A 57,671-nucleotide genomic window follows, 5' to 3' on the forward strand; every position below is an offset into this window, starting at 1 on the left:
CGTTAGTTCATTCAGTAAACTTTCACCGACTTGATTGATAAGGCTGGTTATTTTGTTCGCCATGGGTTACTCCTTTGCTGATGTGTCGGACTGGTTAATCTGCTTTCCAACGTTATTTAGGTAATAATGATTTCGGTTGCTTAAGTTGGAGTAATTAGGGGAATCGATAATCAGAAAAGAATCAAGAAATTGATGAGATAATGATTGTAAATTGAGATACAAATCATCATAAAAATGACAGAAATGACTGTAAATAGGTAATCGGTTTTCTGATAGCACTAAACAACGAACCACAACTACTCCTTAATATCCATACTTATCCCTATTAATTAACTTTTATTTATTTTGTATTATCAATTACGATAATCTTATTTATAATAAAATTATATTACTTTGCAAAAATTTGCAATATAATTTTTGATAAGTTATGTAAAATTAACAATAAATTACAAAACGTGTAAATTCAAATATCGAAGTAAGCTTTTTATTAACGTTGTATTTTAATTATTTCAAAAATATGGAATAAAGATAATTTTTCAAAAGTGATAGTTGACTATAAAACGGTGTTGACTATATGGAGATTATGATGAAGATCGTGGAATTAATTATCCTACTTATACCCTAATATCAACCCAATAATCCTACGGTGATCTTCATTATAATAAAATTTTGACTTGCTTAAATACATCATTTAAATTCAACTAAATCATCATGTTGATGATTGACTTTTGCCAAAATTGACTGGATTTTTTTGTCATCATCAATAATTAAATAAAATGGGCGTAATTTTGGATAGTGATTTTTTAGTAAGTCACCTTTTGGAGTACCTTTAGGATAAAATTGAAAAGTAATAACGTTAGAACTGGCTATGATGTTTTTAAAGTCGTCCCAATAAAATATTCCTTCTATATCATAAGATTTGACTAAAATTCCTTCTTCAAAAAAGGCAAAATAACTGGTGACAGGCCATTTTAAGCTGTTGTAAAGTTTTTTTAGTCGCCTGATTTCAAATGAAACTGCAATATAATGTTGAAGGATCCAAAATACTATCATGATAGCACCTAGCAACATGACTAATAGAAGATTAAAAAATAGTTTATCTGTCGGATTATAATTTAGGTATAGCACAGTAAGCAGTACCCAAGACGTAATTAATGCGATAAAGGTTAGTATTCTTTTTTTAGGAAGGTGAAATCGAAGAACTATATTGTGGATATTGGAAAGAATAATTTTTTTAGACTCTAATTTGACATCGTAATCACACAAAAATTCTGCCTCTTCAGGATCAAAGGCGATATAAGGTTGGTTAACGGCTCCATTCATTCTGCTATTCCTATTCATTTTAGTGATAATCACTTTGCCATTATAAAAGAGCCTAACACACATTGCAAAATAATTATTTGTTTATCATAGAGTTAATTTATAACCGTGGTGATAATGATTGTCCTTCAAGCATGATTGCAACTACGTTTATTGACTATTTTTCGTCCTGTATTTATTGATAATGGTTAACTCGGTTTCGGTAATTAATTGGTTGTCTGATTTAAATAATCTCATTACAATACCTTCCCTTATCCATTGACAGACTCTATTTTATGATCACGTTTCGTCATGCCAAACTCAATGATTTGCCTTTTATTGTTGAGGTTTATAATTCGACCATTGCCAGCCGTATGGTTACAGCTGATACATCACCTGTTTCAATCGACAGTAAGCGTGATTGGTTTGAACAACATAATGAGGATAATCGCCCTCTTTGGTTAATTCAGCATCAAAATCAACCTTGTGGTTGGATTAGTTTATCTTCGTTTTATGGGCGACCTGCTTATTCTAAAACGGTCGAAGTGAGTTTATATCTTCATGAACAGTTTCGAGGTAAAAAAATTGGGCAATATATGCTTGCTCAAATTGAAGAATATGCCCGTAAAGTCGGTATCGATAGCATATTAAGTTATGTATTTGGTCATAATATTCCCAGTATCAGTCTTTTTAGTAAAATGCAGTATCAGCAATGGGGATTATGTCCAAAGATTGCCGAACTGGACGGTGTAAAGCGTGATTTAATTATTTTTGGAAAATCACTTATTTAAACGTTGTCAATATCAAATAACTTATGCAATTTATTTATAAGGATACAAGTTTACATGACCATTTCACAAAATTTAATTTATCTAGGACGCCAAGCCAAAATAACCAGTTCACTGATTGTGATTAATATTGCTTGGTTTGTTATATCCCGTCTTTGTGATAGCCGTAGTTTTGTTGATTCTTTAAAAAACTTGTTTTTGGTTGATTGGGGCGCCGATGTATCGCAATTGACTTTTTCGGGGCAATATTGGCGCATGTTCACTAGCTTATTTATGCATGTCAGCCTGTCACACTTGTTAATGAATATGATCGCCTTATGGAGTGTGGGCATCATTTTAGAAAAACGCCTTCCAAAATTTGCCTTTATTGGTATTTATTTTCTTTCTGGATTAATCAGTAATTTAATCAGTGATATTGCTAATCTTGATCGTACCGTGATTAGTTGTGGGGCATCCGGTGCAATTTTAGGGATTATTACCGCGTTATTATCTTATAGTTTGGTTAATCGAGCCAATCTTAAAGAAATGCCCATCAATGCTATTATCATTAGTTTAGTGCTTACCGCTGGCTTAGGCTTGCTTCCTGGTATTAATAATATGGCGCATTTAGGGGGGGCTGTTGCCGGTTTTGGTTTGGGTTTAGTCGTGTCGTTATTGATAAAATGGTTTGGGTATTTAAGTAAATTTACAGTACTGTTTATTTGTTTATTATTTATCGTGACTATCTGGTGTATTTATATGGGGTATGTGCATTATGAATTACCGGATAATTTAAAATATCATTATTAATCACATTATGTTGCGCTGATAACTAGTGCTATCAGCGCCTGCTATATCATATTAAAAACTGTTTAATATTTTTGCCGGATCAATTTTACATGCCCGCTTAGCCGGATAATAACTGGCAATTAAACTTAATAGCATGGCAGTAATAAATACAATTAGCACATCAGTTGCATGAATTTTTGAAGGTAAAAAGTCAATAAAATAGACATTTCCATTTAATACTTTATGCCCGATCAGCGATTCAATTACTTTCATTATATTTGACAGCTGCCAAGCGGATAGAACGCCTAAAACAACGCCAAGTAAACTACCTATTAAGCCCGAAATGACCCCATACCAAATAAAGATATGTTTAATTAGGCGATTATTTGCGCCCAGTGTTTTAAGAATTGCAATATCTCGTTGTTTATCTTTTACAGCGATCACTAATGTCGAGACAATATTGAAACAGGCAACACCAATCACCACAATCATTGCTAAATACATGATTTGTCGTATCATTTGAATGTCTCGATACATAAAACCGTACGAGTTTTCCCAACTGGTGTACGTGACGTTTTCGTCAAGATTTAGTATCGCCCTGCCTAACAGGCTTTTAGCCAAATAAACTTGATTAACATTGACCATTATACCTGTGACGCTGTCACCAATATTCAAAAGTTTTTGAGCGTCTGATAAGGGGATTAACGCAACATTGTTACTTAAGCTACCACTTAAATCTAAAATTCCCACCACTTGTAAACGCACACGTTTAGGTGGTTTGAGTTGGTTATTATCACTTGATACCGGAATTAACAATGTTATCCATGCACCCTGTTTTACCGACAGTTTTTTTGCCAGTCCCGATCCGATAATAATTTGCTGACTATCGTTTTTAAAATATTGCCAACGATCATCCAACACATATTTTGGCAACGCACTTATGGCTTTTTCGCGCTGTGGATCAACCCCTTGTACCTCAACGGCACCAAGTTTGCTTCCATTTTCGATAAGCCCTGTAAAGCTGATAAATGGTGCTGCTGAAACAATATTTTTATCTTCTTCTAACTCTTGTTGGATATGCTGCCAGTCATTTAAATTGCCATATTGAGAATATATCTGTCCATGCGGAACAACCGATAACACTCGGTTTTTTAATTCATATTCAAAGCCATTCATGGCACTTAAGCCAATAATGAGTGCGGCAATTCCAATTGCAATGCTTAAAGTTGAGATAATCGAGATAAGTGATACCATGCCACTTTTACGGCGACCTTGACGAAATTTTATTGCCGTCATTAAGGATAGATTCATTTTGTTTTCCACTAAATCGTTTTTTTAATGTCCGCTTTCAGAAAGCTGCCCGTCACTCATAACCAATTGTTTATCTAATTTTTTAGCCAATTCAAGATCATGAGTAACAACCAAAAAAGCTGTTCCTTGTTCTTTATTGAGTTTGATAAGCAAATCAAATATGGCATCCGCTGTTGTTTTATCCAAGTTTCCGGTGGGTTCATCCGCCATGACTAAAGACGGGTTATTAATTAATGCCCGTCCTATTGCCACACGTTGACGTTCTCCGCCCGATAGTTCGGACGGACGATGTTCGGCTCGGTTTGTTAAATTAACCGATGCTAACATGTCTTTTGCCCGTTTTTTGGCTTCGTTGGGCGATACACCACCAATTAAGAGTGGCATAGCGATATTTTCAAGTGCGGTAAAATCGGGTAAAAGGTGATGAAACTGGTAGACAAAACCGATGTCTTGATTGCGTAATTTTGCTTTTGCTTGTTCTGATAATTGATTAAGCTGTTGTGATTTGAATATGATTTCACCTGATGTCGGTTTGTCCAATCCACCCAGTAGATGTAATAGTGTACTTTTACCCGAACCTGAACTTCCTATAATAGCGAGTAATGATTGAGGATGAAGATCAAATGAAACATTTTTTAAGACTTCAGTCACCATTTTCCCTTCTTTATAGGTTTTATAGAGATTGTTAGCAGTCAGTAATGGCTGAGTATTATTCATAACGTAGCGCCTCGGCAGGTTGAATGGTTGCAGCACGATAAGCAGGATATAAGGTTGATATTAGCGATAACATGAGTAATCCGATAATAATAAAAACAATTTGTGAAGGTTCGATTAATGTCGGTAATTCTATACCTGCAAGCGATAAATCTAAGGTTTCCATGATGTTATTTAAGTTACAAGCAAGTACAAGTCCTAAAGTGCTTCCTAGTAGTGTACCTATTACCCCTGAACTTGCGCCTTGTATGATAAAAATTAGCATTATTTTAAAACGTGATAATCCTTGAGTTTTTAAAATGGCAACCTCACCTTGTTTTTCCATCACCAATAAACTTAAAGACGTAATAATATTAAATGCTGCAACGATCACGATAAGGCTAATCAGTAAGCCCATGACGTTTTTTTCCATTTTTATTGCTTGAAATAATTCGCCCCGTTTTGCTCGCCAATCTTTAAATTCAAGTCCTTCCGGTAGTGGAGTATTCGTAATTTCAGCAATTTGTAGAGGGTGTTTCAAAAATAATCGCCAACCGGTAATTGTATTAGCTGGGTAACGGAGTAATTTTTGAGCATCGGTTTGGTTGACGTAAATTAAGGTTTGGTTAATGTCATGGTTAACCGAAAATAGTCCAACAACAGTAAATAAACGTTGTGATGGTATACGCCCCACTGGTGTGACCTGACTGGCATCGGTAACCATTAAACGTATTTTATTACCTACTGTCACGCCGAGTTGATTGGCTAATGTTTGTCCTAAGATTACATTATATTGCCCAGCCTGTAGATCGGATATCGATCCGGTATAAATATAATCTTGAATGGGATCATCATCTTCTGGATTGATGCCCATCAAGGTACTTACATTGATACTTTGTTCACTTTGCAATACCACGTCGCTAGTGACTAACGGCGTAATGCGACTTACGCCATTAATCTGTCCAAATTGTTCATATGCCGTGTTATCTATGACGATTTTGCCTTGTGGTGTGGTGATTTGTGCTTGCGGTAAGAACTTTAACACACTATTTTGCATCTGATCTTCTAGTCCATTCATGACCGATAACACCAGAATTAATCCCAATGATCCAAGCATGATCCCTATCATCGATAACCATGAAACAAAGCGACCAAAGCCATCAGTCTTTTGACCGTATACATAACGTAACCCAATATAAAGCACTAATGGACGAAATATTTTTGACATAAATGTTTATCATTTCCGAAACTTTTTGACAAAGTTTTGCAAGTTAAATAGAAGACGTTTATCATACAGGATTAAACAGTTATAGAAAACATCCAAGTAATTACGTTATAATGTATTAATACTTTTTGCACCAATATCAATTAAATTTATCATGTCTAAAAAACTCAATATTTCAACACTTATTCCACAAAAACCCGGTGAAGTAAAACAGTTTGGACAACTGGTGGGATCCTCATTATCGAAACTGTGTGCCGATGCAATTGCTGCGCATAACGGTTTAGTGGTGATTGTCACCGATGATATGCAGCAAACAACCCGCATTTATGAAGAGCTGAAGCAATTTAGCCATTTTCCGGCTATTTCGTTTCCTGATTGGGAAACCTTGCCTTATGATAGTTTTTCACCTCATCAAGATATTGTATCTGAACGCTTATCTTGCCTTTATCATCTTGCACATTTAACCAAAGGCGCGTTAATTTTACCGATCAATACGTTAATGCAAAAAGTTTGCCCAAAAAGTTATTTAGGTGGGCATGTGTTCATTATGAAGAAAGGCTTACAAATTAGCCGTGAACATTTGCGAATGCAATTAGAAAATGCCGGTTATCGCGCTGTTAGCCAAGTCATGGAACATGGCGAGTATGCTACACGAGGAGCACTTTTTGATATTTTTCCTATGGGTAGCGATAAACCTTATCGTATTGATTTTTTTGATGATGAAATTGATAGTATCCGAACGTTTGATGCTGAAACACAACGAACGCTTGAAGAAATTGTAGAAATTGAGTTATTACCAGCTCATGAGTTTCCTTTTGATAAAGCGGCTATTGAATTGTTTCGTAGCCAATGGCGTGCAAAATTTGAAGTCAGATTAGAGCCTGAAAGTATTTATCAGCAAGTCAGTAAAAATATCTTACCAACAGGGATTGAATACTGGCAAGCCTTGTTTTTTAGTGAGCCGTTAACGACACTTTTTTCTTATTTTTTAGATAATACGCTAATTATTAATACGGTCAATATCGAGCAGTTTGCCAATAAATATTGGCAAGATATTAATCAACGTTATGAAAGTCGCAAAGTTGATCCTATGCGTCCTTTACTTGAACCCGCAGTTATTTGGTCTAAAACGGATGAAATCTTTGCTAATTTTAAACATTATCCAAGGATGATTGTATCGAATAACACGGTGGATGAGTCATCTAAAAATATCAATTTACCTTTTATGAGTTTGCCTGATATTGGTTTTCAGATTCAATTGAAAGACCCTTATCATCAATTTAATCAATTCACTGAAAACTTTAATGGCAAGATTATTTTTTCGGTTGAATCAGAAGGTCGTAAAGAAGCATTACAAGAGATTTTAGGTCGAATTCGTATTTATCCAACCAGCATTAATCAGCTTGATCAGCAAGCAACGGTTGATAACCGCTTTTGTGTCATGGTCGGTGCGGGTGAACAAGGTTTCATTGATGAGCAACAGCATTTTGCTTTTATTACTGAAAATGAACTGTTAGGACGACGTGTTATTCGTCGTAAAAATGAGAACAGACAAGCTATTAATACCGATAGTTTAGTTCGTAGTTTAGCCGAATTAACCCCTGGTAAACCAGTCGTGCATTTAGAGCACGGTGTAGGACGTTATGCTGGGTTAACGACGTTAGAAACAGGCGGTATTACGGCTGAATATCTTATTTTGCTTTATGCAAATGATACCAAACTTTATGTACCTGTTTCATCGCTTAACCTGATCAGCCGTTATTCTGGCGGTGATGAAGAAAATGCGCCTTTAAATAAATTAGGAACAGATGCTTGGAGCAAAGCCAGACAAAAAGCAGCAGAAAAAGTCCGTGATGTTGCCGCCGAATTGTTAGATATTTATGCGGAGCGTGAAAGTAAACCAGGATTTGAATTTAAGCAAGATCGTGAACAATACGAACTGTTTTGCCAAGCCTTTCCTTATCAAGAAACGGAAGATCAACAAAATGCCATTGGCGCCGTTATCGGGGATATGTGTTCACCTTATGCTATGGATCGATTGGTTTGTGGGGATGTCGGCTTTGGCAAAACTGAAGTTGCAATTCGCGCTGCTTTTTTAGCTGTCGTCAATCAAAAGCAAGCCGCAGTTTTGGTGCCAACCACCTTACTTGCTCAACAACATTATGAAAGTTTTTGTAATCGTTTTGCTAATTGGCCAATACGTATTGAAAGTTTGTCTCGTTTTAAAACCGCAAAACAGCAACGAGCCGTCATTGATGCACTTGCAGAAGGTAAAGTCGATATTGTCATTGGCACGCATAAATTATTGCAGGAAGATGTAAAATGGAAGGATCTTGGTCTATTGATTGTTGATGAAGAGCATCGCTTTGGTGTTCGTCAAAAAGAACGTATCAAAGCTATGCGAGCCAATATCGATATATTGACCCTAACTGCTACCCCTATTCCTCGAACATTGAATATGGCGATGAGTGGCATGCGTGATCTTTCTATCATTGCCACGCCTCCTGCTCGCCGATTAGCAGTGAAAACCTTTGTCAGAGAATACGATGATTTAGTGATTCGAGAAGCTATTCTGCGTGAAATTTTGCGTGGTGGTCAAATCTATTATTTACATAATGATGTCTCGGATATTAATAATGTGAGTGAAAAGCTAGCCAAATTAGTGCCAGAAGCACGTATTGGCGTTGGTCATGGTCAAATGCATGAACGAGATTTAGAGCGAGTGATGAATGATTTTCATCATCAACGTTTTAATATTTTAGTTTGTACCACCATTGTTGAAACCGGTATCGATATTCCTAATGCTAATACAATTATTATTGAGCGTGCCGATAAATTTGGTTTAGCGCAATTGCATCAGTTGCGTGGTCGGGTTGGTCGTTCGTATCATCAAGCTTATGCTTATTTATTAACACCACATCCTAAATTATTGAGTAAAGATGCAAAAAAACGTCTTGATGCTATCGCAACCTTAGAAGATTTGGGTGCAGGTTTTGCTTTAGCAACGCATGATCTGGAAATTCGAGGTGCAGGCGAGTTGTTAGGAAGCGATCAAAGTGGTCAAATTGAAACTATTGGGTTTAATTTATATATTGAACTACTAGAAGATGCCGTAAAATCCTTAAAAGAAGGAAAAGAACCTACGCTTGAATCACTATTGACCAGTCAACAAACGGAAATTGAGTTACGTTTACCTACATTGATTCCAGACGATTTTATTCCGGATGTTAATACTCGTTTATCTTTGTATAAACGTATTGCGAGTATCAATAATTTAGATGAATTGACCGATATACAAGTTGAAATGCGTGATCGTTTTGGGCAATTACCTGATGCAGTTCTCTTTTTGTTAGAAACAACTAAAATTCGTTTTCATGCTAATCAATTAGGCATTACTAAAATTGAATTTGGTGAAAAAGGTGGATTTATCGAATTTGGTAGTAATAATAAAATTTCAGTTGATTATTTAATTGAAATCATTCAAAAAGAACCTAAAAATTATCGTTTAGAAGGCAATAATAGATTAAGATTACAAAAAACTGATTTACAACGTGTAGAGCGTATTGAATATATCAAAAACTTGTTAACTGAATTTTCCACACATCAAGCATAACACACAACATCTTGAAAATTCTTTAATAAATAGCTCATTGCTCTGTATAGATGCCACCCACATAGCAATGAGCAGAGCTAAATTAATATTGCCGGTTAATTTGAAGTTAATATAAAACATTATTTGTTAGTTGAATAACTATCATGTTTTGATTCCTATCTACCAAACATTTTCTTTATCCTTCTTAATGAGTAAGGTCATACTCATTTTGACCATTAGCTATGCTTTTTTATCTGTATCGCTAAGTGTGCGATGAAATTAGAATCAATATTTTCTCTAATAAATTGTGATGTTATAAAATCACTTAAAAACTCGCTTATCGTTCTGAAATCCATTAGAATTGAAAGGTCAGAATCGCATAAAACTATTTATTCATAATAAGATAGTTTATTGATAATAATTTAGTTTTACTCGTCTCTGAATTATGAGCACATAATTTATGTAATAACAATGAATTAAAAGAGAAAACCAATGAAAAAAAGTAAATTAGCTATCGGCTTTGTAGCGCTATTAGCAATCGGATATGTAGGTAGTTCATGGTATATTGGCAATAAAATTGAGAAAGAATTAGATAGTAAATTAATCAACATTAATGAAACGATTAATGGCTACCAAAATCAATATGATATATCAATCAAAACAAGCAATTATCAAAAAAATATTTTTACATCCAAATTTCACCTTACTATAACCGAAAAACCCCGCATTGAATATGATGTCAATGAACCAAAAACCGTTTTTGATGACGATATAACTATCCATCATGGTCCATTCCCTATGGCCGCATTAATTAAAGGTAACTTTGTCCCCCAATTGGCATGGATTGAATATGAAATGACTGAAAAAGACAATCCAACTCTTTGGAAACTTGCAGGAGATAAACCTTTTATTACCGCCACTATGGGGATTAAATTTAGTGATTATGTCGTCACAAAAATTACCACAAAAGCCTTGAATACTATTGACATGCCTCAGTTTAAAGAAGGAATTGATATTTCAGAAGGCAACATCACCATCACCAGTGATTTAAATGAATTGACCTCATCGATGTCTATAAAGCTTGATAAATTAAGATATAAAATTGATCAGGTTAGTTCAATCTCATTGAGCAATCTTAAGGTTAACTTAGAAAATAAAGGAGATGATATCGTTGATCTAAACTCAAACGTTGATACTTTAACGATAAACGCTCGATCAAGTCTTCCAGTCCAAATAGATATTGATAATATAAGTAGTTCAGCTCAGTACACAATAACATTTGATCCGATCAATGGAGCTAATATACCTAATTATCAATCCAAGATGAACATAGAAAAATTGAAAACAACTGTCTTAAGTTTCAATCCACAAGCGCCATTTGTTTTTAATAATATATTCTTTAAGCAAGATGTTCGATCTAATCCAAATAATAGCTCAGAGGGCAGTTATGAGGCTAGTATTGAATCGTTCAATTTTGGCAAACAAAATTTAGGTCATGGTGAATTTAAGTTTAATTTTGAAGGATTTAACACAAAGAATCCGTTTGAAAGTTTATTCATTGAAAAAAATGCATCTGACTTTTCAAAAATTCAATGGGATGGTTTGTTAAATTGGCATAATGCTTCAGGCGATATTATTGCCAACACATCAGCGATAGTCGATAACAACTTATCAACGGATGACAATAATAATGATATTACCCCCGATCGCATGTTAAGTTATAACATTCAGATTCCATTTAAAGTATTAGCACGTATGTGGGCACAAACGGAAAATTACAATGAAACGGATGTGACTGATGATATGATTGCTGGAAAATTATATATGATTAATTTAGTCGCGAAATCTAAGATTAAAGATCATCCTCTTATTTCTATTGATGAAGATAAGCAAGGTATCTATCTGGATTTGAAAACAAAACAGAGTGATTCTGACGTGATAATCAATGGACAAAAAATGAATAAAAATGATTTTAATCGTCTAATTCTTTCTCTTTAAGACTCTTTTTAGTTACGCCTAATTAGCTTGATAGGCTAACTAGGCGTTGCTTTAGGTTTATCAAAATCAAATTAATAATTATAAAAAATAACGGGAAAACAATGAAAAAAATTAAATTTACAATAGGAATAGTTGCAGTCTTAAGCATAGGATATTTAGGTTCAACTTGGTACATTGGCAATAAAATTGAAAATGAAATTGATAATACCCTGTCATTAATCAGTGAAAAAATTAATGGCAGCAAGGATATGAGTAAGATCAATATAACCAAAAGCCATTATGATAAAGGTCTATTCTCAACGAAATTACACCTGACTATCACCGAATCAGTAGATAATCAAACGGATCTTGAGAATGATAAAAATATCCTCTTTAGTGATGATATTACAATTTATCACGGTCCTTTTCCTATCGTCAATATCGCTAAAGGTGATTTTACACCTCAAGTCGCAATGATAGATTATCAAATGACTGAAAAAGCATTTCCAGAGCTTTGGAAATGGTCAAATAACCAATCATTCATCACTGGTCATGCCAATTTAAGTTTTCAAAAAGAGTTCAGTATTTATTTGAAAAATAACCCTATTAAGATAAATCTAGTCAATCATGTGTTTGGCGAAAACAATTTGTACTTAACTGAAGGTGAGTGCTTTTTCAATGTTTCTAAAGATTTTTCAACTGTCAGCGTAAATTCACACTGGGACAAATTAGAATTAACATCGGAATTCAGAAACCTATCCTTGAAACTTGATCAAGTTTCTATCAAAACCGAGCCCGAAAGCAGTCATAGCTCTTTAAATTATGTATTGGAGTTGAAAAATCTTTATTATTCAGAAGAAAATTATGATTTTATTGACAGAAATTATCAATATGTTACGACATATAAAAAAGAGCTAAATTTTCAGGATGTGAAAGCTGTTAGAAATGGTGATTTTAAAAAAGGAATATTACATAACAATTTAACCATAAATAAAGTTATATCCCAGAATTTTTTCAATGACAACGCAACCGCCATATTAAACCAAATATTAATTAATCAATCAGTAAATCAAACTGATGAGAATTATTATGATTCAATAGACTTTAAAATAGGCTCATTAACGTATGGAAACCAAAACCTTGGTTCTATCTCCTCGAATAATGAATTTATAAACATGGATGGAATCAGTATGCTGTCGTTTGTATTAGGCGAATTTGGATTTGGAATAGAATTTAGCGATCCTTATGATGTTAATCCTGATAAAGATAATAGGAGCATGTCCTATAAATTTAATTGGCATACTGATGTCGGCGATATTAATGTTGATTCGCTAGTTGATTATACTAGTCATGAGGATTTTCGTGGATTATCTTTGGACGATAATATCAATCTATTCATACTTAAACTTGATATGCCATTTAACGTTATAAATTATATTGCAGCTCAATTTGAAAATTATCAACAAAATGTTGTTACACAAGAACAAATTGATAAAATAGTATTAGGAAATGATATAAAATCGTGGTTAGATGAATCAATTCTTTTCACTTTTGAAAAAAATGGAATGGAAGGGATATATTCAGATGCCAACTATTCAAGTGATACACATCAAGCAGAAGTGAATGGTAAATTTTATAGTGAAGACGATTTTTTCACTCATTTTTGATGTGAATTGAGACAATAAATAATTTTTTAATACGCTAGCGGACATACCATGTTATGAACAATCATCTATCTAAATCACCTGAGAATCAATTTAAACGTACTATGCAAACTCGGCATTTAATTATGTTATCGTTAGGTGGCGTGATTGGCACAGGATTATTTTTTAATACCGGTTATATTATTGCAACCGCAGGAGCCGTGGGAGCGATTATTGCCTATTTAATTGGTGCTTTGGTCGTTTTTTTAGTTATGTTGTGCCTTGGCGAACTTGCGGTTGCTATGCCCGAAACCGGTGCTTTTCATACGTATGCTTCCCGTTTCATTAGCCCTGCTACTGGCTATACCGTTGCTTGGTTATATTGGCTAACCTGGACAGTTGCATTGGGTTCAAGTCTAACCGCTGCGGGTATGTGTATGCAGTATTGGTTTCCGGATATTTCTGTTTGGGTTTGGTGTTTAATTTTTTGTGCAGTTATATTTGTTTTGAATATTGTGACTGCACAATTTTTTGCGGAAAGTGAATTTTGGTTTTCAATAATTAAAGTCATTACGATTATAGTTTTTATTATTGCGGGCAGCGCAGCTATTTTTGGTTTTATACCGATGAAAAACGATATGCCAGCCCCATTTCTACACAATATTACAGATAATGGTTGGTTTCCACATGGATTGACACCTATCATCATGACAATGGTATCGGTTAATTTTGCCTTTTCTGGTACAGAACTAATTGGTATTGCTGCGGGTGAAACTAAGCAGCCTGAAAAAAGTATTCCTTTAGCCATAAAAACAACCATTTTACGGTTAATCATTTTTTTGTTGGCACTATTTTTGTACTGGCGGCTTTATTGCCCATGGAACAAGCAGGCGTCATTAAAAGTCCTTTTGTGATGGTTTTTGAAAATATTGGTATCCCTTATGCTGCCGATATCTTTAATTTTGTAATTTTAACTGCCATTTTATCGGCGGCTAATTCAGGACTTTATGCATCAGGTCGAATGTTATGGTCGTTATCAAATCAAGGTACTTTGCCTAAATGCTTTTCAAGATTAACCACTAAAGGGATTCCAACCACCGCTATAACGGTGAGTATGTTAGGGGGATTACTGGCGTTGTTTTCTAGTGTGATTGCACCCGATACAGTCTTTGTTGCGTTAACAGCTATTTCAGGTTTTGCCGTGGTTGCTGTTTGGTTAAGTATTTGTGTATCACATTACTTTTTTAGGCAAAAGCTTTCTCAAGAACAAATTATTAATTTAAAATATAAAGCGCCCTACTACCCTTTAGTCCCGATTCTAGGCACAATTTTGTGCGTGATTGCCTGTATTGGACTGGCTTTTGATTCAGAACAACGAATAGCGCTATATTGTGGCATCCCTTTTGTCATCGTTTGTTTTATGGTTTACCATTTGACGCATAAGTACAAAACTCGAGTTACTCAAAATGATTAATAATAATCCGATTAAGAATTTATTAAACCAAAAAAACTTTATCATTGTTGACGGTGCACTTGCCAGCGAGTTACAACGTCGTGGAAGCGATTTAAATGATAGTTTATGGTCAGCAAAAGTATTATTTGAGCAACCTGAATTAATTCGGCAAGTTCATTATGACTATTTTAAAGCTGGCGCAGACTGTGCCATTACAGCAAGTTATCAAGCAACACCTTTAGGATTTGCTAAAAAAGGCATTAATCTCAACGATTCTATTGCGTTAATACAAAAAAGTGTTGAACTTGCACAACAAGCTAAACAACAGTATTTAAGCGAATTAGACCAACCTAAACCTTTACTTATTGCCGGGTCTGTTGGGCCTTATGGCGCCTATTTAGCTGACGGTTCCGAATATACAGGAGCCTATCAACTGACTGAAGAAGCCTTTATGGACTTTCATTATGTCCGCATAAAAGCACTTATCGATGCCAATGTGGATTTACTCGCTTGTGAAACCTTGCCTTCTTTTACTGAAATAAAAGCATTAACAAAGGTGATTAAACAATTTCCTAAAATAAGTTGCTGGTTTTCATTTACACTGAAAGATGATCAGCATCTGAGTGATGGAACACCGTTATCTTTAGTTGTCGAATATTTAAATAATATTGAGCAAATTGCCAGTGTAGGCATCAATTGCATTGCATTAGAAAAAGTGACAAGGTCACTAAATGTATTAAACAAACTCACATCAAAACCATTAATCGTTTACCCAAATTCTGGCGAAGTATATGATCCTTTAATCAAACAATGGCACCCTAACCCGCAACATAATTGTACATTTGCTAATCAGTTAACAAACTGGATAGAATCTGGTGCTAAATTAATTGGCGGTTGTTGTCAAACCACACCTAACGATATTGCTAATATCGCTAAATTCCTGCAAGATAAATAAAACTTTCCGTTGAGTAAGTATACAAAATCAAATAATGTTGATTTTGTATACTTTGGGTTTGATTATTTGATTTCGATATTATCAAGCTTTTATATTCAATCACTAATTAAAGACTTCATATTGAAGAGTAACTTTCTCATCAACGACCGTAATTGAAGGTAATGGATGCTTTAGCGATTTGATGCGAATTGATGATAAAACCAACTAAAGCTGGCGTTGTTTTATCATCAACATTGATATTGTCTATATCAAGTGCATAGAGTGTAAATTGATAACGGTGATTAGAGTTTTCTGGTGGGCAAGGTCCGCCATAATTTGCCGTACCAAAATCATTACGAACTTGCTGACTTCCTTTAGGCAATAAATCAATATTATTACCAGCTGATTGCTTTAACGCTGTCGTATCGACCGGAATATTGACAACCGTCCAATGCCACCATCCTGATCCGGTTGGCGCATCTGGATCATACATGGTTAATGCCAAACTTTTTGCTTCTTTAGGTACATTATTCCATTCAATGCTAGGCGATAGGTTTTTACCCTGACAACCAAATTGATTATAAATAAATTGATCTGTAAAACCATTTTTATTTAAATCAGGACTGGATAGCTGCATTTCAGATGCATAACTGTAACTAGTGAATAACAATAATACTCCGCAAAACAAGGGTTTCAATTTGGTAGAATGACGCATGTTTACTCCTTATATTTTAAATGAATAAAATAAATAACTAACTTATTGACTAATCGGCAGTTTACATCCCAATGTTCTATTTCAACCTCATTTAAATTTAGTTGCTAATACTCGCTCAACCGTATCAACTATCGCTTGAGTTTGTGAATCAATTTCTATATTGACTTTATCACCAACTTTTTTATTTTTAAGCGTTGTTATCGCTAATGTTTCGGGAATAAGGTGAATTTTAAAACGATTTTCATCTACTTCGCCCACCGTTAAACTAGCGCCATCAATGCCGATAAAACCTTTATATAAAACATACTTTATAAACTGTTTGGGTAGTGTAAGTTGCATCTGGCAATTGGTTGCCGTTTTTTGAATATCAACAATCGTTGCTGTACAAGAGATGTGTCCAGACATGATATGTCCACCGACTTCATCGCCATATTTTGCACTGCGTTCAATATTAACGTAATCATTCAGTTTTTTATCACCTAATGTGGTTAAAGCTAGCGTTTCTTGCATGATATCAAATGAGACCCAATCATCTGCAAAACCTGTTACCGTTAAACAACATCCATCATTCGCAATTGACGCACCAATTTCAATATTTTGCGTTAGCTGACTTGGAAGTTTAACTTTATAAGTTCGTAATTTATCTTGATCGTTAATATCAATTATTTGACCAACACCCTGTACAATACCCGTAAACATATAATTTCCGTTTGAATCTTTTGAGATCTCCATTTTATCGTAATCTAATAATAAATTTCTATGTTTATCATTCATTCCTTAACAAATCAATTTAATCGGTTAAGATTGATTTGAATAACTTATGTTAAGTACTATTAGATATACCTTAAGAACTCTATTTTTTTGATACCCTATTGAAACTCAGTGTTTAAGCAGCGTTATTAGAATTTGTTATACAAAAACTAGTCAATATTCATTAAGTCATTTTATAATGACATTCTCATTCACTGAGTAAAAATCATTTCTCAAATTTTATTAAGGATTGTTGATGCTAAAACTTATTTTAGCCATTTCATTCGGTTCTGTAGCGGGTGGTTTACTTCGCTGGTTTTTATCACTTAAATTCAATGTGGTTGCCTTTACTATTCCAATCGGAACACTATTATCTAATTTAATTGCTGGCTATATTATTGGTTTTGCCATCGCTTTTTTTAATCATTCTAATCTTTCCCCTGAATGGCGTTTATTAATCGTCACGGGTTTTTGTGGTGGTTTATCAACTTTTTCTACTTTTTCGGCTGAAATTGTTAATTTATTGCAGGAAGGCAGAGTAACATGGGCATTAGCGACAATAGGTATCCATGTTGTTGGCTCGGTATTGATGACTTTTTTAGGCATTTGGACTTATCAATATTTTCGTTCTTGATCGCTTTGTTAGCCTAATAATTGATTAGCCTAACATAACATAAAAAATATTTACAACCTTTAAATACTGTATTAATATACACTGTATATTAATACAGTTAGAGGTCATTATGCTTATTGAACAATCATCACAACAAATTATGGCGTTTGAGTTTGAATCTCCTTTTCAGCAAGTATTACAACAACAGCGACCGTTATTACGTTCATTTAATAAAGCAAAAAAATGGCAGCTTTGGTTATCCGATAGACCGATGTTAAAGCGATCTTGGGTTAACTTTGCCGGTTTAGATAAGCAAAAAGTAATCCATATCACCAATATAAAAAATGAAAATCTGGTATCAACGATTGAAAAAGCCTTACAAAATAAAACGTGTAGTTATGTCGTTGCTTGTATTAAGCAGCTTAATGAACAAGATAAAATACGTTTGCATAACGCGGTGTTAGCCAGTGATACAACGTTATTTTTGGTCAATGATGAATCCAAAGAGCAATATACTCAATACCATTAAACTGAAAAGATGATTATTTTTGGATAAGTTAAGTTAAAAAGAAAGTGATAACACCAATTAATTCGATGAAGAATCAATCATCATCAATGTACGTGTTCTTTTTTCGAGAATTTTATTGAGATTGATACTTTTTTAGGCTAATTATCTAACTGATAATCATCAAGTAATAATTTGTGAAGTTAACAACTCATTTTTCATCGCTATCGTCATGTCAATACTGTTATGTTAACCGATCTGAATCCGACTGATGCCATTAAATTACAGTTTTAATCGCTTTAAGCTTTTTGGTTCTTCACCTTTTAATAAACGCATAATATTACTACTATGGCGAACAATAATGAGGCAAGAAAGCATAGTTACCGGTAAGGTCAACTCAGGTTTAAACAACCAAACATAAAATGGTGCCATAAGAAACCCGATAATAGCAGCAACTGATGAGTAGCCCGTTATCAATAAGGTTATTAGCCAAGTCAGTATAAAACATCCTGTAAAATCAAGTCCAATCGGTGCCATCATCCCTAATGCTGTCGCAACCCCTTTACCGCCTTTAAAATGAAAAAAACAGGGGAAAATATGCCCAAGACAAGCAGAAATGCCAATAATACCTAAAAAGAAGGGCGATATTCCTATTCGATACGCCAGATACACAGGTAGCGTACCTTTAAACATATCAAAAATTAAGACAACAATAGCAGGTAGTTTACCATTAATTCGTAGAATATTGGTTGCCCCAGGATTGTGAGAGCCATGCGTTAAGGGGTTGGGCAATTTCATAGCATGACTAACTATCATAGCACCTGACAATGAACCACAAAGATAGGCGATGATGATCATCGCTAAGATTTCTAATGACAAAAGCCCCTCCCTAGATGTACCTATTTTCTGATTATTATATCGATAAAAAGTTAAACTAATTCAATTAATGAACTTTTTATCGATGTTTATTAATAGAGAAATAAATAAAAGTGGGGAGTTGCCTCCCGTCCTTTTTAATCCTTTAATCAAAATTGACTCTATTTTACTTTCTTTTTTGTTTATCTAATAGTGGTTTTAAATATTGACCCGTGTAAGATATTTTCGATTTTGCAACCTCTTCTGGTGTACCTTCGGCAATAATTTCACCGCCACCATTTCCCCCTTCTGGCCCAAGATCCACAATCCAATCAGCGGTTTTAACGACATCTAAATTATGTTCAATGACGACAATAGTATTACCTTTATCACGTAAAGTATGCAATTGCGCAAGTAATTGTTTAACATCGGCAAAGTGCAAGCCAGTCGTCGGCTCATCTAAAATATAGAGCGTACTACCTGTGTCACGTTTTGATAGTTCTTTGGCTAATTTAACTCGCTGAGCTTCCCCACCCGATAATGTCGTTGCCGATTGACCAATGGTAATGTAAGCCAAACCAACATCAATCAGGGTTTGTAATTTTCGAGAGATCATTGGAACCGCATCAAAAAATTCACGCCCTTCTTCAACGGTCATATTTAAAATTTCGTTAATAGATTTACCTTTGTATTTGATCTCAAGCGTTTCACGATTATAGCGTGCACCATGACATTGATCACATGGCACATAAATATCAGGTAAAAAGTGCATTTCAACTTTAATTAAGCCATCGCCTTGACAAGCCTCACAACGTCCACCTTTTACATTAAAGCTAAATCGCCCCGGATTGTACCCTCTGGCTCGTGCTTCAGGTACTCCTGCATAAAGCTCACGAATCGATGTAAAAAATCCTGTATAAGTAGCAGGATTTGAACGTGGTGTTCGTCCAATCGGACTTTGATCTATCGCGATAACTTTATCAAAAAAGTTAAGACCTTTAATGGATTTATAAGGTGCAATATCACTTTTTTCAGCGCCATTGAGTTCATTTTGAGCGAGTGGGTATAAAGTATCATTAATTAAAGTGGATTTGCCCGATCCCGATACCCCAGTGATACAGGTAAACAGTCCGACCGGAATATTTAACGTGACATCTTTAAGATTATTACCCGTTGCCCCGATTAGCGATAACATCCGTTTTTTATCAACTTTAGTACGTGTTGCGGGGATTTCGATTTTTTCTTTACCGGATAAATATTTTCCTGTAAGCGATGCATTATTTTCCATGATTTGTTTAGGTGTTCCTTGAGCCACAACTTCGCCCCCGTGAACCCCTGCCCCCGGACCAATATCAATCACGTAATCGGCAGCCATAATCGCTTCTTCATCGTGTTCAACCACAATGACGGTATTACCTAAATCACGTAAATGAGTCAATGTATCAATTAAGCGAGTATTATCACGCTGATGTAGACCGATAGAAGGCTCATCAAGTACATACATTACGCCAACTAAACCGGCACCGATTTGACTGGCTAAGCGAATACGTTGCGCTTCACCGCCGGATAAGGTTTCTGCCGAACGTGATAACGTTAAATAATTAAGTCCAACATTAATTAAAAACTGTAATCGGTCATTAATTTCTTTCAGAATTTTTTCTGCAATTTGGGCACGTTGGCCGGTTAATACTAAGTTGTCAAAAAATTCTTTTGCTTGTTGAGTACTTAAATCACTAATCGTTGGTAAATTTGTATCGTTAATAAATACATGTCTTGCTGTTGTACATAACCTTGATCCATGACAACATGGACATGGGCGGTTACTGATGTATTTAGCTAATTCTTCACGAATCGTTTGTGATTCGGTTTCTTTATAGCGACGCGTTAAGTTATTAATGATACCTTCAAAAGTATGTTTTCGTTTAACCACATCACCACGATCATTAGTATAAACAAAGGTAATTTCGGTACTACCCGAACCATTTAATAAAATATCTTTTATTTTTTCAGGTAATTTTTCGTAAGGCTTATCAATATCAAATTTATAGTGATCCGCCAAAGATTTTAACATCTGAAAATAGTAAAAATTACGACGATCCCAGCCTTTTATTGCGCCCGCAGCTAACGAAACTTCAGGCATTTGTACAATGCGTTTAGGATCAAAGTACTGTTGAACACCTAAACCATCACATTCGGGACAAGCACCCGCTGGATTATTAAATGAAAATAAACGAGGTTCCAACTCAGAAATGCTGTAACCACAAATTGGGCAGGCAAAATTAGCCGAAAATATTTTTTCTTCAGCTTTTGGATCATCCAAATTAGCTACTTTAACTATACCATTGGTAATGGATAGTGCTGTTTCAATCGATTCTGCCAGACGTAGTTTTAAATCATCACGAATACGAAAACGATCGACAACAACTTCAATAGTATGTTTCTTTTGTAATTCAAGTTGTGGTGGATCAGATAAATCATAGACATCACCGTCTACCCTTACCCGTATATAACCGCTTGCAGAAAGCTGTTCAAAAAGCTTAACAAACTCCCCTTTACGTTCGGTCACCACTGGTGCAAGTAGCATATATCGATTTTCAGCCGGTAATGCCATAATGCTATCGACCATTTGCGACACGGTTTGCGCTGCTAACGGTAAATTATGATTTGGACAACGAGGCTCTCCTATTCGGGCAAAAAGCAACCTGAGGTAATCATAAATTTCAGTAATCGTGCCGACCGTTGAACGTGGATTATGCGATGTAGATTTTTGTTCAATTGAAATCGCTGGCGATAATCCTTCAATGTGATCAACATCGGGTTTTTCCATTAATGATAAAAACTGTCGTGCATAGGCGGATAATGACTCGACATAACGCCGTTGCCCTTCTGCATAAAGCGTATCAAATGCTAATGAAGATTTACCAGAACCTGAAAGCCCAGTAATAACGACAAGTTTATCGCGTGGAATAATGACATTAATATTTTTTAAGTTGTGCGTTCTCGCACCTCGAATATCGATATCTTTAATTGACATAGATCTCTTCTTAAGTATGTTTTTTGTACAATTCAAATGAAAATTTAACTGTATATTATACCAGTGATGAGTGATGAAATATAGTACTAATTCACCGTTGATGAGTTTATGGGTTTTACGGTTTTTTTATTAACGCTAACAAATTTATCAATAAAATTCAATGAGCAAAATATCATAATGAGTTTTATCGTACTCCGTTAATGCCAGAACATTTAAGCATAATGTGCCAGTTAACCGACTTTTCGAAGTAAGCATTGAAAATAGATGTTCACTATTTATTAAACTCATTTGCTTGGATGCAATTTTGGCAAGTATGTCATAGTATATGCGCTAAATTCATCTCAATTTAGCGCAATGATTCCTAAATTAAAGATGATCTAAGGCTATTTTAATGACCACTTTACGAACAGTATTAATGTTATTGTTTATTGCACACAAAGGTTTATGGACTTCATTAGGAAAAAAAACAATGAAATCGTTTGAATGCAAAACCAGTAATGTTTCTTCCTTCGAGGTTTCAACAAATGCAATATCGTTAGTAGTAAGTTGATCATCGAGCCTGTTAGTGTAAGGTGGTAAAGTATTAATCGCCATTCCCTCTTGACCGTCTAATACAATTTGCACATCAATATATTTTTGATGATATTCAGGGTTAGCCTTGTCAATGTGACGAGTTGAACTATCAGATAGCATAAAAAATATCTTATCACCGTCAATGTCATAACGCCCTATAGGCGTATTTTGATTGACATTATCTTTGATATATTCAATCGATTGCTTTATTTTGGCAGGCAAATAAGGGACTAAATTTAAATGGTTAATATTACCTAAAATCATATTTGATAATCCTTCATAAATGAAACATTACTGATATCACAAATACACAGCATTTGTTTAAGTATATACTTATCCAATACATTTTAATAGATAGACTATGATAGCCTTTAGACTTTTTTGATGCCTATGACGAATGCTTTATTTTGATAAAATAATTAGTTATTGTGTTAAGTTATCGCAGTAAGATTAAAATGACCTAATATGGTCGACTTTAGACTAATCGAGTTTAAACAGAAATCGTGACATTTGATTAAGGAGGTGGTATAACACTAACAGCCATTTATTATTTACAGTCTTTATCATTATCATATCCATTTTTTAATACACAATAGCTATTCAGATCTTCTTCTTTTCTTAATAAATCATTGATTTCAATAGAATGTATGTCTTTCTAACAAAAGGTAACTATGATGAAAAATAAAGAATTGATCGAAAATTACTACCAAGATGTTTTTATTAACGGTAATGTGGATAAAATTCCTCATTATGTATCAGAAAACTATATTCAACATAATCCTCAGGTTGAAGATGGTCAAGCAGGATTTATTAAATTTTTCAAAGAGTTTATTAAAACTAAACCCAAACTCGATATTGTCAACATCAGTTGTGAAGCGAATATGGTTTACGTATTTTATAAATGTTCCCTACCAGACGGTACCGTGAATAAGGTATGTGATATTTATCGTGTCGAAGGCAATAAGATCGTTGAACATTGGGATGTCATTGAGTCCCATGTAGAAAAAGTAAAATCGGTTAATAAAAATAGTTTATTTTAGATCATTTTATGGAATAAACATGACAACCTTATCTTGATTGGGTTTAAAGGATAAGGTTGTAATTAGACATTAAGCACGCATTTTTAATCATCAACGATAATAAGACAATTTCTCTACCCAAATGACTGTTATACTGTTTGTAATCAGCAGATTGGAAAATACTACAGCAAAAAACAGCGCTTTATCAGCGCTGATATTTCGATTATGCTGGATTATTAAGTTATTTTTTATTCCCACTCAATCGTCGCTGGCGGTTTACCGCTGATGTCATAGACAACGCGAGATATTCCGTTTACTTCATTAATGATCCGATTTGATACTCGTCCTAAGAAGTCATATGGCAGATGTGCCCAGTGAGCGGTCATAAAGTCGATAGTCTCAACTGCACGTAACGAGACAACCCAGTCGTATTTACGCCCATCCCCCATTACGCCGACTGAACGTACCGGTAAAAATACGGTGAAAGCTTGGCTGACTTTGTGGTATAGGTCGGCTTTATAAAGTTCTTCGATAAAGATCGCATCAGCTTGACGGAGTAAGTCACAATACTCTTTTTTCACTTCGCCAAGTACTCGAACGCCTAAACCCGGTCCAGGGAATGGATGACGATATAACATGTCATATGGTAAACCTAACTCTAACCCAACTTTACGTACTTCATCTTTAAAAAGTTCTCGTAGTGGTTCCACTAACCCCATTTTCATCTCTTCTGGCAAACCACCGACATTATGATGCGATTTAATCACATGTGCTTTACCGGTATCAGCTGCCGCAGATTCGATCACATCAGGATAAATAGTACCTTGTGCTAACCATTTCACATCTTTGAGTTTTGCCGCTTCTTCATCAAACACAGCGACAAATTCACGCCCTATAATCTTGCGTTTAGCTTCGGGATCGGCCTCCCCTTTTAGGGCTGCTAAAAAGCGGTCTTCGGCATTCACGGCTATAATATTTAACCCAAATTTATTGCCGAACATGTCCATAACTTGTTGCGCTTCGTTCAAACGTAATAAACCATGATCGACAAAAACACAGGTCAGCTGATCACCAATGGCTTGATGGAGTAATAATGCCGTAACAGAAGAGTCAACGCCACCCGATAACCCTAGTAATACTTTATCTTTGCCGACTTTTTCTTTTATTCGGGTAATTGCATCGGTAATAATAGAAGATGGTGTCCATAGTTTTTCACAATGACAAATATTGATTACAAACCGTTGGAGCAATTCAAACCCTTTTATTGTATGAGTGACTTCGGGATGAAACTGAACGCCATAAAATTGCTTTTCATCATTAGCCATGATGGCAAATGGGCAGGTTTCTGTTCGACCAATGACCGTAAAACTATCCGGTAAAGTTGTGACTTTATCACCATGACTCATCCAGACATCAAGTTGATCTATACCATCGTTGTTAGTACTATCTAAAATGCCGTCAGTTAATTTTGAGCGTCCGATAATGTCGACTTTAGCATAACCAAACTCACGTTGATTTGAACCGGTGACTTGTCCACCTTGACCAACTTGAATTGCCATAGTTTGCATACCATAACAGATACCTAAAACAGGCACACCTGCGTTAAAAACATATTCGGGGGCTCTTGGGCTATTTTGTGCTGTCGTACTTTCTGGACCACCCGATAAAATAATCCCTTTAGGATTGAATTGTTTAATTTTTTCTTCCGATACATCCCACGGCCAAAGCTCACAATAAACACCAATTTCACGAATCCGACGTGCAATTAATTGGGTAACTTGTGAACCAAAATCAAGAATTAAAATACGTTGCTGGTGGATGTCATTTTTCATCAAATTTGTTCCTAAACTATGGTCTATTACAAAATCAAGGTGGTATTGTATCATTTACCGACTAAATTGAACGGATTAAATAAAAAAACAATTGTAAATATTTTACCTTTGCAAGTTTCAATATATCCTGATACGGTATTTTATTTTGTTAATAAAACGACAATCCTTATATGAATTAGTCAGATCTTAATTATTTTCTTTTTGAATTAACCAACTGATTTTAATAATGAATATAATTTTTTTTAATACAATAAAATTTCTTTACTTATTTAATAAGTATACTTATAATATGCAGACTTATCAAAACGAGGAAAAAACGATGAATACTATTTCAATTTCTTTTGTACTACCAACAAAGGCTACACCATCTAAAATATGGCCATACTATACTGATCTTAATTTCAGAAAATTATGGGAAACCGATCTTGAAGATTTTCGTATCACGGGCGAGTTAAAAACCGGTTCTAAAGGTATTTTTAAATTACAAAATATGCCAGAAATGGACGTGACGTTATCTAAAATAATTAATGAACAAGAATTTACCGAACAATTTGATATGCCTGACATAGGTTTACTCTATTTTTCACATCAAATTATTGAATTATCGCATAATCAATATGCATTGAAGTCAGAAATTTCATTAAAACCGGATCCGAAAATGGATACTCATGCATCTTATAATTTTATTAAACAGATTTCGGATGATATTATTGATAAAACATACAAATTAAATAGTTTAGTTGAAGGGTAAGTTATGGCAAAGGACAATAAGTTTTTGACGCAATTCCAATCTGATTCAGACTCTGTTGGTTTTCTTTTTATGAAAACTTATTCGTCCTGGCATACAAATATAAAAAATTGTTTAAAAAAACAGTCTATCACACATCCCCAATTTATTGTGCTAGCGACCCTAGCTTATTTATCTCAATATCCTGATGAGATAACACAAGTTATTCTATCCAATAAAACGAATATTGATGTCATGACTATTTCTCAAATATTAGAGAATTTAGAGAAAAAAGATTACATTAAACGCACTTGTTCAATCAAAGATAGTCGTGCAAAATCAATTGTATTAACGCAAAAAGGGCTTGATAAGGCAAATGAAACCGTTCCTTTAGTTGAACAAATGGATCAAGAATTTTTTTCAATATTAAAAGAGGATAAAAAGCACTTTATGACGATGCTTTTAACACTCTTAAAAAACCGAACTGATTAAAGAATAGCTTGAGTTAAAAATTTAAGTATTTGCTGTTTTTAGCTATTCATTATGATTATTGAGTTATCTTGCTGCAAACTTAGTTGATTAATAAGTCTAAAAAAATCAATATTTTTTATTATGTAACTTACTATTATGTTAGATAAAAAATATACGTAATGCTAAACAAGCCATTACGTATAAGATGAGTGTAACATAGATAACACTTTGAAACTAAATCATAATTTACATTATTAATTTACACTTACCATTTATGTTCAATACCGATATTTCCTCGATAACCTTGCCGTTTGGTATTTCCAAAATCGTGTTCGTAGCGAGCATCGCCATAAAGATAAGTCTTTTCAAATAAAGGCGTTTTTAACCCAACGCCCAATTCTCCCCATGTACGAGCATAATTTTCACGCAGTTTATCTCTACCTATGGTAACTTGGCTTGGCTTGATAAAGTCATGCAGAATATTACCAATTGCATAGAATGTGGTATGCTGCTCAACTGTTGCTTGGTTATTATTACCCAAACGAATACCGATTCTACCCCGTAATAGATCCTGATTATTTTGATCAACACGACGATATTTATCTTTAAAACTATCTAAATCAACATATTGGTACACTAATTGAACTTGAGGCTCAACTATCCAATAGTCTTTATCAAGATCATTCTGATTTAGTTTAAAGGTGTGCCCAGCTTCAGCCGAAATGGCAAATGCCCACCCATTTTGAGTATGTGGATTATTACCATTACGAGCTTCATATTTATTACGTAAATAGGAAAACTGTCCAACTAAATCTAAATAGTTATTCTCTACTGAAAAATAAGTATTGGTTAATCCCAAGCTCAATGATTCTGATTTGCCTTTTCCTGTTCGTTTATTATGGTCAATTATCCCATGTACAGCTCGATATTTATCGGAAAAGTCGGTATGCGCTTTGCTATAGGTTAAATAGATACCTGTATAATTATGACTTCCATCATCACTTACATTATTCAGCAAATCATGACCAAATTGGAATCCATATATATCGCTCTCTAAATTTAATCGATCTTTACCATCTTGTTTTATGTGTTTGCCTAAAATCCTACCCCAAGTTTCACTTAAAAACTCTTCACAAGTATTACAATTTGCTAAATCAAAATTGGTGTATTCTCCCCGACGTTCATGTAAAGAACCAATACTTAAAAATCCTTGTTCCTGATTGACTCTCGCCATAGCAACATATCCTGCTACCGGACTGGCAAAAATGGGTTTAGGTTTAATTGTCGGCGTCGGCGTCGGTGGCGTCGGTGGCTCTGGCGTCGGTGGCTCTGGCGTCGGCGGTTCTGGCGTCGGCGATGGTGGTGGTGGCGGCGGCGGCGGCGGTGGCGGCGGTGGTGGTGGCGGCGGCGGTGGTGGTGGTGTCGTACCTGCTTGCATAGTCCAGAAATATTCGTCACCATCAGCTGTTTGACGTTTTGCTAGTTGAATTTCAGTCGCGCCGTTTGTGTGCGCTTCACCATGAAAATTAAGTTCATTTTTACTTTGTCCTACATAAATCACGGGAACAGTATTTATCACTGCGTCAATTTGACTTATATTACCATCAATCACGTTTTCTGTGCCATTCGCATCTATCGGTATCACTTTAGTCCAACCAGATGCAGTACCTGTGATTTTTAACACATCAGATTGTGAATTCATCGCATAAGTATCGCTGGCATTATTCCACGATGTGTTCAATCTTATTTGAGCATCATTAGATCCGGTATAGTTACCATCGATAGTTAATATATCATTATATTTTTGATGAGAGGAATTATCTAAATTAATAATGCCTGAATTGCTATAAACATCAGCTTGTACGATAAAATCATTACCACCATCATCATTATAAGCTGCATTGATTGTTCCACCAGATTCAATTAGAATCGTATTTAATTTTGATATATTATCATTACCTTTTTTTTGCAAATTCCAACGAAAGTCATTAGCTAAATCTAACCAAACTCCTGGTTCTTTATTTATATCAAGAATTTGACCCTCCTTTTCTTTTACTTGCCCTTTGGAAATTAACCCAGTCATACTTCCTTTACCATAAGCATAAAAGCTGACAGAGGAAACTTCATAGTCATCATGTCCTTGTTCAACACCGTTAGCATCATACGTATTAGAAAAAAATTGATAATTAGGTGCAGTGTAATTACCGCTGACGTTGAGAATATAGCCGTCTTGATTAGCATGGAGATCGGTTTCATCACCCATAATTGTAAAATTAACATTTTGTTGACCTTGATCAACAAAAATTAAATCTTTGCGTGCAACAGAACCTTCAATTACGGGATCAGCACTTGTTCCTGTTGTGGTAAATATTGCATTATTTAAACTGATACTCATATTGTGTGATGCAGCTTGTTCAAATTGTCCACTTGAAGTCGCATCATCATGGGTTCCAATTTCCAATGCATAACCATTGGTTTTAATGATCGTTTTACTATTATCAAAATTTGCTGTTAATGAAGAATTCCTAACCATTTTGATACCACTACCATTTAAAGCGTTAGTGGTATCAATAGTCAACTCCCCATGTGATTCTAAAATACCTGGCCCCTCACCTGTATTACGGGTTTTACCCAGTTTAATCCCCACACTATCCCAGTTTAACCTTGAGTTATCATTACCTTTATTAATGATGATAGTGTTTTTCTCTCCTTTCAAAATTACTTTTGGGGTTAACTGACCGTTTCGGCCTTTATTTTCTGCACCCCCATGATTGGTTGGATTGCCCGAAACATAAATACCGATTGAGCGATTTCCCGTTAATGTCATATCTAAATTATCATTGATAATAACTTGTCCTGCAGAACCATCGCCTGAATTATCATAGGCTCCTTGAATTGCTCGAATACCGTTATTTAAAATTGGCTGGGTTTTGCCCCCCTTTGCTGTTTGATTAATTTTCAAACTATCCACTGTGATGGTACTGTATTTACCATTATATGTATCTCTCTCACCGGCATTAACTGACGAACCAGCTAATAAACCATAAGAAGCAACCGTACCACTTGAATTGCCACCACGCGTATAGTTATCATTGATATTTAATTCCACATTTTTTGCAGTCAGATTAACATTGTGATAAGTGGCAAGACCTAGCATGTTACCGTTGTTATTCAAGGTAAAATTTAAATTACCTGCATTAATTGATCCGCCCGACACGCCATAGGTATATTGATTAGCCAGACCAGTGTAATCACCGTTTACATTGGCGGTAAGCGTTGTATCACCGACATTGAGTTGTTCATGTAATCGGCTTCGAGTAAGAATATAAAAACTGGCATTACCCGATTGGTTAACGGTCGCTGCGTTAATATTATTACAGCTTGGGCTATTTTGACCGACCAAGTAAGAGCCATCGGCACTGGCGGTACAGTCTAAAGCAAACGAAGAAGCAGAGGTAACTAAAACACTTAATGTTATCATTGCTTTACTTGCTCGTCGTACTAATTCAGAACACACTATAGTAGTACCCGTGATAACATTAAATTTCGTTTGATAAATTTGGTTCATATTAATTTCCTTCAAATTAACGATAAAAAATAAGTACGACAACAAATTACTATCGAGAATGACAACGATTTAATTAAGAACCATCTGAAACTATAGAGAAAAAACAGATCTAAACTGCATATTAATGATTAGCACTGAACTTTTTTAACGACTGTTTCTGTTTTTGACTTGTGATAGCCAAAAAAGCAAAGATTATTTTTTAGGACTTTTTTTCCTAACGATTTGGTTAGTAACACTTCATGCAGTCCAAATGGGCAAAAAAAAGATAATATCCACAAGCGTGTAGATTCCATTGGCTGATTGCATTGAACAAAATTGATATAAGGCTTTTTTTTGTTTAAATAGAGTTGCTCTTGTTCTCGATTGAGATAAGCCCAATTTAAATAACCTAGCGGTTGGTTGTTGTGAATAAATAGAGCAAAATTTTTAGACTGAATAATAGGTAACAAAACGGTTAAAGCGGAGTTTAATTCCGCTTTTTTGTATTCAGGGTTTCGATTCCATAACCAGATCATAGCCCCTAATACCTCAGCTTCATTCCATGAGGTGTCATGATATAAACTCGGTGCAATAATTCTAATCAAGTCTTGCTCAAGACTTTTCATATAGCTTTACCTTTGTTAACATTTACATACAATTGTATTACATAAAAGATAAAAATTCATCAATTTATTTTTTATAAAAAAATAATTAAGATTGATAATCAATTCAAGGCATTAATTAATTTTTAATCAGTTATGAGATGAAGAGTGAATTGAAATTTTTTTGTTAAAACAGTATGAATTATCTTAGAATTATTTTTATATTTTATTCTTGTGTCTCTACTCCCCTTTATATTGTAAAATTTAATTTAAAAAAACTGAGTATTGACTCTTATTATAGTCAATTAAAACACTTTTTTTGACCAATCAAATAACATTAATGAAATAGCGTTAATGGAGTCGATAAAAAAGCGTGTGGTAAAAATCAATGCATATAAAAAAAGGTGATGTTACTCACCTCTTTTTTATATTGAAATAACCGATATAAATTAGTTATTTGCATTTTGTTCTTGCGCTGATTGGATCGCCGTTAATGCAATGGTATAAACAATATCATCCACTAATGCACCACGAGACAAGTCATTAACTGGTTTACGCATACCTTGAAGCATAGGACCAATTGAAACAAGATCAGCAGAACGTTGTACGGCTTTATAAGTCGTGTTACCCGTATTAAGATCTGGGAAGATAAATACGGTTGCTTTACCTGCAACTTGAGAATTAGGTGCTTTCGATTTAGCCACATCAGGCATGACAGCAGCATCATACTGTAAAGGCCCGTCGATCATGAGATCTGGACGTTTTTCTTGAGCAATTCGGGTTGCTTCTTTCACTTTTTCAACATCAGCACCTTGACCTGAACTACCGGTTGAATAAGAGATCATTGCAACTCTTGGTTCAATACCAAAGGCAATAGCAGTATCAGCAGATTGAATCGCAATTTCAGCCAGTTCTTGCGCATTCGGATCTGGATTAATTGCACAGTCACCGTAAATGTATACTTGGTCAGGCATTAACATAAAGAATACTGAGGAAACTAAAGAACTACCCGGTGCCGTTTTAATTAATTGCAATGGTGGGCGAATTGTATTTGCCGTGGTATGCACTGCACCAGACACTAAACCGTCAACTTCGTTTGCTTCAAGCATCATGGTTCCAAGCACAACGTTATCAGCCAATTGTTCTCGCGCAATTACTTCGGTCATGCCTTTGTTTTTACGTAACTCAACTAAACGCGGTACATATTTTTCACGAATATTTTCAGGATCGACGATTTCAACGCCTTCACCCAATGTCACTCCCTGTGAAGCAGCAACTTTACGCACATCATCTGGATTACCAATTAACACACATTTTGCAATTCCACGCTCTGCACAAATAACGGCTGCTTTAACTGTTCTTGGTTCATCACCTTCAGGTAATACCACCACTTTTTTCGCATTCCGTGCAAGTTCAGTTAATTGATAACGGAATGCAGGAGGAGATAAGCGACGAACAGAATTCACTACTTGGTTTAGCGACTTGATCCAATTGCTATCAATATGGTCAGCAACAAAGTTTTGTGTGTTTTCCATGCGCTCTTTATCATCAACAGGAATTTCTAAATTAAACTGTTGTAAACAGATTGAAGTTTGGAATGTATTGGTTTTTACCGTAAATACCGGTAAACCTGTATCAAATGCAGGTTGGCATAATTTATAGATTTTTTCATCTATATCATAACCACCTGTTAATAATACCCCTCCAATTGCCACACCATTCATTGCGGCTAAACTGATTGCAACTAAAACATCAACACGGTCAGCTGATGTGACAAGTAATGCATTTGGTTGTAAATGATTAACAATATTTGGCACACTGCGAGAACAAAATGAGATGTGTTTTATACGACGGTTTTTGATCTCACCTTCATTAATGATTTTTGCATCAAAATGTTTGGCAATATCAATTGCACGACATGCACTTAAATCCATATTCCAAGGAATGCAGCCAAGTACCGGTAAAGGACTGTGCGCATTTAAATCGTCGATTGTGATTTTTTTATCATCAAATTTTGGTGTATGATAAATTTCTGCCACATCTGGACGTGCAAGGCTTTGTTCTTCAACGGGGGCATTCACTTTATTGACAATAACACCTACGATTTTTTCATTTTTAATACCGCCAAAATTAGAACGAGCAATTTCGATTCGTTCTTTTAATTGTTCTGGAGTATCTTTACCCATATTAACAACAAAAATAATCTCAGCACCTAATGTTTTAGCAATATTATTATTTAGTTCGTTAGCAAAAGGATAATCACTGGTAGGCACAATCCCTTCAACTAAAACAACATCTGCACCTTTGGTATTTTCAGCATAAAGCGCGACAATTTCTTCCATTAACACATCTTGTTGATTTAAACCTAATAGATTTTCAACATGGCTCATTTTTAGTGGTTTTAAAGCTGGTATAGATGTGTTTCTGCTTACTAAAGTGGTGGTGTTATCGGGCGCATCCCCACCTGCTCTTGGTTGAGCAACAGGTTTGAATACATTTAAGTTAATTCCTTGACGCTCCATTGCTCGAATAACACCAAGACTCACACCTGTTAACCCGACGTTGGTTCCGGTTGGGATTAGCATAATAGTACGAGACATAATCAATTTCCTCTTAATTCTTTATTAAATATAAAAACAAACCGCCATAAAGGCGGTTTTATTTGTCTTTTAAGCAGTTAGACGCGCAGCATCTTGAGCAATGACGAGTTCTTCATTTGTAGGAATAACCATTGCAATTGCTGAACCATCTTTAGTGATTGTGCCGCCTTTACCAAAACGAGCAGCTAAATTGCGTTCTTGGTCAAGTTCAAATCCTAAAATTGATAATTTTTGAAGCGCCATGCGACGAACTTCTTCTGCATTTTCACCGATACCACCTGTAAAGATAATCGCATCTAAACGACCATCTAATAACATTGCATATCCACCAATGTATTTGACTAAACGATGTACAAATACATCTAGGGCATTTTTCGCATTTTCATCAGTGTCATAGTGATCTGTCACATAACGGCAATCGCTACTTACACCAGTTAAACCTAATAAACCTGATTTTTTATTTAACAAGTTATTGATATCAGCAACAGACATTTTTAAGTTGTCGTGTAAGAAGAACATAATTGCAGGGTCGATATCGCCACTGCGAGTTCCCATGACTAAACCTTCTAATGGAGTTAGACCCATTGAGGTTTCAACACATTTACCATTTTTAACTGCTGTGATTGACGCACCGTTACCTAAGTGACAAGTGATCACATTGGTTTGATCAACTGGTTTATTTAATAATTTTGCCGCTTCACGGCTAACATAGTAATGACTTGTACCATGAGCACCGTAACGGCGAACACCATATTTGGTGTATAATTCGTTAGGAATTGCATATAAATATGCTTCTTTCGGCATGGTTGTATGGAATGCCGTATCAAACACAGCCACATTTTTATTTTTCAAATGAGGAAATGCTGCAAATGCTTCACGAATACCGATTAAATGCGCTGGATTATGTAATGGTGCAAATGCTGATGCTTCTTCAATTCCTTTTAGAACAGAATCATCAATTACAACTGATTGCGTGTATTTTTCGCCACCGTGAACGATTCGATGCCCAATAGATTTAATACTATCTAATAATTCTGGTTTTTGTGGGAAGATGCTATTAACAATAAATTTAATTGCTTCGCTATGTGCAGCTCCTGCGCCTAAAGATGCTTCGTTTTTACTTCCATCAAGTTTCCACTTAATGCGTGCATCAGGAAGATTAAAACATTCAGCTAACCCAGATAAAAATTCATCGCCATTTTCAGGATTGATAATAGCAAATTTTAAAGATGAGCTTCCGCAATTTAGAACAAGAACATTGTTACTTGACGACATAGTAATTCCTATAAATTGAATAAAAAGATATATACCAATCAAAATTGGTAACTCTACACATGATTTAATAATCGATGTGAATATACAAGGTGACTTCTGATATTCTGCATTTTAAGATAAAATAAAGAAAGCCCCTAATTGGATGGCACTATTTTAAGACAATAATAGGTGAATGTCGAGGAATCACAAATTTATGAATTTAGTTAAGGCATTTAAGACTGGTCAACGATATATGGAACTTTGTCCAAAAGATAAAGCACTTTCGTATTCATTTCCCGAATTAAAAATCATAAACCACATAAAAACCGCGAAGAAGTATTTACCCCCAATAATTATTGCGTTAGCTGTTTGGCAATATTATATGCCAGCACAATTAGCGGTGACGATTATCGCAATCTTGTTTGCGTTAAGTTTACCTGTTCAGGGTATCTATTGGTTAGGCAAGCGTTCACAATCTCCGTTACCACTCAATTTAGTCGATTGCTATAATCATATTCAATCAAAACTAATTGAAAAAAAAATTTTGGTAGAAAATAAAGAAACGAACGAAAAATTAACCTTCGAATCATTTATGAAACTGATAACTTTATCAAAAAAGCATTTTGGCAATTACTTTGCTCAAGATGATAGTTCAGAAACTCATTATTAAGATCAAAATAAATGCAGAAACGGCTGGCATCACTAAAAAAACAAATTGATATACTTGAACAACAAGTCAATATATCTGAACAACAAAATTATCAAGAACACTATTTTGATGAACACTTATTTAATACCACCAAAATCAATACGGATAACGCTTTTTATTTAGAAAAAATCAAACAAACTTTTCAAGCTTTAGTCAATAATGCGATGAATCAAAAAGATGAACAAATTGTCTATTTGTCTGAAATGTTAGTTAATCAAATCACCGCCCTCACCCGTGAATTAGCGACGCATCAACTTCGTAAAAAAGAAGAATCTAAACTTTCAATTCAAGAAACACTCTCTGAAAAACATTGTCGCCATTTAGATTATTTGCGTCGATTGCAAGAAATGAAATATGAGTTATTACTTTCTGCTGAGTCAATCGATCCAATCAAGATTGCAACACTGGATAATCGTATTCAACGGTGTGAACAAGCGATCAAAAACATTGAACAGGAATTAGATACGGAAAGCGGTGTTTATTAAAAAAATGCCAATGCACACGGAATGAATATTGTTGACTTCGATGAACATTTAAATAATCGCTAAATCAGCGTCTAGATTTATTGCATTACTCCTTAGATCAAAGATATAGCTAAAATGCATAATGTTATAATGAATAATTAGTATCATCTTTTTGAGTTCTATTTATAATATTAGCTATGATTAGCGATAATGTTCCAATGCTATCCCTTTCTAATATTTTAATAAGGATTTATTCATGGGTAAGATATTTGATGATAATTCTCAAACTATTGGTTATACACCTCTTGTTCGTTTAAAGCATTTTGGTCATGGTAATATTTTAGCTAAAGTGGAGTCACGCAATCCCAGTTTTAGTGTTAAATGTCGTATAGCTTCAAATATGATTTGGGATGCGGAGAAGCGTGGTTTATTAACGCCGGATGTTGAATTGATTGAACCCACCAGCGGTAACACAGGTATCGCATTAGCAGCCGTTGCCGCAGCGCGTGGTTATAAATTAACGTTAACCATGCCTGAAAGCATGAGCATTGAGCGACGAAAATTATTGAAAGCATTAGGTGCAAATTTAGTTCTAACAGAAGCGTCAAAAGGAATGAAAGGCGCCATTGAAAAGGCTGAGGAAATGGTAGCAAGTAATCCCAAACGTAATATTATGCTACAACAATTTAGCAATACAGCCAATCCCGAAATTCATGAAAAAACAACCGGGCCTGAAATTTGGCTTGATACTGATGGAAAGATAGATATTTTTGTCGCAGGAGTAGGAACAGGCGGAACATTCACAGGCGTAACACGTTACATTAAAAATACCCAAGGTCGAAATATTACGGCGGTTGCGGTCGAACCAAGCCAGTCACCTGTAATCACTCAAGCACTTGCTGGCGAACCGCTTAAACCAGGGCCACATAAAATTCAAGGTATTGGAGCGGGTTTTATTCCGGCTAATTTGGATTTGAGTTTAATTGATTTAGTGGAAAAAGTATCGAATGAAGAAGCGATCGAAACTGCGCGCATTTTAATGGAAAAGGAGGGAATTTTGGCGGGAATCTCTTCAGGAGCAGCAGTTTTTGCCGCTGATAGATTGGCTAACTTACCGGAGAATAGCAATAAAACCATTGTGGTAATATTACCTTCATCGGGTGAACGTTATTTAAGTACTGACTTATTTAGCGGGATTTTTACCGAAAAAGAATTAGGATGACTTAAAATAAAAGATACCGTCAATTGACGGTATTTAATCCATTTAATTTAGAGATCTATTAATAATTTAAACTGATTAAAATCGTTATTCGTGAATAATGCCAAAATGCCGATAAGCATGCGGTGTTGCAATTCTGCCCCTTGGTGTTCTTTGAATATAACCTTGCTGAATTAAAAAAGGCTCAAGCACATCTTCAATCGTTTCTCGCTCTTCGCCAATTGCAGCAGCAATATTATCTAAACCAACCGGACCACCCATAAATTTTTCAATAATAGCTAGCAGTAATTTACGATCCATATAATCAAAGCCTTCATTATCGACATCGAGCATATCGAGTGCTTGGGTCGCTATTTTTTCATCGATGATACCTTTTGATTTTACATCAGCATAATCTCTAACCCGACGTAATAAACGGTTAGCTATTCGAGGAGTACCCCGTGAACGTTTGGCAATTAAATGAGCCCCTTCACAAGATAAATCCATACCCAAAAATTTGGCACTTCGACTAACGATATATTCCAGATCTTCAACACGATAAAATTCAAGGCGTTGTACGATTCCAAAGCGATCACGTAATGGCGATGTTAATGAACCAGCTCTTGTTGTCGCACCAATAAGGGTAAAAGGTGGTAGATCGATTTTAATTGAACGCGCAGCAGGGCCTTCACCTATCATAATGTCTAATTGATAATCTTCCATTGCCGGATATAAGATTTCTTCAACGACTGGCGATAATCGATGAATTTCATCGATAAAAAGGACATCATTAGGCTCTAAATTAGTTAACATGGCAGCAAGATCACCCGCTTTTTCTAAAACTGGGCCAGAGGTAGTGCGCAAATTAACACTCATCTCATTAGCAACAATATTTGCTAAGGTTGTTTTACCCAGCCCGGGAGGGCCAAAGATAAGAACATGATCGAGTGCATCACTACGCTGTTTTGCGGCTTGAATAAAAATTTTCATTTGCTCACGCACATGAGGTTGCCCGATATATTCATCCAGATACTTTGGACGAATTGCACGATCTAGAGACTCTTCTTCTTTTTGAGCTTGTGGAGCTATTAAACGATCCGCTTCAATCATAATGCTTACCTTTTTATAACGCTGATTTTAATGCTTCACGTATAAGCGTTTCACAATCCATTTCAGGCTTGATAACTTTACTGATTATACGGCTGGCCTCTTGTGGCTTATAGCCTAAAGCAATAAGGGCGGAAACAGCTTCACTTTCAATTTGATTTGAGGATTTTTTGATATTGCCAGTTTCAACAATGGTCATTGAGTCAGATAATTCTTCACCAAAGCGTTTAACACGATCTTTCATTTCCACAATTAATCGTTCTGCCGTTTTAGTCCCCACGCCCGGTAATTTAACCAGCGTTTTGATTTCACCTTGTTCAACCGCCACGATAAATTGTTGAGCCGACATTCCTGATAATATTGCCAATGCTAATTTTGGTCCAACGCCATTCACTTTGATCAGTTCACGAAACAATTCGCGTTCTTGTTCATGATTAAATCCATATAATAATTGGGCATCTTCACGAACAATCAGATGTGTTAAAACGATAACTTCTTGACCATTGTTGGGTAATTCATAAAAACAGGTCATGGGCATAAAAACATTGTAACCGACACCGCCCACATCAATAAGCACTTTGGGTGGCTGTTTTTCTATAATGATTCCGCGTAAACGACCTATCACAATTAATCCTTAATATTGAGTGTTATCAGATTTATCAATGACATGTAACAATGAAAAAAGAATAATTACTCAATCAAATACAGTATTAATGAGTAAAGTGTATGTTGTCATTGATATCGAGTGTATAAACTATTGTTGTTTAGTTTACCTGATGAAATTGAAATAATAAAGAAAAACTGTATAAATAGACAGGCAATAAAAGGAAAAATTTTGCCGACCAATTCGGCAAAATAGTGAGTAGAAACAGCTGATAATTTGCTTAAATTAAAAAGGCATTTTGAAACCTGGTGGTAATTGCATTCCACCTGTAACTTGAGCCATACGCTCTTTTTGAGCTTCATCTAATCGGCGAGTTGCATCATTAAAAGCTGCTGCAATAAGATCTTCTAACATCTCTTTGTCATCTTCATTCAATAATGACGGATCTAACTCAACTCGTTTACAGTTATGAGCGCCATTAATGCTGACTTTAACAATACCTGCACCCGACTCTCCTGTTACTTCTAATTTGGCGATTTCTTCTTGCGCTTGCTGCATTTTTGCTTGCATTTGCTGGGCTTGTTTCATTAAATTACCCAAACCGCCTTTTCCACCTGAAAACATAATTATTCCTCGTTAAATATATTTAGTCCATAATTATACAGGACGAATACTTGTTTCATCAATCTTGGCTTCAAAATATTGGCAGATCATTGCCACTTTTGGATCTTGATTAATTGTCACTTTAGCTTGCGCAAGTTTTTGTTGATAAAGATCTTCACGCATTTCCAAAGGTGTTTTTATCGTTTGATTATCATCAATAATAACGTTAATTTTTAATGGCTTTTGTCGATAATTCGACATCGCTTTTTCTAATTTTGAAATATTTGCTGATGCATTAATGAGATGTTTTACCGCTGATCGCAAATGTAAAACGATATTTTCATCATCTATTTGTTCAATAGAGCAATTTATCGCAATTTGCTTAATTAAAGGCGCAATATCGAGTTGCTCAATTTCGGCACACCATGCGTCTTTTTGCACCATTTCATCAATTAATTTTTTCATCATTTCGGGTGTTTTATCACCATTTAATGATTCGCGAAAACTTTTCGTATCAATGATTAATTCATCTTTGGTTTCAATCAGCCCACACGCCTGCCATTGATAATTTTCTGCGGTGATTTGCTCTTCATCCTCATCGGGCTTATTTAAGTTATTTTCATTTGATTCTACGTGTGAATGTTTGTCTGTGCCATGCGCTAATGATGCATTGATACTCGCCTGAATTGGTTGATTTTTTTCAACCAGTTCAGACTTTTTTTTATTTTGTTCCTCTTGTATTAATTGCATCCGCATTTCTAAAATACTTTTCGTCATTGAAGAGACATCATCTGGGATCGGCATATCGTGTTTAGCCGGTTGTTGATGATTATTTTGAGAGTGTTTTATATCAGATTGTGCGTTACTCTCAATACGTGATGTCTTTTCTAACTCAACTTGTTGAAAATTGTGCACTGATTGTGGTGAGCCAGATGCTGATTTTTGATGAATATCAGTCACGGGCGGTACATTACTCATCGAGTCAGATGTGGCGTTTGATATGTCACTCTTACTAGCTGATGCTTGAATAGGTATAGGCTTTGATGGCTGCGGTGCCTGAACCGTTGGCTTTGTATTTGACACTAACTTATTGTTATCATTAGTTTTGGGTTGAAATGCTAATGCTCTTAGAAAGCTCATTTCAACACCTATTTTTTTATCGGGTGAATAGGCTAATTCTTTTCGCCCCATTAATAATATTTGATAAAATAACTGAATATCATTTGGCGCAATGTATTGTGCTAAAAAGCGTATTCGTTCTTCATTATCGGTATAATCACCCAATGCTGTTGGTACAATTTGTAATAAAGCGATTTGATGCAAAAGCGTAATGGTTTCAGCCAATAAGTTATCCCAATCCACGCCTTGTGTTGCAGCTGCTTCAATCTGTTGCATCAAAGCATTGCCATCATTTTGATAAAGTGCCTCAACCAATAAAAAAGGAATTGTTTTATCCAGTGTCCCTAACATAACACTGACTGATTGCGCATCAACAACGCCATTACCTAAGGCAATAGCCTGATCGGTTAAACTTAAGGCATCTCGCATACTACCATTAGCCGCTTTGGCTAATAACTGAATCGCCTTCGGTTCAGATTCAATTTTTTCAAGTTGTAAAATGTGAGAAAGCTGTTCCGATATAAGCGAAGTATCAAGCACATTTAAATGTAAATGTAGACAGCGTGATAATATGGTAATCGGTAACTTTTGTGGATCGGTTGTTGCCAACAGAAATTTAACATGTTCTGGTGGTTCTTCTAATGTTTTTAGCAAGGCATTAAAACTGCTGCGAGATAACATGTGCACTTCGTCAATTAAATAGACTTTAAAGCGCCCTTTAGTTGGCAAGTATTGAATGTTATCTAATATTTCACGTGTATCTTCAACTTTAGTTCGTGAAGCGGCATCAATTTCTAAAAGATCGACAAATCTGCCTTGCTCAATATCACGACAATTATCACATACCCCACAAGGCGTAGCAGTAATCCCAGTTTCGCAGTTTAAGCCTTTAGCAAGTAAGCGAGCAATGGAGGTTTTTCCAACACCACGTGTGCCTGAAAATAGATAAGCATGATGAACTCGACCTAGCGAAAGTGCATTTGATAGAATCTTGAGGACATGCTGTTGCCCTACGACTTCAGTAAATGATTTTGGTCGCCATTTGCGTGCCAGAACTTGATAACTCATATTCACCATTGCGTATAACTAATCAATTTGGCATCAATAATATCATAAAGCGTAAAATTAGTCTTTAAGATGACAGTAAACAATTTACAATACTTTATTGAATGAGAATCCAGTCAATTTTTATTATTGACGTTTATTTTGATGAATGCTTTTAATAAATAGATTATTAATAAGAAATGAATAATAAGAATAAATTGAATTTGTTGTGGTTAGTTATTCAGAAATATGGGCGTGTTTACTAATACAGATTCATTGTAGTTGAAAATTTGAATCCAGAGTAGATAAATCTCAACCATTATTTCGATTCCATAATGGTTGGATTATTCATATTTATTATTGATTCAAATATGACCAAGCATATTGTGCGTAAAATTCTGCGCCCATAGTCATGCCGTCTTCATCAACATTAAAACAACCATGGTGATGTGGCCACTGTGTATCTTTTTCAGGATTACCCGAACCCACTAATGCAAATGCACCAGGAATGTTTTCAGTATAAAAACTAAAGTCTTCGCCGCCAGTTGTTGGTGGCTCGAAATAAAGGGCTTGTTCACCAAACGATTCAACAATGACTTTTTGTGCTAATAGCGCAGATTGTTCATCATTAATGACGGGTAACGTGCCATAAATGTATTCTACTTCAGCCGTTGCACGATACATTGCGGCTACTTGATTGGCGTAACGGCGAATAGCATCTTCAATTTTATTTCGCACTTCAACACTAAAACAGCGAACAGTACCTTCTAAAACCGCATTTTCCGCAATAACATTGAAACGAGTGCCGACATCCATTTTTCCTATGGTGACCACGGCAGGGGTAAGCGGAGACACTTCACGTGAGACAATCGATTGTATGTTCATCACAAATGAAGATGCCACCATGACAGCATCAACCGTGTCGTGAGGCATCGAGCCATGCCCGCCCTTTCCTTTAAATCTGACAGTGAGCAAATCGGCAGAAGCAAAACTTGAACCTACCACACAGGATACTTTTCCGACAGGTGTTTGTGACCAGATATGCATACCAAAGGCTGTATCTACATCATCTAATACACCTTGTTTTATCATGCCTTTTGCACCTTGTGCGATCTCTTCAGCAGGCTGAAAAACTAATCTCACATTACCTTTTAGTTGATCACGTATTGCATAAAGCGCTTTTGCCGCAGTCAGTAGCATGGCTGCATGCGTGTCATGTCCGCAAGCATGCATCTTACCGTTTATGGTTGATTTGTAATCAATATTGTCGTTTAACTCTTGCACCGGTAATGCATCGATATCAGCTCTCAATAAAATTCTTTTACCTGGTTTTCCGCCTTGGATATCGGCAATAATACCGGTTGGCTCAGTACGACGATAAGGGATGCCAATTTTATCAAGCTGCTCTGCAATTTTATCTGTCGTTCTGAACTCTTCCCACGGTAATTCTGGGTGACGATGCAAATCACGGCGAAAAGCGACCATTTCTTTTATATTTTGTTGTACTATCTTTTTAATATCTTGATTTATCATTTTACTACCTTTGTTCTTGTTATTTAGTCCATCAAAATTAATGCGTTTGATATTGAAAACATATTAAGAAGATAGTTAGAAAAACTGTTCTTAAATCTTGTTATCCGATTAGTTGTCATCAAACTTGTAGACATTTATCATTTACTGTATTGCCGGTGCAACTATCATATTGACCATAAAGCCTGCTAAAACAACCGACACAATAGTGACTGAAATAAATCCACCAATCAACATAGGCGGTAACATATGACGAGTAAGTACCTCTTTTTCTTTTTCATTTTTGGTCAAATTATTAATCACTTCATTGGTAATAATATAATCAGCAGGAAACCCATAGAGTGCTGTTAGTGCTATCGAAAACGCCATTTCTCGACTAACGTTTAGCATTTTTCCGGCAATAAGTGAAAAGATAAACATACCAAGTACAGCTGCTAATATAAAGACAACCAAAGGCGTGATTAATCTTACTAGCATGTCAGGTGTAGCTTGACTTAATGTGTCAAAAATAAACAGCATAAGTCCCATGACAGCTAAACCAAAACCACCCGCCTTTTTTAAAGGATGGCGTTCAAGAAAACCACACGATGCGGCAATTACACCGAATAATAGACAAAGTACAAATGGACTTATACTAATAATAGGATCCAAGACTTTCGCCACGTAATAAGCAAAAAAGCCAATAATCGCAATTCGTAAAAAAATAAAATAGGTTGTGTTATACCGTGCTGAAAACATCGCAAACATTTTTGGCATTGGATGTTCATCATTAGATTCGGTTTCTTGTTTATTCGATGTAGACTTAGGATCATTTAAAGCATTCCATGTACCCTCATGATACTGTTTAAGCACTCTGCGCCCTTCACGTTTAAGCATGATTGAAGTGAGAGGATAACCAATAAAACCTTGCATGACATAAATAATAATGGCAAACACAGCAAGATCTTGCAAACCGGCCTTTGTTGCACCGCCTGCCATTATGATAGCGGAAACAATCCCACCCACTAAAGGTGGAATCGCAACAATAACTGTATTGTAGTCAAAAAATAAGTATCCAACGATCACAACCACAATGATGATTCCAACAATGCCTAACAGTGAAATAACGATAGTTTTCCATTGGCGCAGTAACTCTCTAACTGAAAGTAAAGTTCCCATGTTAACGACTAACAGATACATAAACATGACAGCAACAACTTTGGGTATTCCAGCTCGAGCGACAATATCTTTTGGGAAAAAAGTGAAGTAACCTGCTAAGAAAAGCACGGCACAAACAAAAACTGACGGCACCCATGCTTTGGTTCGTGTAGATACGATATCGCCTAAAAAAAGAATTAGTAGCAATAATACTAATGCAAGCATTTGAGACATATCATTCATTGTTGACATAAAAAGCTCCATTTTATTGGTTGTTAATTATTTAACTTTTCCTGTTGGATCATACAAATAATTATTATGCTAAGTTTATTTTTAAATAGTTTTAATATTATATATTGTTAATCATGTATTCTTTAATTTTATCAAGAAAAAGATTGCCATATTTTTCTAATTTAATTTTACCAACACCAGTAATATTGAGTAATTGTTGTTTGCTTTCAGGCATCGTTTGTACCATTTCGAGTAAGGTTGCATCACTAAAAATAATATAAGGTGGAACATCTTCACTATCGGCAATGTCTTTACGTAATTTTTTAAGATAACCAAATAAAATACGCTCTTCATAAGATAAAATAGTGGTTAAATTTATTGCTCTTGCATAACGATTTAAACGGCTTTTCTTCACAATTTCAAGTCGTGGTTTAGCCAAGGATAATGCAATTTCACCTTTCAATATTTGGCGTGCACGCTCTGTTAATTGTAGGGTATTATACGCAGCAATATTTTGTATTAGATAGCCATGATAAATTAATTGCCTTATCACATGAAGCCAATAATCAATGGAGTGTTCTTTTCCAATACCATAAACAGATAAACGATCATGTCCGTTTTCTTTTATCTTCGATCGGTTTGATCCTCGTAAAACCTCTGCAATATATTGCGCACCATAGCGCTGCTCAACACGATATATACAAGATAATACTTTTTGCGCATCAACTAAACCATCATAATGTTCAGGAGGATAAAGGCATATATCGCAGTTATTACAAGGTTCGTGTCGTTGTTCACCAAAATAGTTGAGTAAAACGATACGACGGCAAGTTAAACTTTGGGCAAATGATTGCATTGCATCGATTTTATGGAATTCAACATCTTTGTGTTGTCCTTCCATTTTTTCACTAATCTGTTGTCGGTACCAGCTCAGATCATTGGCATTAAACAGTAGCATAACTTCAGCCGGCACACCGTCACGCCCTGCTCGCCCGGTCTCTTGATAGTAAGCCTCGATACTGCGTGGACAATCGGCATGAACAACAAAACGGACATTCGGTTTATTGATCCCCATACCAAAAGCAACGGTTGCAACAATAATTTGAATATCATCTTTCAAAAAAGCTTCTTGTGCTTGTTGGCGTTGTTGATTAGTCAGTCCTGCATGATAAGCTGCAACGGAAAATCCCCGTGCAGCAAGTCTGGTAGTCATATCTTCTACTTTTGAACGACTAGCGCAATAAATAATGCCGCTATTCCCTTTTTGGGTTTCAATGAATGAGACAATTTGGTCGGTTAAATTATATTTTTCGACAACAGTATAACGGATATTTGGACGATCAAAGCTACGAACGACAACTAAGGGATCCACTAAATTTAATTGGGTAATAATATCCGCTTGAGTCATTTTATCGGCAGTAGCCGTTAAAGCAACAATCGGCACACCAGGAAAACGTGCTGAAAGTTGTCCCAATTGCCGATAATCAGGTCTAAAATCATGCCCCCACTGTGAAATACAATGTGCTTCATCAATTGCGATTAAAGACGGTGGATTTTGTTCGATTAAACTTTGAAAATAGGCTAATGCCAATCTTTCTGGTGAGATATATAAAAGCTTAATAGAATGATTAAGGTATTGTTCAATGACATTTTGCTGTTCGGATGACGATTGAGAACCATTTAGATAAGCAGCAGGAATACCATTTGCGGCTAATTGATCTACCTGATCTTTCATCAATGAAATTAAGGGTGAAATCACGATTGCCGTTTTGGGTAGGATTACAGCGGGGATTTGGTAACATAACGACTTTCCACCACCAGTAGGAATAATAATTAAAGTGTCACGCCCATCGATAATCGATTCGATAATTTCTTTTTGTTGATTTCGGAAAGATTTATAACCAAAAACATTATGCAAAACTGTATCAATCTGATCTTTTATCGACATGCTAACCTAAAAATAAATCACTGCTGTTAATTTATCGAGTATAGCTAAATTTAAAGCAACAAACCACCTTGAACTGATATTTGTTTTCAATTTAGATTTGTTATAGTTTTAAAACTAACAAATTTTGTGTTTTTTATAGTCAAAAATGTTCAACAGCTGAAAAAACAACCAAAAAATAATTTTTTTACTTGCTTGTAATCAATTTGAAAGCTAATATTTGCGTGTTTCAAATTTACGCCCGTAGCTCAGTTGGTTAGAGCATCACCTTGACATGGTGGGGGTCAGTGGTTCGAGTCCACCCGGGCGTACCATCATAATTTTAATGAATGCGTATCAAAACAATAAGTTCCAATATCCTTAACTAATCGTTTTTTCGAATTTCCACATCACAAAGTTTTTATTTAACTAAAATTATTCAAAATAAAATATAGATATAAAGTTTTAAATTCAAAAAATTAAAAAAATATCAACTGTTAAATATTGTAGTATAAATTAATTATTGAATTCACATTGAGTATCTAAATTTAATATCTCAATTTGCTAGCTAATTCAATGTATTTAGCGCAGAATATTCCATTTAAAGAATGGTATGCTATGCTTTTTCTATCTAAATTATTTCAATCTTCAAATTCAAAATTAGTTAATAACTGGCTTGATAACTATCTAGATATTCTATTAAAACGTAATTTAAAACCTAAAACTATCGAAATAAAAAAATATTTAATCAAAGTTATCAGACAAAACATTGGAAAAAGACCTTTAGCAAAAATCACACCTCAAGATATTGCTCAACTCATTAAGATTTATACTGATCAAGATAAAGCACCATCAGCGAAATGTATGTATCATTTACTCAAAGATATATTTAGAGAAGCTTATGCTCAAGGCTGGAATGATAAAAATCCAACTGATCCAATAAAATGCCCAAAAGTTACAGTAAAACGATCTCGAATGACATTAAATGAGTTTAAAAAAATATTAAATGAAGCTGACAAAACGGGAAATAAAACGTTACATGATGCAATGATGTTAGCCATAGTAACGGGTCAACGTCGTTCCGATATCGCAACTATGAAAAAATCTAACATTAAACGTAATTACTTATTAATTGAACAATATAAAACTGGAGCGAAAATAGCATTACCAGTTAAATTGAAATGTAAAAAACTGAATATTAGTTTAAAAGATATCATTGATTCAACCAAAAATAATTATTTGCTAAGCAATAATAATAAACAAATAAAGTTAGAAGCAATAACAAGACAATTTGCACGTTTACGTGATAAAGTTTTTAAAAAAAATTATTGGACAGGTACACCTACCACATTTCATGAAATAAGATCATTAGCAGAACGTTTATATCGAGAACAACGACTCGATACAATGACTTTATTAGGACACAAATCCCAACAAATGACAGATAGATATAATGACAATAGAGGTAGGGAATATAAAAAACTAAGGATTAATAAAGCATCCTATTTATGAGGTAGGTGAACATGTTGATTTTAAAAAAATAGCAATAAACGGCCAGCAGATTAGCCGTTTTATAATTGCTAAAGGTTCAAACATAAACGGCTGGTATGAAATATACAGTGATGGCTTTAAACGAGTTGGCAACAAATGGCCTGTCTCCAACCCGCTTCATTCACCAAACCCGTTAGGTTGTGTAAAAGTTCCATTCCCAATACCGTTTACCCAGACAGTTATATCTGTCAATGTCTCAATTGAAACATCTACACCTGCAGTTGAAATCATAAATTATGAAATCAATAGTTTGCATGAAATAGGGCTAACAGCGGGAATGTTCGGTGCATCGGGAATGGTTGCGATGAGTGAATTTGCATGTTCATACTCAGCCGAGGGATATTAATATGAGATATTTCAATAAAATAACAACGGCAGAGGTAATGCCCAGTATATATGATATCAATTATGATGTAATAGAATTAGACAATAATCATTGGTTTTTTACGTCGGACATACCCGACAATAAAAAAATAGTTGCTGATGCAAACGGACAATCAAAACTAAAGAATATTAGTGATAGTCTCAGCAATATAGATAAAATAAAAACCAACAAATAAAAACAACAACAATTAATTAATAATGTGGACACAAATAACAATCCTGCAAGACATTATCGATTAAGATATGCTAGAATCAAACGAGGCAGAAATGTAAAAACATACATGATTTTATTGACCCGTATTGATATTAATCAATCAGATATTAACTGGTCCCAAGAAACCGAGTAATCACTCGGGTATTTCAGGAAACACAGCGTTAACATGTGCCGTGTCAATACGAGGAACGTCAATGGAAAATAACTCTAAACGCTCTAATAGTCGTTTTTCATTATCTGTTGCTACGTTGTGTTTTATAGCGCATTGTAATAATGTTTTTTTCGTACTGGCGTCAGTTATTAATTTATCTCTGAGAGCTATGTTTTTCCTGATTTTAAAATCAGTTTCCGCAGCCATATCCAGTACCTATTGTCCACCGTTCCATTTGTGAAAACCTGACAGTGGGGACTCTGAATACGTTAAATCATTAAATATAACACACCCCGCATTGATTGCGTTAAATAAATCAATGTGTTGATCTTTTGTGATTTCAATTGAATCTGGTGGTATATCAATATTGATTTCATCTATATAAAATGATTGTGTTTTAAAATTATAAAAATGTTTCATACTCAAAATCCTAATGCTATGTAAAATAAATCGGTGTCAGCATATTCGCCAGGCCCACATCTTCCCCAACATCTAAATTGTGATGCTGAAATTGGGTGTGCCGATGTTGAATTTGCGCCGTAATACCTATCGCTTGTCATAACCAGAAAACACGTATGCGGAAACGCTGTATGAAACGATTGTATATAGCCATTCACCCCAGCAGTTTGAGAATATCTTGATTCCCCCCATTGAATCACTAATCCGCTGGGTAGTTTTATATAACCATTTTTATTGAATGATCCGGTGTAATCGTTGCTACAAATTAAATCGCGGTTATTAACAGTTGGCCGTTCTTTAAAATCAACATGTTCACCTACCTCATAAATAGGATCACTACCATTCATTATTTTTTGTGCGGGTAAAGCATTAAAATAATCTGCCTGTAATCTTTGCCACTTAGAGGTGTCGCTCGACGGTTGTGCATTGTCATTTTTAACTATGGCTATGTATAAAGCACCATTATATTTTATAATAGCATTTTCTGGATAAGTAACTAACTCACTCCATTCTGGCACACCTTGTTGTAACAGATATAGTATATTTTTATCAATTCGATTAAATGCGCCATTCATCCATTCCATTGGTGGTTTCGAAGCAGTTTGATCGATGGTGATTCCCCAGCCTCGACTTACATCAGGAAAATCCGTAACTTCCCCTTTTTTTGCTGAATCTGCAAAGATTAAATAATCTGGTTTTTTTTGTATAATCATTGAATAGTTCCTATTTCTTGAAGTCGAACAAATTTGCCTAAATTAAAACCGAATGATGCATTGTCATGCGAAAATCCAAACGGTTCATTATTAATTAGAACAATATATTGATACATAACACCAACAGGTCGGGCTAAAATATCCATTTTACTAATTGCATACAAAGTAAGTGAATTGAGTTGATCACTGTTAACTAATACGTTCATTGTCATATTTTGGGAATCAATAATATTTCCATGTTTGCCAATCACGAATTTAATTGATTTTACAATGTTTGATATTTCACCACTTTGATAATTTTTAGTAATTTTTGCCTTAATAAAGAAACGATAATCGCTATCATTTAATACAACAGATGCCGTTAAAGCATCGCCATGTCGATAAAATTCACCAATATCAAATGATAATGCTGTGTTATCTTCTAACCATCCAAAATATTCTTTGGTGATAGCAGAAGGTAATACGCGCGAGACGCCAACATGACGACCAATCAAATCAAGTGCATAACCTGTCGCGTCGTTGATGCTGAGAACATCCGCAATTTGAATGACATTGTTAAATGTGTTACCAGTCTCTTTATTGATAGCTCTGATAGTGCCTAATGCCTTGGGTTTTGTACGATATTGCCAAATGAGGAATTTTTCTCTATTCATCTATTAGCACCTCAACATGCGTTATCTGTGCATACTCTCGATAATCGATATTGACAATGTTGGCACTGTTTACAGCGAGTTCTTTAATATAAAATCCGTCAACTAAGTTAATGCTTGAAATAATGCGAGATGCATACACATTTTCACCAATTTCAAAATCAAGACTTTTTAAATTAGCTTTAATCTGTTCTGAATTGATATCATTAAAAGATTTGTAACGACCAATTGTCATTGAGACATTGATATCGACTTTTCTTGGTCTATCAAAGTGAACTTTTCGAGGTATTTCATCTAATAAATACATCGTCTCAATTTTTCCAAATAGTCCACAACCGCCAATTTTCTTTTTAGTGATCACCTCTGCTATTTGTTCATCATCGCCACCAAGGATCACGGCATTAAATGAATGAGCAGGCACACCCTTTTCATCCGTTTTATTCGTATAGTTTTCATATACTACGCATTTAGTCACACCGGTTATATTCATTAATGCAGACTGTATGCCTTGGCGATCATCATGATTATTGATTGAGTGTGATAACATAAAGCGTTTTAATAGTTGCGCATCAGTTTCTTCGTCAACTCCGCCATAGCTTTGGGTGTTGGCAGTAATTTTATCTACGCCGATGATAATAGTGCTCGGTGTAAATTCATCCATTGCGTTAACGGTATAATGACCTAACTCTAGCGACCTAAATTTTGAACGAGCACTACCTAAATCATTTAATTTTATTGGCTCTGTTGTTACCCATTTATTTTTGTTTTTATCAACATAAATAGCGTTTTGAGGAATCAATGTGTTTGGCATTCCATTAAAAATGACTTCATCGATGTATGAATATGATGCGGTTATTCTGGTTAATCCTGCATACATTGCCCGTTGTTCCAACCACTGCCCAGTCGCTTGATAAGGGTCTAACATCTGAATAATAAATGATACTGCTTGATGTATGTTCGATAATTCCTGAGAAAATAAACCGAGCAATTGCCCATCTGGCGTATCACTATCTAAATTGACATTTTCACCATAAATCGATTTAAAACTTGTTATTAAACGATTTTTAATTGTGTCAAAATCATCAATAACAATTCCTTTATCTGTTATCTGTAACATTAAATGAAGCCTCATTAGAATTGTTGAATTTATCTGTGTAGGTAATTTGAATGAGAAACTCACGCGTCTCGCTATCCAATAAAATATCGAACTCATCAATACTAATCACACCTTCAATGTTGAAAATTTGTTTTTTTATATCAATTTCCAACTGTTTAGTATTTGGGTTTTTAGCAAGATAATCAAACCAGGCAATACCGTCATTGCGATCCAAAAACCAATCTTTTTTTAAGGATAATAATTTAGTTTTTACACACTGGGCTATTGCATCTGACTGATGTAAATAATTAGCCAAACCTTGCCCAAATGTCCAATCATGATTATTGTCTAGCTCTCTTACTTTCATGTTGGCTCTCCTGTCGTGTCATCGCCGCTTTTCACACCTGTATGTCTATGAGTATTCAAACTAATTCCTTTGTTTGTTATGACATCTTGTGCAGTGATTATGCCGGAACTAATTGTATTGCCATTAGATTGATTGAAACTACCAATTTGGTCATAGTTTCCAAACTGTTGCTTATTTCCTTCATGTACAATATTGCCTTTGATATAGATTGTTCCTTGCGTTAATCGAATATGAGTTTGACCGTCATCTGTTTGCATCGATACGCCATCATGATAAAAATCTGGAATTTTGTTAGGCACACTGTTACAACCTACGATAAAAAAACCATCGCTTAAGTCATTCATGCGATTATCAAGCGGTTTTGATGCTTCGCCCGATGCAAACCAGCCATCAATACAACGGCTGGAAAAGACCACCAGACCTTCATCACCTGCTTTGATAGGTACCGTCATACAAAAACCGCCGGCGTGAGGAAATTGTGCAGGAACATCAACCAATGGCGGAATCGATATCTCTTCCCCATTTGCTAATACTCTATTAATCATCGGTTTACATTGCACTGTATGACCATCAAAACTGATCACCTTTGCAGGCAATGCCGTATAAATATTTGATTGGGCACGTTTAATTTGATTTTCAATTGCTTGGTATAGTGTATCAACCATAATTTACCTACGAATTTAAGCCAATAAAAAACCACCTTTAGCAGGTGGTTAATTTATTGTTGGTTACAGAGTAATTGTCTTGTATTGACTGATAGAATGATTATTTTAATTAAAATAACTTATTGTTTTATAAAAGATATCAGAAATTTAATTTTGATTTGATAGATTAGAAAATATTTGAAACGAATGGAAATAAAAAAATTACGTTGAGATTGCAATCTTTAGCTTCGGGAACGTTAGTGTATATCTGCTAACTTTAATATTACAGTAAAATGTTTGATTCGATTAAGCGTTTAACTTTGTTTTAATAAAGCTTTACTTAAGACATCTAAACAATGGTACAATAACCATAAAACTGACCTGATTCCAAAAATTGCAATCTTTTTTAGATATTAATCATGAATATTCATTTGATTGCATTAATAGAGTTAATTAATTTGCTCAGCAAGTTTAATCACTTCTGAAACAGTTTTACCATCAAGTTTTTGCTTCATGATTTCTTCCATTTTCTTATTATCGTAATTTGCTTCAGTAGCCGCTTGCATATTAATTTTACTCAAAGCTGCTGTAAAAGATTGCGCTTCACTGAAGTTAAGGTCTTTTACAACTTCAGCTAATGATTCTTGATATTTTTCAGGTGTTGAAGCATCAATCTTTTTATCGCCACAAGCAGTTAATAAAGTTATAGACATTAAAAGTACAAGTAATTTTTTCATTTTTCCATCCTTTTATAAATTATATTGGGATGCTCATCCTATATCTAAATTGATAACAAATCAAATTTTTTCGAAATTACCAAAAATACACTGTAATTTGCTTTGCCAGTTATTCCCATATAGATCCCCACTATGTTGTAGCGCTTTAATTTTATAGTCTCCATTGAGTTCTGTGAGTTTAGATTCAACTCGAATTAATGCACCTATCTTATAATGCGGATTACATAATGTTGTTATTTCTAACCCTTTATCTGTCTTTTTAGGCGTTCCTATCATGCCCGTCGTTCTTGAAATAACAAATCCTTCATGATTTGAAATAGCCTTACTTTTGGGGATAACAATCAGTTCGTCATCCTGAATAGACCAATCGGCATCATTATTATTTGCTATTTGGTGCATAAGTTCGCGAGTATCACACATGAAAACTTTTCCGCGAGGAAGTGCTTTATTATTAGGAAGATTAACATTGCCTTTTTTTAAACCAAAACTTTTTAACGCTTCATTAAAAAAATCATTGTCAGTTTGTCCTTTTTCTAATGTTTTGATAATAACTTTTTCTGTAAAAGCTTTATGACCATCAGCACACCTTAGGGTCGTGATAATATCCAGTTCAGAAAGTTGATTTTCCACCGTTAAAATATCGCCACAAAAAATCATCCGTAAAACATCATCCTGATAACTTACATATAATTCTACATAATCATATTGTTTTGTGCTGATTAAATTACGATTTGAATCGTTGAGGTTGTATATTGAAATTTCAGCGGTGTTAGGATCGGAAGTAAGTGTTTTGTTGACCGAGAAAGTGACTCTAAGATTGTTCAATACAATACTTTCTTTACGATTGCCTATTTTCAGTTCTAAAACTCGCCCGAATTGTCTCACGATATTCATCCTTTGTCATAATTAATAATTGCATTCGATTATGTAAGTCATTTTTCGTTATTGCATTAATTCCTAATCCTGATTTGTCATAAAGGACTAAAACAAAAGGAAGGTCAAATTCAATAAGCGCTGGACTGCCTACAGACAGTCCTTTATTGGTTGTAATATATTGATTATTGTTAATATCAAACAAATCAAATTGGTAGCCGACTAATACCGTATTGAATCTTAATGTTAATCGTAAATTCATATCGTATAATGTAAAGGTTTGTTCTAGCACATCATCATAAGTTGTCTGAATTATATACATACTTAATCTCTCAAATTTTCTTTATTTACCAACAACTAATCACTTTTTTAGCTTTGAAGTTATCTACATTACTTAATAAACCAACTAAAAATCTTATAAAGAACAGATTTTAGTTCTTCGATTTTCTGTGGTTGTGTTTTACCAAGATTCTGTTTTTTAACCGTTTGATTTAGACCACTTGCAATTTGCGTTTCGACGATAAAAATTTCTCGAAACGTTAAGGAAAACTCATCATAAGTATTTTTTTGTTGAGTCAAACCCACAGAACTTAGAACCATATTATTATATTGCTTAGCATTAGTTTGCAGGATAACAGGTTCACCACTCCGTTGAATTGCCAGCAATTTTTCGTAAGCGTCTGCAATACGATCTGAAAATAAGCTATTTATAATAGGAGACTGATATTCAGGTAGAAAATCGGCCACGACTTGATTCAACCTTTCAGCGCTTGTTTGAAAATGTGATGCAAATCGATTTACCATGTTTTCCGCTTGTGCTGCAAAAGTTTTGATTGGCATCGGCAAAGGGTAATTGAATAAATCTATTCCCAAAAAATGGTCAATCGAGAAAGTATTTTTTTCATATCCCACAATAAGACCATTTATTGAAATCTCTTTTGGTTCTAAAACTGCATGATCGGCAATATTAGCCCCATTTTCAATGGGATTTTCCGTGACTTTCAATTTTGATGTATGCTGTTCGACAGTATTAATATCTAAACTGAATACAAAATTGTCAGTAACAATTAACCCACTATTTTTTGATGATTTGTTTAAAATAGATTGAAACATCAGTTAGACCCCATCGCTGTAACTGTATTATCATTGATTCGTCTCGCAGCATTGTCGACAAGATTGCAAACTTGATCGAGACCATTCTGAGGTGTAGTTACATTCATTGTATTATGAATTATTATTTCACTGTTATTATTGACGTTTTTATTTAATGCAGATAAACCTCCAGCTTTTGCTACATCTGTACTTACGAGTGCAAGATTTTGGGTTGCGGAATAATTCGTGGCTTTAAGATTTTCTTCTTGAGCTTGTTCATCTTTATCATTACCAAAACCAAAAAAAGAAAGTACACCTTTTATTTTACTTTTCATCTTATCGATGACAGCAAAAAACTTGTCTTCAATCCATTTCAAACCATCTTTAAAAGGTTGCGTAATACAGTCAAGAATACCAGAAAACGTCTTTCCTAAATTATCGATAAAAGAAGTGACATCAACACCCCAAATCTCAAATAATCCTTTTATGAATTCCCAAGCAGCTTTAAATGGCGCTGTAATAAAATCAGTTATTGCTTCAAAGGTTTGACCAATTTTCTCAGTTGTTGAAGTGCTATCATCCGTCCAAATTGTAAATAAGCTTTTAACCAATTCCCAAGCAGCCTTAAATGGTGCCGTAATTAAGTCTAAAATTGCGTCAAAGGTAGCGCCTATTGCATTGACCGTTTTCTCGGCATTTTCTTCACTCATACCAAAGTACATGAGTATATCTTTTATACCATTTTTAAAGAAATTAGTAACTTTATTCCAAAAATCAGAAAAAAAGGAAACAAGAAAATCCCAATTATCGTAAATAAGATAAGCAGCCAAAGCGATAGCAGTAATAATAGCCAGAATAGGATTAGCTATCATGATAGACGTCAGTGTTTTTATTGCACTGCCAATTGTTTTAATAATTTTAACTAAATTTCCAAGCGTTTTGAGAGCATTACCAATACTTAGAATAGCATTGGAGATTGAGGTAATTAATTTAGCTTTAGCTGATACCCACGCTATTTTTCCGCCTAATAAAAGCAAATAGCCCAATACGGCAAAAATAATACTTTTCCAGTTTTTATCTAAATTTTGCCACCAAGTTATTGCATTTTTGATGTTGTCGATACACGCTTGCCAAAATGGAGCAAATTGACTCTTACCACCTTTTAAGAAAACCATAAAATCATCAATGATCAACAATAATCCAGCTATCAAACCGATGACTAGCCCAATCGGACTAAACAGCATAGCACGATTTAAGACTGCCCAAGCAACACTCAAGGCTATTATGGCATTTTCCCAACCAATGCTCTTAGAAATTATCATATCGATAAATTCAAAAGCATGTTTTATAACTTGAATAAAATTCGAAACAACACTAATTACAACGTTGATACCTTTGGCAATCAATTCCTTGTTAGCTTTGAGCCATTTATTAAAGCTTATTACAAGATCAGTTACCCTTGGTAATAATCCTAAAGCAATTTTTGTTTTTATGCTATCAATCGCAAGACCGGACTTCTCAAGTTCGATCTTATATTTTTTTACTTGTGCCAGTTCACTTTTTGAAATCGAAAATAAGAGATTTTTTTTGCCAGCAAGTTCTTCTGCTTTATCAATAGCGCTATTAAAAGCGCTAATCAATTTTTCCCCATAGTTTTTGGCTGCAGCCGTAATACTTGTTAAAGCTTGTTTTAAAATCTCAAATTTAGATTTAGCTTTTTCAGATGACTCAGCCACTTTTTCATTAGATTGACTCGCATCGTTAATCGCATTATTAAGTGTAGTATTTATAACTTTACCAATGTTAGATAACTTCATTGCACTGATTTCTAAAAAAGCCGTGACTTTAGTTAGATTGTTTACCTGTGAGATATCAACACCAATTTTTATCAAATATTGCTCTAGATGCACTTTAATTCTCCTTTGGCTTTTCAGCCAATCTAACTTCTGCTATCACATGGTGCATATCGATAACATCATCAAGTGAATATACAGTTTTTAATTCGTGGAGTGTTGCATAATTGTTGACAATAACACTCCACATAAACCAATCTATATCGCTTTCTTGGCTATCTCCTCCAAGCTGAGCGTATTTAGATTGGATAATAGGCCACTTGGTAAAAAAGCCAAAAAATGGAACTTCAATCCTTCAATGATGATTTGGTAATAATGACTTCTATGCGCATTAAAAAATTCACTGACTTCTCTTGGATTTTGGAATAGTATCTTTTTTCCAGCTTCATCTGTGGCAGTGACATAATCGAGAATAAATCGCTCAATTTCTTCAAATT

At 34.9% G+C, this 57,671-nt stretch carries 49 protein-coding genes, 1 tRNA gene and 1 pseudogene (1 of these 51 running past the window's edge); 17 read left to right on the plus strand and 34 right to left on the minus strand.

Annotated features, from left to right (window positions below; genetic code table 11):
* Positions 1–687: 687 nt before the first annotated feature.
* Complete coding sequence (locus ACGH6P_RS09920) at positions 688–1,323, minus strand: hypothetical protein (protein WP_411597376.1); 636 nt, start codon at positions 1,321–1,323, stop codon at positions 688–690.
* A 272-nt stretch (positions 1,324–1,595) separates the two neighbouring features.
* On the opposite strand from ACGH6P_RS09920, the gene ACGH6P_RS09925 reads away from it, so the two are divergent.
* Positions 1,596–2,090 (plus strand): N-acetyltransferase family protein, encoded by a 495-nt coding sequence (locus ACGH6P_RS09925; RefSeq protein ID WP_411597377.1) that lies wholly within the window; start codon positions 1,596–1,598, stop codon positions 2,088–2,090.
* Between the two features lie 54 nt (positions 2,091–2,144).
* Positions 2,145–2,876: a rhomboid family intramembrane serine protease gene (locus ACGH6P_RS09930; RefSeq protein ID WP_411597378.1), complete on the plus strand. Its 732-nt coding sequence runs from the start codon at positions 2,145–2,147 to the stop codon at positions 2,874–2,876.
* A gap of 51 nt (positions 2,877–2,927) precedes the next feature.
* Here the strand turns inward: ACGH6P_RS09930 and lolE are convergent, their stop codons facing one another.
* The 3 genes from lolE to lolC are packed head-to-tail and all read right to left on the minus strand — an operon-like array spanning position 2,928 to position 6,078.
* Positions 2,928–4,166 carry a lipoprotein-releasing ABC transporter permease subunit LolE gene (lolE, locus tag ACGH6P_RS09935; RefSeq protein WP_411590735.1) on the minus strand — a complete coding sequence of 413 codons (1,239 nt, stop codon included), beginning with the start codon at positions 4,164–4,166 and terminating at the stop codon, positions 2,928–2,930.
* 24 nt (positions 4,167–4,190) lie between these two features.
* Complete coding sequence (gene lolD / locus ACGH6P_RS09940; RefSeq protein ID WP_411597379.1) at positions 4,191–4,883, minus strand: lipoprotein-releasing ABC transporter ATP-binding protein LolD; 693 nt, start codon at positions 4,881–4,883, stop codon at positions 4,191–4,193.
* On the minus strand, positions 4,876–6,078 hold the full coding sequence (gene lolC, locus ACGH6P_RS09945; RefSeq protein ID WP_411597398.1) for a lipoprotein-releasing ABC transporter permease subunit LolC: 1,203 nt from the start codon (positions 6,076–6,078) through the stop codon (positions 4,876–4,878). Before lolC ends, lolD begins: the two co-directional genes overlap by 8 nt.
* A 160-nt stretch (positions 6,079–6,238) precedes the next feature.
* Here lolC and mfd point away from each other — a divergent pair, with 160 nt between their 5' ends.
* From mfd to mmuM, 5 genes and pseudogenes are all read left to right on the plus strand, one after another.
* On the plus strand, positions 6,239–9,697 hold the full coding sequence (gene mfd, locus ACGH6P_RS09950) for a transcription-repair coupling factor (RefSeq protein WP_267360030.1): 3,459 nt from the start codon (positions 6,239–6,241) through the stop codon (positions 9,695–9,697).
* Between the two features lie 471 nt (positions 9,698–10,168).
* Complete coding sequence (locus tag ACGH6P_RS09955; protein ID WP_411597380.1) at positions 10,169–11,674, plus strand: DUF945 family protein; 1,506 nt, start codon at positions 10,169–10,171, stop codon at positions 11,672–11,674.
* A 101-nt stretch (positions 11,675–11,775) separates the two neighbouring features.
* Positions 11,776–13,320 (plus strand): DUF945 family protein, encoded by a 1,545-nt coding sequence (locus tag ACGH6P_RS09960; RefSeq protein WP_411597381.1) that lies wholly within the window; start codon positions 11,776–11,778, stop codon positions 13,318–13,320.
* Positions 13,321–13,373: 53 nt separating this feature from the next.
* Positions 13,374–14,770: pseudogene (gene mmuP / locus ACGH6P_RS09965) on the plus strand (S-methylmethionine permease).
* The gene (gene mmuM / locus ACGH6P_RS09970; protein ID WP_267360037.1) at positions 14,763–15,704 is read left to right on the plus strand and encodes a homocysteine S-methyltransferase; all 942 of its coding nucleotides are present in this window, start codon (positions 14,763–14,765) and stop codon (positions 15,702–15,704) included. Before mmuP ends, mmuM begins: the two are co-directional and overlap by 8 nt.
* Positions 15,705–15,843: 139 nt before the next feature.
* Here mmuM and ACGH6P_RS09975 read toward each other — a convergent pair whose 3' ends face one another.
* Both ACGH6P_RS09975 and ACGH6P_RS09980 read right to left on the minus strand, forming a co-directional pair.
* Positions 15,844–16,398: a YbhB/YbcL family Raf kinase inhibitor-like protein gene (locus ACGH6P_RS09975; protein ID WP_267360039.1), complete on the minus strand. Its 555-nt coding sequence runs from the start codon at positions 16,396–16,398 to the stop codon at positions 15,844–15,846.
* Between the two features lie 87 nt (positions 16,399–16,485).
* Entirely contained in the window at positions 16,486–17,097 is a 612-nt protein-coding gene (locus ACGH6P_RS09980) for a riboflavin synthase subunit alpha (RefSeq protein WP_267360041.1), read from the minus strand.
* Positions 17,098–17,404: 307 nt separating this feature from the next.
* Between ACGH6P_RS09980 and crcB the strand changes: the two genes are divergently transcribed.
* Positions 17,405–17,782, plus strand: coding sequence for a fluoride efflux transporter CrcB (crcB, locus tag ACGH6P_RS09985; protein WP_267351896.1), 378 nt, complete (start codon positions 17,405–17,407; stop codon positions 17,780–17,782).
* A gap of 109 nt (positions 17,783–17,891) precedes the next feature.
* Positions 17,892–18,290: a cell division inhibitor SulA gene (locus ACGH6P_RS09990; RefSeq protein ID WP_267351895.1), complete on the plus strand. Its 399-nt coding sequence runs from the start codon at positions 17,892–17,894 to the stop codon at positions 18,288–18,290.
* Between the two features lie 258 nt (positions 18,291–18,548).
* Here ACGH6P_RS09990 and plsY read toward each other — a convergent pair whose 3' ends face one another.
* The 3 genes from plsY to ACGH6P_RS10005 form a co-directional block, all read right to left on the minus strand.
* Positions 18,549–19,145: a glycerol-3-phosphate 1-O-acyltransferase PlsY gene (gene plsY, locus ACGH6P_RS09995; RefSeq protein ID WP_267351893.1), complete on the minus strand. Its 597-nt coding sequence runs from the start codon at positions 19,143–19,145 to the stop codon at positions 18,549–18,551.
* 163 nt (positions 19,146–19,308) lie between these two features.
* On the minus strand, positions 19,309–22,149 hold the full coding sequence (gene uvrA, locus ACGH6P_RS10000) for an excinuclease ABC subunit UvrA (protein WP_411590790.1): 2,841 nt from the start codon (positions 22,147–22,149) through the stop codon (positions 19,309–19,311).
* A 372-nt stretch (positions 22,150–22,521) separates the two neighbouring features.
* Positions 22,522–22,992 carry a YhcH/YjgK/YiaL family protein gene (locus ACGH6P_RS10005; protein WP_411597382.1) on the minus strand — a complete coding sequence of 157 codons (471 nt, stop codon included), beginning with the start codon at positions 22,990–22,992 and terminating at the stop codon, positions 22,522–22,524.
* Positions 22,993–23,402: 410 nt separating this feature from the next.
* Here ACGH6P_RS10005 and ACGH6P_RS10010 point away from each other — a divergent pair, with 410 nt between their 5' ends.
* Complete coding sequence (locus ACGH6P_RS10010) at positions 23,403–23,768, plus strand: nuclear transport factor 2 family protein (RefSeq protein WP_411597383.1); 366 nt, start codon at positions 23,403–23,405, stop codon at positions 23,766–23,768.
* A gap of 227 nt (positions 23,769–23,995) precedes the next feature.
* Here the strand turns inward: ACGH6P_RS10010 and guaA are convergent, their stop codons facing one another.
* Positions 23,996–25,579 carry a glutamine-hydrolyzing GMP synthase gene (gene guaA / locus ACGH6P_RS10015; protein ID WP_411597384.1) on the minus strand — a complete coding sequence of 528 codons (1,584 nt, stop codon included), beginning with the start codon at positions 25,577–25,579 and terminating at the stop codon, positions 23,996–23,998.
* A 319-nt stretch (positions 25,580–25,898) separates the two neighbouring features.
* Between guaA and ACGH6P_RS10020 the strand changes: the two genes are divergently transcribed.
* Together ACGH6P_RS10020 and ACGH6P_RS10025 are read left to right on the plus strand one after the other, a co-directional pair.
* Positions 25,899–26,330, plus strand: a complete 432-nt coding sequence (locus ACGH6P_RS10020; protein ID WP_267351888.1) for a hypothetical protein — start codon at positions 25,899–25,901, stop codon at positions 26,328–26,330.
* Between the two features lie 3 nt (positions 26,331–26,333).
* Positions 26,334–26,798, plus strand: a complete 465-nt coding sequence (locus tag ACGH6P_RS10025) for a MarR family winged helix-turn-helix transcriptional regulator (protein WP_411597385.1) — start codon at positions 26,334–26,336, stop codon at positions 26,796–26,798.
* 244 nt (positions 26,799–27,042) lie between these two features.
* On the opposite strand, the gene ACGH6P_RS10030 is transcribed toward ACGH6P_RS10025, so the two are convergent.
* From ACGH6P_RS10030 to ACGH6P_RS10045, 4 genes are all read right to left on the minus strand, one after another.
* Positions 27,043–30,345: an autotransporter outer membrane beta-barrel domain-containing protein gene (locus ACGH6P_RS10030; RefSeq protein ID WP_411597386.1), complete on the minus strand. Its 3,303-nt coding sequence runs from the start codon at positions 30,343–30,345 to the stop codon at positions 27,043–27,045.
* Between the two features lie 128 nt (positions 30,346–30,473).
* On the minus strand, positions 30,474–30,950 hold the full coding sequence (locus ACGH6P_RS10035) for a toxin-activating lysine-acyltransferase (protein WP_267360053.1): 477 nt from the start codon (positions 30,948–30,950) through the stop codon (positions 30,474–30,476).
* Between the two features lie 425 nt (positions 30,951–31,375).
* On the minus strand, positions 31,376–33,526 hold the full coding sequence (gene pta, locus ACGH6P_RS10040) for a phosphate acetyltransferase (protein WP_411597387.1): 2,151 nt from the start codon (positions 33,524–33,526) through the stop codon (positions 31,376–31,378).
* A gap of 69 nt (positions 33,527–33,595) precedes the next feature.
* Positions 33,596–34,801, minus strand: a complete 1,206-nt coding sequence (locus tag ACGH6P_RS10045) for an acetate kinase (protein WP_267360055.1) — start codon at positions 34,799–34,801, stop codon at positions 33,596–33,598.
* A gap of 193 nt (positions 34,802–34,994) precedes the next feature.
* Between ACGH6P_RS10045 and yfbV the strand changes: the two genes are divergently transcribed.
* The 3 genes from yfbV (at position 34,995) to cysK (ending at position 37,175) form a co-directional block, all read left to right on the plus strand.
* Positions 34,995–35,450, plus strand: a complete 456-nt coding sequence (gene yfbV, locus ACGH6P_RS10050) for a terminus macrodomain insulation protein YfbV (RefSeq protein WP_267351883.1) — start codon at positions 34,995–34,997, stop codon at positions 35,448–35,450.
* 11 nt (positions 35,451–35,461) lie between these two features.
* Entirely contained in the window at positions 35,462–35,974 is a 513-nt protein-coding gene (gene priC, locus ACGH6P_RS10055; RefSeq protein WP_267360057.1) for a primosomal replication protein PriC, read from the plus strand.
* 235 nt (positions 35,975–36,209) lie between these two features.
* Positions 36,210–37,175 (plus strand): cysteine synthase A, encoded by a 966-nt coding sequence (gene cysK / locus ACGH6P_RS10060; protein ID WP_411597388.1) that lies wholly within the window; start codon positions 36,210–36,212, stop codon positions 37,173–37,175.
* Between the two features lie 84 nt (positions 37,176–37,259).
* On the opposite strand, the gene ruvB is transcribed toward cysK, so the two are convergent.
* From ruvB to recQ, 7 genes are all read right to left on the minus strand, one after another.
* Complete coding sequence (gene ruvB / locus ACGH6P_RS10065; protein WP_267351879.1) at positions 37,260–38,261, minus strand: Holliday junction branch migration DNA helicase RuvB; 1,002 nt, start codon at positions 38,259–38,261, stop codon at positions 37,260–37,262.
* 13 nt (positions 38,262–38,274) lie between these two features.
* Complete coding sequence (gene ruvA, locus ACGH6P_RS10070) at positions 38,275–38,883, minus strand: Holliday junction branch migration protein RuvA (protein ID WP_065558172.1); 609 nt, start codon at positions 38,881–38,883, stop codon at positions 38,275–38,277.
* 264 nt (positions 38,884–39,147) lie between these two features.
* Entirely contained in the window at positions 39,148–39,486 is a 339-nt protein-coding gene (locus ACGH6P_RS10075) for a YbaB/EbfC family nucleoid-associated protein (RefSeq protein WP_267351877.1), read from the minus strand.
* A gap of 33 nt (positions 39,487–39,519) precedes the next feature.
* On the minus strand, positions 39,520–41,652 hold the full coding sequence (dnaX, locus tag ACGH6P_RS10080; protein ID WP_411597389.1) for a DNA polymerase III subunit gamma/tau: 2,133 nt from the start codon (positions 41,650–41,652) through the stop codon (positions 39,520–39,522).
* A 333-nt stretch (positions 41,653–41,985) separates the two neighbouring features.
* On the minus strand, positions 41,986–43,161 hold the full coding sequence (locus ACGH6P_RS10085) for a M20 family metallopeptidase (protein WP_411597390.1): 1,176 nt from the start codon (positions 43,159–43,161) through the stop codon (positions 41,986–41,988).
* Positions 43,162–43,302: 141 nt separating this feature from the next.
* Positions 43,303–44,529 (minus strand): hypothetical protein, encoded by a 1,227-nt coding sequence (locus ACGH6P_RS10090; protein WP_411597399.1) that lies wholly within the window; start codon positions 44,527–44,529, stop codon positions 43,303–43,305.
* Between the two features lie 115 nt (positions 44,530–44,644).
* Positions 44,645–46,474 carry a DNA helicase RecQ gene (recQ, locus tag ACGH6P_RS10095; RefSeq protein WP_411597391.1) on the minus strand — a complete coding sequence of 610 codons (1,830 nt, stop codon included), beginning with the start codon at positions 46,472–46,474 and terminating at the stop codon, positions 44,645–44,647.
* 234 nt (positions 46,475–46,708) lie between these two features.
* On the opposite strand from recQ, the gene ACGH6P_RS10100 reads away from it, so the two are divergent.
* Both ACGH6P_RS10100 and ACGH6P_RS10105 read left to right on the plus strand, forming a co-directional pair.
* Positions 46,709–46,785, plus strand: a tRNA-Val gene (locus ACGH6P_RS10100).
* Between the two features lie 241 nt (positions 46,786–47,026).
* Complete coding sequence (locus tag ACGH6P_RS10105) at positions 47,027–47,962, plus strand: tyrosine-type recombinase/integrase (RefSeq protein WP_267360067.1); 936 nt, start codon at positions 47,027–47,029, stop codon at positions 47,960–47,962.
* A gap of 770 nt (positions 47,963–48,732) precedes the next feature.
* Here ACGH6P_RS10105 and ACGH6P_RS10110 read toward each other — a convergent pair.
* The 13 genes from ACGH6P_RS10110 to ACGH6P_RS10170 all read right to left on the minus strand — a co-directional run.
* Entirely contained in the window at positions 48,733–48,957 is a 225-nt protein-coding gene (locus ACGH6P_RS10110; protein ID WP_065557970.1) for a tail fiber assembly protein, read from the minus strand.
* A gap of 9 nt (positions 48,958–48,966) precedes the next feature.
* On the minus strand, positions 48,967–49,170 hold the full coding sequence (locus tag ACGH6P_RS10115) for a hypothetical protein (protein WP_267360071.1): 204 nt from the start codon (positions 49,168–49,170) through the stop codon (positions 48,967–48,969).
* Positions 49,171–49,172: 2 nt separating this feature from the next.
* Positions 49,173–49,922 carry a hypothetical protein gene (locus ACGH6P_RS10120; RefSeq protein ID WP_411590771.1) on the minus strand — a complete coding sequence of 250 codons (750 nt, stop codon included), beginning with the start codon at positions 49,920–49,922 and terminating at the stop codon, positions 49,173–49,175.
* The gene (locus tag ACGH6P_RS10125) at positions 49,919–50,575 is read right to left on the minus strand and encodes a DUF2612 domain-containing protein (RefSeq protein ID WP_267351857.1); all 657 of its coding nucleotides are present in this window, start codon (positions 50,573–50,575) and stop codon (positions 49,919–49,921) included. The genes ACGH6P_RS10120 and ACGH6P_RS10125 overlap by 4 nt, the downstream gene beginning before the upstream one ends.
* Entirely contained in the window at positions 50,568–51,689 is a 1,122-nt protein-coding gene (locus ACGH6P_RS10130) for a baseplate J/gp47 family protein (protein WP_411597392.1), read from the minus strand. Before ACGH6P_RS10130 ends, ACGH6P_RS10125 begins: the two co-directional genes overlap by 8 nt.
* Complete coding sequence (locus tag ACGH6P_RS10135; RefSeq protein ID WP_267351853.1) at positions 51,670–52,035, minus strand: hypothetical protein; 366 nt, start codon at positions 52,033–52,035, stop codon at positions 51,670–51,672. Before ACGH6P_RS10135 ends, ACGH6P_RS10130 begins: the two co-directional genes overlap by 20 nt.
* Positions 52,032–52,700, minus strand: coding sequence for a Gp138 family membrane-puncturing spike protein (locus ACGH6P_RS10140; protein WP_267360080.1), 669 nt, complete (start codon positions 52,698–52,700; stop codon positions 52,032–52,034). The genes ACGH6P_RS10135 and ACGH6P_RS10140 overlap by 4 nt, the downstream gene beginning before the upstream one ends.
* A 428-nt stretch (positions 52,701–53,128) precedes the next feature.
* Positions 53,129–53,416 carry a DUF6694 family lipoprotein gene (locus ACGH6P_RS10145; RefSeq protein ID WP_267351849.1) on the minus strand — a complete coding sequence of 96 codons (288 nt, stop codon included), beginning with the start codon at positions 53,414–53,416 and terminating at the stop codon, positions 53,129–53,131.
* Positions 53,417–53,476: 60 nt separating this feature from the next.
* The gene (locus ACGH6P_RS10150; protein WP_411597393.1) at positions 53,477–54,310 is read right to left on the minus strand and encodes a phage protein; all 834 of its coding nucleotides are present in this window, start codon (positions 54,308–54,310) and stop codon (positions 53,477–53,479) included.
* On the minus strand, positions 54,255–54,611 hold the full coding sequence (locus ACGH6P_RS10155) for a phage baseplate plug protein (RefSeq protein WP_267351846.1): 357 nt from the start codon (positions 54,609–54,611) through the stop codon (positions 54,255–54,257). The genes ACGH6P_RS10150 and ACGH6P_RS10155 overlap by 56 nt, the downstream gene beginning before the upstream one ends.
* 68 nt (positions 54,612–54,679) lie before the next feature.
* Positions 54,680–55,402, minus strand: a complete 723-nt coding sequence (locus tag ACGH6P_RS10160; protein WP_411597394.1) for a phage baseplate protein — start codon at positions 55,400–55,402, stop codon at positions 54,680–54,682.
* The gene (locus tag ACGH6P_RS10165) at positions 55,402–57,291 is read right to left on the minus strand and encodes a hypothetical protein (protein WP_411597395.1); all 1,890 of its coding nucleotides are present in this window, start codon (positions 57,289–57,291) and stop codon (positions 55,402–55,404) included. Before ACGH6P_RS10165 ends, ACGH6P_RS10160 begins: the two co-directional genes overlap by 1 nt.
* A 141-nt stretch (positions 57,292–57,432) precedes the next feature.
* Positions 57,433–57,671, minus strand: partial view of a phage tail assembly chaperone gene (locus tag ACGH6P_RS10170; RefSeq protein ID WP_411597396.1) — the 3' portion only. It continues 178 nt past the right edge of the window; 239 of the gene's 417 nt are visible here — the last part of the coding sequence; its start codon lies off the right edge, out of view; it ends in the stop codon at positions 57,433–57,435.

The sequence above is a fragment of the Gilliamella sp. CG25 genome, assembly GCF_046635705.1.
Taxonomy (GTDB): domain Bacteria; phylum Pseudomonadota; class Gammaproteobacteria; order Enterobacterales; family Orbaceae; genus Gilliamella; species Gilliamella apicola_I.

What these genes read in the sequence shown, in the direction of transcription:
- ACGH6P_RS09920 (WP_411597376.1), bottom strand. Translation starts at nt 1,323, where the DNA reads ATGAATGGAGCCGTTAACCAACCTTATATCGCCTTTGATCCTGAAGAG.
- ACGH6P_RS09925 (WP_411597377.1), top strand. Translation starts at nt 1,596, where the DNA reads ATGATCACGTTTCGTCATGCCAAACTCAATGATTTGCCTTTTATTGTT.
- ACGH6P_RS09930 (WP_411597378.1), top strand. Translation starts at nt 2,145, where the DNA reads ATGACCATTTCACAAAATTTAATTTATCTAGGACGCCAAGCCAAAATA.
- lolE (WP_411590735.1), bottom strand. Translation starts at nt 4,166, where the DNA reads ATGAATCTATCCTTAATGACGGCAATAAAATTTCGTCAAGGTCGCCGT.
- lolD (WP_411597379.1), bottom strand. Translation starts at nt 4,883, where the DNA reads ATGAATAATACTCAGCCATTACTGACTGCTAACAATCTCTATAAAACC.
- mfd (WP_267360030.1), top strand. Translation starts at nt 6,239, where the DNA reads ATGTCTAAAAAACTCAATATTTCAACACTTATTCCACAAAAACCCGGT.
- ACGH6P_RS09955 (WP_411597380.1), top strand. Translation starts at nt 10,169, where the DNA reads ATGAAAAAAAGTAAATTAGCTATCGGCTTTGTAGCGCTATTAGCAATC.
- ACGH6P_RS09960 (WP_411597381.1), top strand. Translation starts at nt 11,776, where the DNA reads ATGAAAAAAATTAAATTTACAATAGGAATAGTTGCAGTCTTAAGCATA.
- mmuM (WP_267360037.1), top strand. Translation starts at nt 14,763, where the DNA reads ATGATTAATAATAATCCGATTAAGAATTTATTAAACCAAAAAAACTTT.
- ACGH6P_RS09975 (WP_267360039.1), bottom strand. Translation starts at nt 16,398, where the DNA reads ATGCGTCATTCTACCAAATTGAAACCCTTGTTTTGCGGAGTATTATTG.
- ACGH6P_RS09980 (WP_267360041.1), bottom strand. Translation starts at nt 17,097, where the DNA reads ATGTTTACGGGTATTGTACAGGGTGTTGGTCAAATAATTGATATTAAC.
- crcB (WP_267351896.1), top strand. Translation starts at nt 17,405, where the DNA reads ATGCTAAAACTTATTTTAGCCATTTCATTCGGTTCTGTAGCGGGTGGT.
- ACGH6P_RS09990 (WP_267351895.1), top strand. Translation starts at nt 17,892, where the DNA reads ATGCTTATTGAACAATCATCACAACAAATTATGGCGTTTGAGTTTGAA.
- ACGH6P_RS10005 (WP_411597382.1), bottom strand. Translation starts at nt 22,992, where the DNA reads ATGATTTTAGGTAATATTAACCATTTAAATTTAGTCCCTTATTTGCCT.
- ACGH6P_RS10010 (WP_411597383.1), top strand. Translation starts at nt 23,403, where the DNA reads ATGAAAAATAAAGAATTGATCGAAAATTACTACCAAGATGTTTTTATT.
- guaA (WP_411597384.1), bottom strand. Translation starts at nt 25,579, where the DNA reads ATGAAAAATGACATCCACCAGCAACGTATTTTAATTCTTGATTTTGGT.
- ACGH6P_RS10020 (WP_267351888.1), top strand. Translation starts at nt 25,899, where the DNA reads ATGAATACTATTTCAATTTCTTTTGTACTACCAACAAAGGCTACACCA.
- ACGH6P_RS10025 (WP_411597385.1), top strand. Translation starts at nt 26,334, where the DNA reads ATGGCAAAGGACAATAAGTTTTTGACGCAATTCCAATCTGATTCAGAC.
- ACGH6P_RS10030 (WP_411597386.1), bottom strand. Translation starts at nt 30,345, where the DNA reads ATGAACCAAATTTATCAAACGAAATTTAATGTTATCACGGGTACTACT.
- ACGH6P_RS10035 (WP_267360053.1), bottom strand. Translation starts at nt 30,950, where the DNA reads ATGAAAAGTCTTGAGCAAGACTTGATTAGAATTATTGCACCGAGTTTA.
- pta (WP_411597387.1), bottom strand. Translation starts at nt 33,526, where the DNA reads ATGTCTCGTACTATTATGCTAATCCCAACCGGAACCAACGTCGGGTTA.
- ACGH6P_RS10045 (WP_267360055.1), bottom strand. Translation starts at nt 34,801, where the DNA reads ATGTCGTCAAGTAACAATGTTCTTGTTCTAAATTGCGGAAGCTCATCT.
- yfbV (WP_267351883.1), top strand. Translation starts at nt 34,995, where the DNA reads ATGAATTTAGTTAAGGCATTTAAGACTGGTCAACGATATATGGAACTT.
- priC (WP_267360057.1), top strand. Translation starts at nt 35,462, where the DNA reads ATGCAGAAACGGCTGGCATCACTAAAAAAACAAATTGATATACTTGAA.
- cysK (WP_411597388.1), top strand. Translation starts at nt 36,210, where the DNA reads ATGGGTAAGATATTTGATGATAATTCTCAAACTATTGGTTATACACCT.
- ruvB (WP_267351879.1), bottom strand. Translation starts at nt 38,261, where the DNA reads ATGATTGAAGCGGATCGTTTAATAGCTCCACAAGCTCAAAAAGAAGAA.
- ACGH6P_RS10075 (WP_267351877.1), bottom strand. Translation starts at nt 39,486, where the DNA reads ATGTTTTCAGGTGGAAAAGGCGGTTTGGGTAATTTAATGAAACAAGCC.
- dnaX (WP_411597389.1), bottom strand. Translation starts at nt 41,652, where the DNA reads ATGAGTTATCAAGTTCTGGCACGCAAATGGCGACCAAAATCATTTACT.
- ACGH6P_RS10085 (WP_411597390.1), bottom strand. Translation starts at nt 43,161, where the DNA reads ATGATAAATCAAGATATTAAAAAGATAGTACAACAAAATATAAAAGAA.
- ACGH6P_RS10090 (WP_411597399.1), bottom strand. Translation starts at nt 44,529, where the DNA reads ATGTCTCAAATGCTTGCATTAGTATTATTGCTACTAATTCTTTTTTTA.
- recQ (WP_411597391.1), bottom strand. Translation starts at nt 46,474, where the DNA reads ATGTCGATAAAAGATCAGATTGATACAGTTTTGCATAATGTTTTTGGT.
- ACGH6P_RS10105 (WP_267360067.1), top strand. Translation starts at nt 47,027, where the DNA reads ATGTATTTAGCGCAGAATATTCCATTTAAAGAATGGTATGCTATGCTT.
- ACGH6P_RS10110 (WP_065557970.1), bottom strand. Translation starts at nt 48,957, where the DNA reads ATGGCTGCGGAAACTGATTTTAAAATCAGGAAAAACATAGCTCTCAGA.
- ACGH6P_RS10115 (WP_267360071.1), bottom strand. Translation starts at nt 49,170, where the DNA reads ATGAAACATTTTTATAATTTTAAAACACAATCATTTTATATAGATGAA.
- ACGH6P_RS10120 (WP_411590771.1), bottom strand. Translation starts at nt 49,922, where the DNA reads ATGATTATACAAAAAAAACCAGATTATTTAATCTTTGCAGATTCAGCA.
- ACGH6P_RS10125 (WP_267351857.1), bottom strand. Translation starts at nt 50,575, where the DNA reads ATGAATAGAGAAAAATTCCTCATTTGGCAATATCGTACAAAACCCAAG.
- ACGH6P_RS10130 (WP_411597392.1), bottom strand. Translation starts at nt 51,689, where the DNA reads ATGTTACAGATAACAGATAAAGGAATTGTTATTGATGATTTTGACACA.
- ACGH6P_RS10135 (WP_267351853.1), bottom strand. Translation starts at nt 52,035, where the DNA reads ATGAAAGTAAGAGAGCTAGACAATAATCATGATTGGACATTTGGGCAA.
- ACGH6P_RS10140 (WP_267360080.1), bottom strand. Translation starts at nt 52,700, where the DNA reads ATGGTTGATACACTATACCAAGCAATTGAAAATCAAATTAAACGTGCC.
- ACGH6P_RS10145 (WP_267351849.1), bottom strand. Translation starts at nt 53,416, where the DNA reads ATGAAAAAATTACTTGTACTTTTAATGTCTATAACTTTATTAACTGCT.
- ACGH6P_RS10150 (WP_411597393.1), bottom strand. Translation starts at nt 54,310, where the DNA reads ATGAATATCGTGAGACAATTCGGGCGAGTTTTAGAACTGAAAATAGGC.
- ACGH6P_RS10155 (WP_267351846.1), bottom strand. Translation starts at nt 54,611, where the DNA reads ATGTATATAATTCAGACAACTTATGATGATGTGCTAGAACAAACCTTT.
- ACGH6P_RS10160 (WP_411597394.1), bottom strand. Translation starts at nt 55,402, where the DNA reads ATGTTTCAATCTATTTTAAACAAATCATCAAAAAATAGTGGGTTAATT.